The sequence below is a fragment of the Flavobacterium sp. genome (assembly GCF_044360715.1).
Classification (GTDB): domain Bacteria; phylum Bacteroidota; class Bacteroidia; order Flavobacteriales; family Flavobacteriaceae; genus Flavobacterium.
Window position 1 is genome coordinate 1 of the sequence record NZ_JBIKJY010000002.1, and the last position, 57,671, is coordinate 57,671.

Annotated in this window: 51 protein-coding genes, 1 pseudogene and 1 riboswitch (1 of these 53 running past the window's edge); of the genes and pseudogenes, 25 read left to right on the top strand and 27 right to left on the bottom strand. The window is 31.5% G+C overall.

Features of this window, described 5'->3' with window-relative positions; translation table 11 throughout:
• The 14 genes from gcvP to ACIQ16_RS00820 form a co-directional block, all read left to right on the top strand.
• A partial coding sequence (gene gcvP, locus ACIQ16_RS00755; protein WP_396148103.1) for an aminomethyl-transferring glycine dehydrogenase occupies positions 1-1,893 on the top strand: 1,893 nt, incomplete at its 5' end.
• 276 nt (positions 1,894-2,169) lie between these two features.
• Positions 2,170-3,228, top strand: a complete 1,059-nt coding sequence (locus ACIQ16_RS00760; RefSeq protein ID WP_396148104.1) for a 3-oxoacyl-ACP synthase III family protein — start codon at positions 2,170-2,172, stop codon at positions 3,226-3,228.
• 107 nt (positions 3,229-3,335) lie between these two features.
• Positions 3,336-3,866 (top strand): methyltransferase, encoded by a 531-nt coding sequence (locus tag ACIQ16_RS00765; protein ID WP_396148105.1) that lies wholly within the window; start codon positions 3,336-3,338, stop codon positions 3,864-3,866.
• 70 nt (positions 3,867-3,936) lie between these two features.
• Positions 3,937-4,785, top strand: coding sequence for a glycosyltransferase (locus ACIQ16_RS00770; protein ID WP_396148106.1), 849 nt, complete (start codon positions 3,937-3,939; stop codon positions 4,783-4,785).
• Positions 4,786-5,252: 467 nt separating this feature from the next.
• Positions 5,253-5,930, top strand: coding sequence for a hypothetical protein (locus ACIQ16_RS00775; RefSeq protein WP_396148107.1), 678 nt, complete (start codon positions 5,253-5,255; stop codon positions 5,928-5,930).
• A 164-nt stretch (positions 5,931-6,094) separates the two neighbouring features.
• Positions 6,095-6,328, top strand: coding sequence for a hypothetical protein (locus tag ACIQ16_RS00780; protein ID WP_396148108.1), 234 nt, complete (start codon positions 6,095-6,097; stop codon positions 6,326-6,328).
• Between the two features lie 58 nt (positions 6,329-6,386).
• Entirely contained in the window at positions 6,387-7,547 is a 1,161-nt protein-coding gene (locus tag ACIQ16_RS00785; RefSeq protein ID WP_396148109.1) for a PDZ domain-containing protein, read from the top strand.
• 4 nt (positions 7,548-7,551) lie between these two features.
• The gene (locus tag ACIQ16_RS00790) at positions 7,552-8,673 is read left to right on the top strand and encodes a hypothetical protein (RefSeq protein ID WP_396148110.1); all 1,122 of its coding nucleotides are present in this window, start codon (positions 7,552-7,554) and stop codon (positions 8,671-8,673) included.
• A gap of 104 nt (positions 8,674-8,777) precedes the next feature.
• Positions 8,778-9,977 (top strand): amidohydrolase family protein, encoded by a 1,200-nt coding sequence (locus ACIQ16_RS00795; RefSeq protein WP_396148111.1) that lies wholly within the window; start codon positions 8,778-8,780, stop codon positions 9,975-9,977.
• A 1-nt stretch (position 9,978) separates the two neighbouring features.
• Positions 9,979-12,171, top strand: coding sequence for a peptidase domain-containing ABC transporter (locus ACIQ16_RS00800; RefSeq protein WP_396148112.1), 2,193 nt, complete (start codon positions 9,979-9,981; stop codon positions 12,169-12,171).
• A gap of 1 nt (position 12,172) precedes the next feature.
• Positions 12,173-13,459: an HlyD family secretion protein gene (locus tag ACIQ16_RS00805; RefSeq protein ID WP_396148113.1), complete on the top strand. Its 1,287-nt coding sequence runs from the start codon at positions 12,173-12,175 to the stop codon at positions 13,457-13,459.
• A gap of 237 nt (positions 13,460-13,696) precedes the next feature.
• Positions 13,697-14,740, top strand: coding sequence for a hypothetical protein (locus ACIQ16_RS00810; RefSeq protein WP_396148114.1), 1,044 nt, complete (start codon positions 13,697-13,699; stop codon positions 14,738-14,740).
• Between the two features lie 366 nt (positions 14,741-15,106).
• Complete coding sequence (locus ACIQ16_RS00815; protein ID WP_396148115.1) at positions 15,107-15,853, top strand: MlaE family ABC transporter permease; 747 nt, start codon at positions 15,107-15,109, stop codon at positions 15,851-15,853.
• Positions 15,853-16,620, top strand: a complete 768-nt coding sequence (locus ACIQ16_RS00820) for an ABC transporter ATP-binding protein (protein WP_396148116.1) — start codon at positions 15,853-15,855, stop codon at positions 16,618-16,620. The genes ACIQ16_RS00815 and ACIQ16_RS00820 overlap by 1 nt, the downstream gene beginning before the upstream one ends.
• Here ACIQ16_RS00820 and aroA read toward each other — a convergent pair.
• From aroA to ACIQ16_RS00870, 10 genes are all read right to left on the bottom strand, one after another.
• Entirely contained in the window at positions 16,617-17,873 is a 1,257-nt protein-coding gene (aroA, locus tag ACIQ16_RS00825; protein ID WP_396148117.1) for a 3-phosphoshikimate 1-carboxyvinyltransferase, read from the bottom strand. The two genes, ACIQ16_RS00820 and aroA, sit on opposite strands and share 4 nt — an antisense overlap.
• Positions 17,870-18,232, bottom strand: a complete 363-nt coding sequence (locus ACIQ16_RS00830; RefSeq protein ID WP_396148118.1) for a four helix bundle protein — start codon at positions 18,230-18,232, stop codon at positions 17,870-17,872. Before ACIQ16_RS00830 ends, aroA begins: the two co-directional genes overlap by 4 nt.
• A 54-nt stretch (positions 18,233-18,286) precedes the next feature.
• Positions 18,287-18,613, bottom strand: coding sequence for a nucleotide pyrophosphohydrolase (locus ACIQ16_RS00835; protein ID WP_396148119.1), 327 nt, complete (start codon positions 18,611-18,613; stop codon positions 18,287-18,289).
• A 1-nt stretch (position 18,614) separates the two neighbouring features.
• Positions 18,615-18,791 carry a hypothetical protein gene (locus tag ACIQ16_RS00840; protein WP_396148120.1) on the bottom strand — a complete coding sequence of 59 codons (177 nt, stop codon included), beginning with the start codon at positions 18,789-18,791 and terminating at the stop codon, positions 18,615-18,617.
• A gap of 1 nt (position 18,792) precedes the next feature.
• Positions 18,793-19,245: a D-aminoacyl-tRNA deacylase gene (gene dtd, locus ACIQ16_RS00845; RefSeq protein ID WP_396148121.1), complete on the bottom strand. Its 453-nt coding sequence runs from the start codon at positions 19,243-19,245 to the stop codon at positions 18,793-18,795.
• Between the two features lie 19 nt (positions 19,246-19,264).
• The gene (gene rsgA, locus ACIQ16_RS00850; protein WP_291240949.1) at positions 19,265-20,242 is read right to left on the bottom strand and encodes a ribosome small subunit-dependent GTPase A; all 978 of its coding nucleotides are present in this window, start codon (positions 20,240-20,242) and stop codon (positions 19,265-19,267) included.
• Between the two features lie 67 nt (positions 20,243-20,309).
• Positions 20,310-21,395 (bottom strand): chorismate mutase, encoded by a 1,086-nt coding sequence (locus ACIQ16_RS00855; protein WP_396148122.1) that lies wholly within the window; start codon positions 21,393-21,395, stop codon positions 20,310-20,312.
• 121 nt (positions 21,396-21,516) lie between these two features.
• Positions 21,517-22,200 carry an SDR family NAD(P)-dependent oxidoreductase gene (locus ACIQ16_RS00860; RefSeq protein WP_396148123.1) on the bottom strand — a complete coding sequence of 228 codons (684 nt, stop codon included), beginning with the start codon at positions 22,198-22,200 and terminating at the stop codon, positions 21,517-21,519.
• A 5-nt stretch (positions 22,201-22,205) separates the two neighbouring features.
• Positions 22,206-23,516 (bottom strand): ABC1 kinase family protein, encoded by a 1,311-nt coding sequence (locus ACIQ16_RS00865; RefSeq protein ID WP_396148124.1) that lies wholly within the window; start codon positions 23,514-23,516, stop codon positions 22,206-22,208.
• Between the two features lie 15 nt (positions 23,517-23,531).
• Positions 23,532-24,209, bottom strand: a complete 678-nt coding sequence (locus ACIQ16_RS00870; RefSeq protein WP_396148125.1) for a TetR family transcriptional regulator C-terminal domain-containing protein — start codon at positions 24,207-24,209, stop codon at positions 23,532-23,534.
• A 117-nt stretch (positions 24,210-24,326) separates the two neighbouring features.
• Here ACIQ16_RS00870 and ACIQ16_RS00875 point away from each other — a divergent pair.
• Positions 24,327-24,980: pseudogene (locus ACIQ16_RS00875) on the top strand (ATP-binding cassette domain-containing protein); the annotation flags it as partial.
• Between the two features lie 32 nt (positions 24,981-25,012).
• On the opposite strand, the gene ACIQ16_RS00880 reads toward ACIQ16_RS00875, so the two are convergent.
• From ACIQ16_RS00880 to ACIQ16_RS00900, 5 genes are all read right to left on the bottom strand, one after another.
• Positions 25,013-25,747: a head GIN domain-containing protein gene (locus ACIQ16_RS00880; RefSeq protein WP_396148126.1), complete on the bottom strand. Its 735-nt coding sequence runs from the start codon at positions 25,745-25,747 to the stop codon at positions 25,013-25,015.
• Positions 25,744-26,832, bottom strand: coding sequence for an acyloxyacyl hydrolase (locus ACIQ16_RS00885; protein WP_396148127.1), 1,089 nt, complete (start codon positions 26,830-26,832; stop codon positions 25,744-25,746). Before ACIQ16_RS00885 ends, ACIQ16_RS00880 begins: the two co-directional genes overlap by 4 nt.
• Before the next feature lie 55 nt (positions 26,833-26,887).
• The gene (gene metF / locus ACIQ16_RS00890; protein WP_396148128.1) at positions 26,888-27,844 is read right to left on the bottom strand and encodes a methylenetetrahydrofolate reductase [NAD(P)H]; all 957 of its coding nucleotides are present in this window, start codon (positions 27,842-27,844) and stop codon (positions 26,888-26,890) included.
• Positions 27,845-27,922: 78 nt separating this feature from the next.
• Entirely contained in the window at positions 27,923-30,613 is a 2,691-nt protein-coding gene (gene metH, locus ACIQ16_RS00895) for a methionine synthase (RefSeq protein WP_396148129.1), read from the bottom strand.
• 179 nt (positions 30,614-30,792) lie between these two features.
• Complete coding sequence (locus ACIQ16_RS00900; RefSeq protein ID WP_396148130.1) at positions 30,793-31,803, bottom strand: homocysteine S-methyltransferase family protein; 1,011 nt, start codon at positions 31,801-31,803, stop codon at positions 30,793-30,795.
• 105 nt (positions 31,804-31,908) lie between these two features.
• Positions 31,909-32,016: riboswitch (SAM riboswitch) on the bottom strand.
• Between the two features lie 336 nt (positions 32,017-32,352).
• Between ACIQ16_RS00900 and metK the strand changes: the two genes are divergently transcribed.
• Positions 32,353-33,624, top strand: a complete 1,272-nt coding sequence (metK, locus tag ACIQ16_RS00905) for a methionine adenosyltransferase (RefSeq protein WP_396148131.1) — start codon at positions 32,353-32,355, stop codon at positions 33,622-33,624.
• 103 nt (positions 33,625-33,727) lie between these two features.
• On the opposite strand, the gene accD is transcribed toward metK, so the two are convergent.
• From accD to ACIQ16_RS00920, 3 genes are all read right to left on the bottom strand, one after another.
• Positions 33,728-34,582, bottom strand: coding sequence for an acetyl-CoA carboxylase, carboxyltransferase subunit beta (gene accD, locus ACIQ16_RS00910; RefSeq protein ID WP_396148132.1), 855 nt, complete (start codon positions 34,580-34,582; stop codon positions 33,728-33,730).
• Between the two features lie 86 nt (positions 34,583-34,668).
• Entirely contained in the window at positions 34,669-35,736 is a 1,068-nt protein-coding gene (fbaA, locus tag ACIQ16_RS00915) for a class II fructose-bisphosphate aldolase (RefSeq protein ID WP_291240936.1), read from the bottom strand.
• 70 nt (positions 35,737-35,806) lie between these two features.
• A complete protein-coding gene (locus ACIQ16_RS00920; protein ID WP_396148133.1) occupies positions 35,807-38,290 on the bottom strand; it encodes a BamA/TamA family outer membrane protein in 2,484 nt (827 codons plus the stop codon).
• Positions 38,291-38,391: 101 nt separating this feature from the next.
• Here ACIQ16_RS00920 and ACIQ16_RS00925 point away from each other — a divergent pair, with 101 nt between their 5' ends.
• Positions 38,392-39,117, top strand: coding sequence for an RNA methyltransferase (locus ACIQ16_RS00925; RefSeq protein ID WP_396148134.1), 726 nt, complete (start codon positions 38,392-38,394; stop codon positions 39,115-39,117).
• Positions 39,118-39,163: 46 nt separating this feature from the next.
• On the opposite strand, the gene ACIQ16_RS00930 is transcribed toward ACIQ16_RS00925, so the two are convergent.
• The 9 genes from ACIQ16_RS00930 to ACIQ16_RS00970 all read right to left on the bottom strand — a co-directional run bounded on the left by ACIQ16_RS00930 (position 39,164) and on the right by ACIQ16_RS00970 (position 46,800).
• Positions 39,164-39,862: a porin family protein gene (locus ACIQ16_RS00930; protein WP_396148135.1), complete on the bottom strand. Its 699-nt coding sequence runs from the start codon at positions 39,860-39,862 to the stop codon at positions 39,164-39,166.
• 3 nt (positions 39,863-39,865) lie between these two features.
• Positions 39,866-40,597, bottom strand: coding sequence for a bifunctional demethylmenaquinone methyltransferase/2-methoxy-6-polyprenyl-1,4-benzoquinol methylase UbiE (gene ubiE / locus ACIQ16_RS00935; protein ID WP_396148136.1), 732 nt, complete (start codon positions 40,595-40,597; stop codon positions 39,866-39,868).
• Between the two features lie 150 nt (positions 40,598-40,747).
• Positions 40,748-41,233, bottom strand: a complete 486-nt coding sequence (locus ACIQ16_RS00940; protein WP_396148137.1) for a dihydrofolate reductase — start codon at positions 41,231-41,233, stop codon at positions 40,748-40,750.
• A gap of 230 nt (positions 41,234-41,463) precedes the next feature.
• Positions 41,464-41,919, bottom strand: coding sequence for a carboxypeptidase-like regulatory domain-containing protein (locus tag ACIQ16_RS00945; RefSeq protein ID WP_396148138.1), 456 nt, complete (start codon positions 41,917-41,919; stop codon positions 41,464-41,466).
• Between the two features lie 126 nt (positions 41,920-42,045).
• Positions 42,046-42,870 (bottom strand): thymidylate synthase, encoded by an 825-nt coding sequence (locus tag ACIQ16_RS00950; RefSeq protein WP_396148139.1) that lies wholly within the window; start codon positions 42,868-42,870, stop codon positions 42,046-42,048.
• A gap of 53 nt (positions 42,871-42,923) precedes the next feature.
• Positions 42,924-44,240: a nucleoside permease gene (locus tag ACIQ16_RS00955; RefSeq protein WP_396148140.1), complete on the bottom strand. Its 1,317-nt coding sequence runs from the start codon at positions 44,238-44,240 to the stop codon at positions 42,924-42,926.
• A gap of 22 nt (positions 44,241-44,262) precedes the next feature.
• Positions 44,263-44,877 carry a bifunctional nuclease domain-containing protein gene (locus ACIQ16_RS00960; RefSeq protein WP_396148141.1) on the bottom strand — a complete coding sequence of 205 codons (615 nt, stop codon included), beginning with the start codon at positions 44,875-44,877 and terminating at the stop codon, positions 44,263-44,265.
• 122 nt (positions 44,878-44,999) lie between these two features.
• Entirely contained in the window at positions 45,000-45,968 is a 969-nt protein-coding gene (locus ACIQ16_RS00965) for an electron transfer flavoprotein subunit alpha/FixB family protein (protein ID WP_396148142.1), read from the bottom strand.
• 85 nt (positions 45,969-46,053) lie between these two features.
• Positions 46,054-46,800 carry an electron transfer flavoprotein subunit beta/FixA family protein gene (locus tag ACIQ16_RS00970; protein WP_396148143.1) on the bottom strand — a complete coding sequence of 249 codons (747 nt, stop codon included), beginning with the start codon at positions 46,798-46,800 and terminating at the stop codon, positions 46,054-46,056.
• A gap of 253 nt (positions 46,801-47,053) precedes the next feature.
• On the opposite strand from ACIQ16_RS00970, the gene ACIQ16_RS00975 reads away from it, so the two are divergent.
• The 8 genes from ACIQ16_RS00975 to ACIQ16_RS01010 form a co-directional block, all read left to right on the top strand.
• Entirely contained in the window at positions 47,054-48,031 is a 978-nt protein-coding gene (locus ACIQ16_RS00975) for a pyruvate dehydrogenase complex E1 component subunit beta (protein WP_396148144.1), read from the top strand.
• A 121-nt stretch (positions 48,032-48,152) separates the two neighbouring features.
• Positions 48,153-50,633 (top strand): DUF5686 family protein, encoded by a 2,481-nt coding sequence (locus tag ACIQ16_RS00980; protein WP_396148145.1) that lies wholly within the window; start codon positions 48,153-48,155, stop codon positions 50,631-50,633.
• Between the two features lie 174 nt (positions 50,634-50,807).
• Positions 50,808-51,338, top strand: coding sequence for an inorganic diphosphatase (locus tag ACIQ16_RS00985; protein WP_353077663.1), 531 nt, complete (start codon positions 50,808-50,810; stop codon positions 51,336-51,338).
• Between the two features lie 106 nt (positions 51,339-51,444).
• Positions 51,445-54,006: a sodium-translocating pyrophosphatase gene (locus ACIQ16_RS00990; RefSeq protein WP_396148146.1), complete on the top strand. Its 2,562-nt coding sequence runs from the start codon at positions 51,445-51,447 to the stop codon at positions 54,004-54,006.
• Positions 54,007-54,099: 93 nt separating this feature from the next.
• A complete protein-coding gene (locus ACIQ16_RS00995) occupies positions 54,100-55,680 on the top strand; it encodes a beta-N-acetylhexosaminidase (protein ID WP_396148147.1) in 1,581 nt (526 codons plus the stop codon).
• 5 nt (positions 55,681-55,685) lie between these two features.
• The gene (locus ACIQ16_RS01000; protein WP_396148148.1) at positions 55,686-56,684 is read left to right on the top strand and encodes an isoaspartyl peptidase/L-asparaginase family protein; all 999 of its coding nucleotides are present in this window, start codon (positions 55,686-55,688) and stop codon (positions 56,682-56,684) included.
• An 81-nt stretch (positions 56,685-56,765) separates the two neighbouring features.
• Positions 56,766-57,446 (top strand): copper homeostasis protein CutC, encoded by a 681-nt coding sequence (locus tag ACIQ16_RS01005; protein WP_396148149.1) that lies wholly within the window; start codon positions 56,766-56,768, stop codon positions 57,444-57,446.
• A 149-nt stretch (positions 57,447-57,595) separates the two neighbouring features.
• Positions 57,596-57,671, top strand: the beginning of a protein-coding gene (locus ACIQ16_RS01010; RefSeq protein ID WP_396148150.1) for a glycosyl hydrolase 2 galactose-binding domain-containing protein. It continues 2,396 nt past the right edge of the window; 76 of the gene's 2,472 nt are visible here — the first part of the coding sequence; the start codon lies at positions 57,596-57,598; its stop codon lies off the right edge, out of view.

Below are 57,671 nucleotides of genomic sequence, written 5' to 3' on the forward strand. Positions count from 1 at the left end.
GAACAACATATTAAACGAGAAAAAGCAACTTCAAATATCTGTACCGCTCAAGTTTTATTGGCAGTTATGGCTGGAATGTATGCGGTCTATCACGGACCAAAAGGTTTAAAATATATTGCAAACAAAGTGCATAATTCAGCTAATACAACTGTTGAAGCTTTAAACAAAATTGGCGTGTATCAAACGAATACTTCTTATTTTGATACTATAAATGTAAAAGCAGATGCTGCAAAAGTGAAAGCTATTGCTGAAAAAAATGAAGTGAATTTCTTCTACATTGATGCCGATACCATTTCTATTTCATTTAATGAAACTACTTCTATTTCTGATATTAATCAGATTGTTGCTATTTTCGCTGAAGCAAAAGAAAAAACATTTGAACCAATTACTGAATTAGCAGAAACTACTGTAATATCAGAAAATTTAATTAGAAAATCAACTTACTTACAACACGATGTTTTTAATAACAATCATTCGGAAAGTCAGTTGATGCGTTATATTAAAAAATTAGAACGTAAAGATTTATCATTAAATCACTCGATGATTTCACTTGGTTCTTGTACCATGAAATTAAATGCGGCTGCCGAAATGCTTCCATTATCAATGGGAAATTGGAATAATATTCACCCATTCGCACCGCTAAATCAGGTTGAAGGTTATTTAACCATGCTAAACAAACTGGAACAACAATTAAACGAAGTTACTGGCTTTACAGGGACAACATTACAGCCTAATTCTGGTGCACAAGGCGAATATGCAGGTTTAATGACTATTCGTGCCTACCATTTATCTCGCGGCGATAAACACAGAACGGTTTGTTTAATTCCATCATCAGCACACGGTACAAATCCTGCTTCAGCAGCAATGGCCGGAATGGATATTATTGTAACAAAAACTACTCCAGAAGGAAATATTGACGTTGAAGATTTAAGAGAAAAAGCTATTTTACATGCGGCAAATTTAGCAGCATTAATGGTAACGTATCCTTCTACTCATGGTGTTTTTGAAAGTTCAATTATAGAAATTACAAATATTATTCATGAAAATGGCGGATTGGTTTATATGGATGGTGCGAATATGAATGCACAAGTTGGCTTAACTAATCCAGCTACTATTGGCGCAGATGTTTGTCACTTAAACCTTCACAAAACGTTTGCAATTCCTCATGGTGGTGGCGGACCAGGTGTTGGACCTATTTGTGTAAACGATAAATTAGTGCCTTTTTTACCATCTAATCCAATTGTTAAAGTGGGTGGTGACCAAGCTATTACAGCAATTTCAGCCGCGCCGTATGGGTCTGCTTTGGTTTGCTTAATTTCTTATGGGTACATTTGTATGTTAGGTGCAGAAGGACTAACAAATGCAACAAAACACGCTATATTGAATGCCAATTACATGAAAGCACGTTTAGAAGCACATTATCCAATTTTATACTCTGGAGAAATGGGAAGAGCGGCTCATGAAATGATTTTAGATTGTCGTGCGTTTGAAGATAATGGTATAAAAGTTACTGATATTGCAAAACGTTTAATGGATTATGGCTTCCACGCCCCAACGGTTTCTTTCCCAGTTGCAGGAACATTAATGATTGAACCAACAGAATCTGAAGATTTAGCAGAATTAGATCGTTTCTGTGATGCCATGATTGCTATTCGTAAAGAAATTAATGCATCTTCAAAAGATGACACTCAAAATATTTTAAAAAATGCACCTCATACGTTAGCCATGGTTACTTCAGACGAATGGGTGTTTCCTTATACAAGAGAAGTTGCAGCATTCCCATTAGAATATATTGCTGAAAATAAATTTTGGCCTAGTGTTCGAAGAGTAGACGAAGCGTATGGAGACAGAAACTTAGTTTGTTCCTGTGCGCCAATTGAAGCGTATATGTAAAAAACAAATCACAATAGTTTAAATCCCAAATTCCAATTAGGAGTTTGGGATTTTTTAATTACTTATTTAAACTGAAAATAAAATTTCAATAATTTCTGAAATTAACAAAAAAAAGTAAATTTTTTAACAAATTCGTAATAATTACTTAATTTACAAATTGTTATCGCTTTTTTGAATTTCAATTTAGTATTTTAGTATAAAATTAGTTTCAAATTGTAATTAGAAATAAATAAAATACAGATTTATGTATTTTGAAACTATAATAAATTTTAAACAATGACAATAAAAATAACAGGTTCTGGAAGTTATATTCCAACAGAAACAGTAACAAATAACGATTTTTCTTCTCATGTTTTTTTAAATGAAGACGGTACTTCGTTTCCATTATCAAATGACGTAATTACTGAAAAATTTTATGGTATTACAGGAATTGAAGAACGTAAATATGCGCACACAGGTTTTCAAACTTCCGATATGGCAACAATAGCCGCAAAAAGAGCTATAGAAAACGCAAATATCGATCCTGAAACTTTAGACTATATTATATTTGCTCATAATTTTGGAGATGTAAAAAAAGGCGCCATTCAAGGAGATATGTTGCCAAGTTTGGCTTCAAAAACAAAACATAATTTAGGCATAAAAAACCCTAAATGCGTGGCATACGATGTGCTTTTTGGATGTCCTGGCTGGGTTGAAGGCATGATTCAAGCAACAGCATTTATTAAAGCTGGTATGGCAAAAAAATGTCTAATCATTGGTGCTGAAACACTATCTCGAGTAGTTGATCCGCACGATAGAGATTCCATGATTTATTCTGACGGTGCTGGTGCTACAGTCTTAGAAGCAAGTGATGAAAATGGAGGTATTTTAGCCCATGAATCGGCATCTTTTACATATGAAGAAGCAAATTATTTGTTTTTTGGAAGTTCCTTTAATAAAGCACACGACCCAAATGTGAGATACATAAAAATGCATGGTCGTAAAATATATGAATTTGCTTTGAGCAATGTTCCAAAAGCTATGGCTGCCTGTTTGGATGCGAGTGGTATTAAAATTGATCAAATTAAAAAAATACTAATTCATCAAGCCAATGAAAAAATGGATGAAGCCATCATTCAAAGGTTTTACAAACTTTACAATCAAACTCCACCTGAAGGCATTATGCCAATGACCATTCACAAACTTGGAAACTCAAGTGTAGCAACGGTTCCTACATTATACGATGCTTTACTAAAAGGAGAAATTGAAAATCAAGAAATTCACAAAGGCGATATCATTTTATTTGCATCGGTTGGCGCAGGAATGAACATTAATGCCATCGTATATCAATTATAATTATTTTTGTTTCAAGTTTCAAGTTTCAGATTCAAAGTTTCAGGTTTATTTACTATTTTTACACTTTTGTTTTAAACTTGAAACATTAAACTTGAAACAATATTAAAATGTACGAAAAAACTTATCCAAGCAAACGATTCAATATTACGTTAGAATTTCTAAAAAAACATATTTCAACGAATGAAACTATTTTTGATTTAGGTGTTCCCAATCCGTTTTCGAAAATAATGGTAGAAAATAAGTATACGGTTATTAATACAAAAGGTGAAGATTTAGATACCAATCAAACTGCTTTACGCGAAGAAAATTACGACGTATTTACAGGATTTGAAATTTTCGAACATTTATTAAATCCGTACACCATTTTAGAAAATGTAAAATGTGATAAAATTCTTATTTCTATTCCCTTACGTTTATGGTTTTCATCGGCATACCGAAGTAAAACAGACAAATGGGACAGACATTATCACGAATTTGAAGATTGGCAATTGGACTGGTTATTAGAAAAAACAGGGTTCAAAATTATAGATAGCATCAAATTTACACATCCTGTTAAAAAAATTGGTTTTCGTCCGTTATTGAGATGGTTTACTCCGAGATATTATTTGGTTTACGCGAAGAGAAATCCCAAAATATAAATCCTAAATCCCAAATTACTCTACAATTTAAGTTGGAATTTGGAATTTTTAAAAATTGGAATTTTTCAATATGAAATACTACATTATCATTCCTGCATATAACGAAGAAGCTTTTATGGCTTTAACCTTACAATCTTTGGTAGCGCAAACCGTTTTGCCATCGAAAATTATTGTAGTAAATGATAATTCATCAGATAAAACTGCAGAAATTGTAACTTCATTTTCCGAAAGATTTTCGTTTATTACTTTAGTAAATAAAAAATCAGAGGCGATTCATCTTCCTGGAAGCAAAGTAATTCAGGCTTTTCATGAAGGCGAAAAACATATTGATGAAGAATACGATATTATTGTAAAAGTGGATGCTGATTTGATTTTTCCAAATAACTATTTCGAATCAATAATAAAACATTTTCAATCTGATGCAACAATTGGAATGGTTGGTGGTTTCTGCTATATTGAAAAAAATGGGGATTGGGTTTTAGAAAACTTAACCGACAAAGACCATATTAGAGGGGCTTTAAAAGCATATAGAAAAGAAACATATAAGCAAATTGGCGGTTTAAAACCTGCGATGGGTTGGGATACGGTGGACGAATTACAATGTAAATTTTACAATTGGAAAGTCGTTACTGATGAAAGTTTACACGTAAAGCACCTAAAACCAACCGGAGCCAGTTATACTAAAGCCGCAAGATATAAACAAGGTGAAGCCTTTTACAGTTTGGGTTATGGATTTATTATAACCGCAGTTGCCTCTTTAAAATTAGCTTCAAGAAAAGGAAAACCTTTTTTATTTATCGATTATATTTTAGGATTTTGGAAAGCAAAATCATCAAGAAAACCTTTATTTGTTACTCCAGAACAAACCAAATGGATAAGAAAATACAGATGGAAAAAAATGAAAGAAAAGTTGTTTTAAGCAAAATTTCTATATAATTATCTATAATCACGTCAATTGGTCCTTTTTTTTCTAAAAAAAATATTATATTGATAATTTTTTGCCACGGATAATAACGATTAAAGGGATTTTTTTTGAATTTTACCAAATTACAGATTAAGCATTTTATAGTTGTAAAAGCTTAAACGTAAATTGAAGTTTTGTCATTCCGAATTTATTTCGGAATCTAAAAAATACTAAAAAAAATCATATAGTACTTATACATCTTCTAATGGAAAGCACTTAATAAACGAATTTAATATGTATTAATTCTAAAAATCCACAGCTAATTTTTTTATTATATGTAAATTTATATTTGAATCAAAACATATTTTTTTATAACTAATTAATTTTTAATACATTAAAATTAATTGCTGTTTTTATAAGGCTATCTTGTAAAATAATATAAATATTTATCTATTTTTGTTTTACCCCAAATTAAAATAAAAATGTTAAATACTAATACAATCTTAGTAATTGACCACCATCCGCTTACTTTAGATGGCTATATTGCGTCAATTTTAAAAATTACAAATAACGTTTATAATTTTAGCTTTTTAAAAGCTATCAATTGCCTACAAGGCTATAAAATTATTTCAGAAAGTTACATAGAAAATAAGCCAATTGATGCTTTACTTTTAGACATTGACTTACTACCCTATCTTGAAAAAAACATATTTTGTGGTGGTGATTTAGCTTTATTTTTTAAAGAAAAGTTTCCAAATTCAAAAGTAATTTTCATTACATCTGTAAAAGAAGGAATAAAACTCGACAAAATTATTGAAACAGTAAAGCCGGCAGGACTTTTACACAAATTGGATTTAGATGCCCTTATTTTAAAAAGTTTATTTAAAAAAATAGTTAGAAATAATACATGTTATTTAACATCTTCAATAGTACAGGCAATTGAAGATTATAACAAGCACCAATTTTCGTTTGACATTAAAGATATTGAAATTATCGACTTGATAGAAAAAGGAATTAAAACAAAGAACTTACCAAATTATTTGGGCATTAAACTTAGTGCAATTGAAAAAAGAAAAGCAAAAATTAAGTTACAAGTAATTGGAAAAAAATGTAATGATAAAGAATTGATAGCACAACTAAAAAAATTAAAATTTATATAAAAACCGTAAAAACTTTAACAAAAAACCGTAACACGGTTAGAATAAAGTGATTTAAGTTTGTGATATTCTTGAATGTTAATATGTAATCTAAGTGCACGTAGATTTTAAAAAAAAAACACGAAAGAATATTTTAAAACCAAATGTTAATTTAAAAATTTAAAATTATGAAATTAAGTTTAGAGGCTCTTAAAGAAAGAGCAGAAGCAACAGCTTCAAATGAATTATTAGCAACTATTACTGGTGGTAATGAGAATGCTTGCCATGATGGTGCAACAACAGCTACTGTTACCCCACCTCCTCCACCTCCTCCATCAGTTCAATGGCAGATAAATTGGGGGGTAAGTGTTCCAGTGGGAGGACAACCTACATTTAACCTAGGCGGAACTATTAAATTTTAAATTAAAATTTTAAAAAAAATTAACAAGCGGAATTTATTTTCGCTTGTTTTACATTAATATGAAAAAAAAACTAACCTTTTTCTTAATACTTTTACTTTCATTCTTTTCTTGTTCGAAGAAAATTATTTCTGAAAATAAAATTCCTTTTAAATATAATGATTATATATACCTTAATGTTTCTGTAAATAAGATTAATAATAATTGTTTTATTTTTGATACCGGATGGCTTGGGATAGGATTAGATTCAGTGTTTTGTGAAGAAGTTGGTATTGAATTCTCGAAAAATACAATAGAAATTAACGGAATTGGAAACTTATCAAGAAGAACACGAATAATCACTGATACAATTTTTTTTTCATTGAATAATAATTACACTGGTTTTTCAAACTTCTCAATAGGACTTGATTTAAAAAGAATTACTGGGAAAAAAGTAGATGGAATTGCTGGCATAACGATTTTTTCACAAAAGCCATATATGATTGATTATGTTTCTCAAAATATTAAATTCACAAATTCTGTTGAAGGATATGAAGAGTTAAATGCATTATTTGAAGATAATAAAATATATATACCATTAACAATTACATTAAAAAATAAAATACAAATAAAAGGTAAATTTATGCTTGATACAGGCTCTAATCGAACTATATTAAACAACCACAATTTTATAGGAGATAGTATCTTTAATTCACCAATCAAAAAAAAATACTATTCAAAAGGTGGCGTTGGAGGTGATTCTAATGGTTTTCTTTTACAGTTAGAAGAAGTTAATGTGGGAAAATTTAATTTAAAGAACATTATAGTATCTTTATCCTCTGATACCTTAGGTGCATTAGCAAATCCTAATTACATGGGAATTATAGGTAACGACATATTAGATGATTTTCATATTATTTTAGACCACCAAAAAGAAAAAATATGGGTAAAACCAAACAAAAATTTTAATAAAAATAAAAGAAAATTGTTTCGAGGTATTTCTTTTCAAGACAATGGAAAAAATTGGGTTGTAGTAGGCATAGTTGAAGAAACTGAGGCCTTTCGACAAGGAATTAGAATGAATGACCAAATCATTCAAGTGAACAATGTTCCCGTAGAACAAATAGACCTCGACAAGTTTGTGGACAAGCTAAAAGCAAATGATATTTTAAAATTAAAAATAAAACGAGATGGTGAAGCGAAAGAAATAAAATTTAAACTTAATGTGTTTTTAAAATCCTGAAGTTATGGAGAATAATAAAACCAAACTAATAGAAACCATCCAACTCCTTATCTACAAAGAAAACCCCTCTTTGCTAGAAAAAATAGATTTTGAAGACGACAACATTTTTTTAGAACCGTTACTTTTTACCTATTTTAACAGCAAAAAAGACAATTTGTTTTCTAATGATATGTTAACTGAAATTATACAAGGTTATTTTATAGAAAAAGAACCGTTGCTATTAAATGAATCGTTCAATAATGATAAAATTGCCTATATTCCTAATTTAGGATATTTTGATAAACAAGGTAATAAAAAAGATGAAATTCTAAAAATAGATGCATTTGAAATAGTAAAAACCAATCATCCGCTTTTAGAAAAGTATTTTTATGAGTTTTACAAAGGGCATATTGTTAATGCAAATCCAATTCACAATAGCGTTTGGAAAGAAAATCATAATGAAGTAGAACAAGCAATTTTAATCATAAAAGAACATTTACCGGAATTCTACAAAGAACTGGTTTTTGCCAATAAAAGAATTTATTTGCATGATAATCCTAAAATTTTAAACTTTACTTCTATAGAAACCATAGGAATGCTATATTTTTATGTCCTAAGTGAAAATAATCTCATCTACTTTATTGAAGAAATCATACATCAAGCATCGCACAATTATTTGTATTATGTTATGTTCAATAAAGAGGATTTTTTTAAAATAGATTCTTTAACTACAGTTATGCGTGATTTAACCAAACAAGACTGGGATTATCGCAATTTATATGGTGCCTTTCATGGTTTATATACAGTAACAAAAAGGGTTGAATGCTTTGATGTTTTACTTTCAAAAAATGTGTTTTCAGGCAACCAAAAACACGAACTTTTAGGCAGAATGGCTGATATGTTTCCTCGTTTTCAAACAGGTTTAGAATTACTTAATTTAGATGAAGTTTTTAACGAGAAAGGGAAAAAATTGTATTTAGAATTGACTCAAAAATGCCAAACTATTCTTAAAAAATATGAAAAATTACTAAAAGAATTCGACCTTACCCATCGCGATTTAGATTTTCGATATAACGAATTTTGTTTAACCAATTCCTTTGAAAGCTTTTTAGAAAAAGACAAACAAGAATATTTTAACTTCAACTAATTACCATGCAAAAAATTATTTTATTTTTCGTTTTTGCTATTACGCAAACATTATTTAGCCAAACAACCTATGATCTCGTTTTCAAAAACGTAAACATCGTTTCTATGGAAAGCGATAAGGTGTTATTTAACCAAAATATAGTTATTTTAAACGGTAAAATTATGGTAATAGAAAACGCCAAAAAATCAAAACTAAAAGCAGAAAAAACCATCGATTTAAAAGGTAAATACATTATGCCTTCATTAGCGGATGCGCATGTACATTTACCAGAAACTGAAGAAGAACTGCTACAAATGTTCGACTTAAATTTGATAAATGGTGTAACCAAATTGCGTTCTATGCGTGGCGATTGGAAACACAAAGAATGGCAAAACAAATACAATATTATAAACTCTATTTATCCAAAAATATACCTTTCTGCTCCACCCATTAGTAGAAGTCTAGAAGCTTCATCAGCACAATTAGAAGAATTTGTAAAAGCCGTAAAAGATAGCAACTATGGTTTTATAAAAATTTTGAGTATCAAAAGTCAAGAAATATTTACACAATTAGACAGTTTATGCAAAAAATATGACGTGCCATTAGGCGGACATTTTCCAAGACTAGCTATGGGAAACAGTTTAAACGAAGATGTTTTTTTTAATTCAAATTACAAATCTATTGAGCATTTAGGCGGTTTAGTTGGCGAACCAAACTTTTTTGAATCAAGAATACAAGCAATTAAGAAAAATAATATTTTTATTTGTCCAACACTCTTATGGTATAGTATTGGTTCTGGGCAATATTCTTATGAAGAATTTCAAAAATTGAACGGTATGGAATATGTTTCAAACAAAACCATGCAAGAATGGATTGAAAAAACTAGAACATATCGAGATAAAATAGGTGAACAAGCATATAAAGATGAAGTAACCAAAGAATTAAAAGATTTACAAGAAAAATACCAAGTAATTGCACGCTTACAAAAAGAAGGAATCAAAATGCTGTTAAGCCCAGATGCTTCATCAAAATATATGATGACAGGTTGCAACATGATAAATGAAATGGAATTATTAAAGAATGCAAATCTTTCAAATTTTGAAATATTACAAATGGCAACTGTTAATTTCGCACTATTTCACAAAGAATACAACGGAACCATAAAAGTAAATAAACCTGCGGATTTTATTATTTTAGATGAAAATCCATTAGAAGATTTACAAACTTTAAAAAATGTAAAAGGAGTGTATTTTAACTATAATTATTTAGATGCCAAAGCATTAGAAGAAATGAAGAAAAAGTGGCTAGAAGCTGCTTCAAAATAAAATGAGTAAAACCAAATTTCTTTTTTACCGTCAATTAGATTACCGTGATTGTGGCCCTACGTGCTTGCGTATGGTGGCAAAGCATTATGGCAAAACTTTTTCTAGAGAATTTTTGCGAGATAAGGCAGGTATTACACGCGTTGGCGTTACTATGGCAGGTATTGCAGATGCTGCCGAAGCGATAGAAATGCGTACTTTAGGTATTCGTATAGCTCTGGAAAGTTTAGTAAACGAAGTGCCAACACCCTGTATTGTACCATGGAGACAAAAACATTTTGTGGTAGTATTTAAAACAACCAAAGATAAAATTTTTATTGCCGATCCAGCGCAAGGTTTACTAACTTACACACATCAAGAATTTTTAGAAGCATGGACAAACACTGCTGATAAAACAGGTTTTGCTTTGGTGTTAGAACCCAACGCTAATTTTTATAAGCAAAAAGAAGATACTGCAAAAAATAAAGGATTTGGTTTTTTATTTCCATATTTACGCCCTTATAAAAAACTAGTAAATCAATTATTAATTGGTTTGCTTGTGGGTACAACCATTCAGTTTTCTATGCCGTTTTTAATGCAATCGGTAGTAGATGTTGGGGTTAGCACTCAAAACATTCCTTTTATCTATTTAATACTAATTTCTCAATTGGTGTTGTTTGCCTCGCAAACCGCAGTATCTATTTTTAGAGAATGGTTGTTGTTGCACATTACAGGCAGATTCAACATAAAAATGGTGTCTGATTTTTTACATAAAATGTTAAAATTACCAGTTAATTTTTTTGACACTAGAAATACAGGCGAACATTTACAACGCATACAAGACCATACAAGAGTTCAAAATTTTGTTTCTTCGTCATCCTTTAATATGTTGTATTCCATTGTTTTATTTGTGGTTTTCAACTTTGTTTTAGCGTATTATAATTTCAAAATATTTGTAGTTTTTTTAATTGGTTCTATCATATATGTAAGTTGGACACTCTTTTTTTTAAAAAAACGTGCCGAGTTAGATTTTAAAAGGTTTGATGAGCAATCCCAAAGTCAAACGTCATTAATTCAAATAATTAATGGGGTAAGAGAAATTAAAGTAAACAATTCGCAACGTAAAAATCGTTGGAAATGGGAACAAGTGCAAATTAGTCTTTTTAAAACTTCCATGAGTAGTTTAAAACTGGCTCAATATCAAAGTATTGGTTCTACTTTTATTAACGAATTAAAAAATATCATAATTACATTTTTGTCAGCAACAGCAGTTGTAAATGGAGAAATTACTTTAGGTATGATGCTTTCCGTGCAATATATTGTAGGACAGTTGAATGCACCATTGGGCAATTTTATCAATTTTATTCAATTATGGCAAGATGCAAAAATAAGTTTAGAACGTTTATGGCAAGTGCATTCTAAAGAAGATGAGGACGATGCTAAATTGCAAAAAGTTAAAGAGTTACCTACAAAAAAAGATATTGTGATAAAAGACTTGAGTTTTAGGTATGGAAGTAAATCTTCTGCATTGGTATTGAAAAACTTAAATTTCATAATTCCAGAAGGTAAAACTACGGCTATTGTTGGTGCAAGTGGAAGTGGAAAAACAACTTTAATAAAACTTTTATTAAAATTTTATGAACCAACAAGTGGAGCTATACAAATAGATTCGGTTGACTTGCAAAATATTAATAACGATTTTTGGCGAATGAATTGTGGTGCGGTATTGCAAGAAACTTTTATTTTTAATGATACTATTGCAGGAAACATATCAGAATCGGAACAAAACGAAATTATTGATAGAGAGAAACTAAAAACAGCTGTTTATATTTCTAACATTGAAGATTTTATAGAAAAATTACCCAATAAACTAAATACCGAATTAGGAACATCAGGAATTCGTTTAAGCGGTGGTCAAGAACAACGTTTAATGATTGCAAGAGCAGTTTATAAAAATCCTGAATATGTTTTTTTCGATGAAGCAACTAGTTCATTAGATGCCAATAACGAAAAAATAATTATGGAAAAACTTAACACTTTTTTAAACGGCAGAACTTCCGTTGTAGTTGCACACAGGTTAAGTACTGTTCGTAATGCAGATACAATTATTGTTTTGGAAAATGGTGAAGTAGTAGAACAAGGTAATCATAACGATTTAACCGCACTACAAGGAAAATATTATGAACTGGTTAAAAACCAATTGGAATTAGGAAATTAATATGGAAGAATTTCAAGACGAATTAAAAATTTACAGTGAAGAAGTTAGAGATTTATTATCTGACCCACCAAAAGCTATTTTTAAATGGGGAAACACCATTTTATTGTTTTTTATTATTCAGCTTGGTTTACTATCTTGGTTTATAAAATATCCCGATGTAATTACTTCGCCAATTATTATAACAACCAATATTCCGCCAGAAAAATTGATAGCTAAAATTTCGGGTAAAATAGAGACTATTTTAATTCAAGATAAGCAGTATGTAAAGCAAAATTCACCACTCGCTGTTATTGAAAATGCAGCTAATTATAAAGACGTCTTTTTATTGCAACGCATTGTAGATACAATAAATATAGAAAAGCAGCTTTTTCCTTTTGAGATGTTTAATAATGTAAGATTTGGTGAAATAGAACAGAGTTTTGCTATTTTTCAAAAGGAATATATTGCCAATAGTTTAAATGAAAAATTGCAACCTTATAAAGTAGAAACTACAGCACAATCTTTTGAACAAAAACAATTACAAGAAAGATTACAATTGTTACTTTCTCAAAAATCTATAAATGAAAGTGAATTACAAATTCAAAAAAGTGATTTAAACAGATATGAAGGATTGTACAAAAAAGGAGTAATTGCCACACAAGAAATGGAGAAACAACGATTAATTTATTTACAATCGCAAAAAAATTATCAAAATTTGTTAAGTTCCATTTCTCAATTGAAATCTTCAATAAATGAATTAAACAGAAGTTCTAAAACTACAAAAATAAATGAGAGTAAAGAATTTGTTGTTTTAGAAAGAAATGTAATTCAATCATTTTATCAATTGAAAAAAGCCATTAAAGATTGGGATTTACAATATGTTTTTCGTTCTTCTATCAATGGAAAAGTGTCGTTTATGCAAATTTGGTCGGTAAACCAAGTTATTAATTCGGGTGATAACATGTTTGCTATTATACCAAGTAACGAAAACGGATACATAGGTAAAGTAAAAGCCGTGGCTCAAAATTCGGGTAAAATTAAAATAGGGCAAGAGGTTAATATTCGTTTAGCCAATTATCCTGACCGACAATTTGGAGTAATAAAAGGAAAAGTAAAATCTATCTCGTTAACGCCTGATAAGGAAGGAAATTTATTAATAGATATTTATTTATCAAAAGGCTTAACCACATCCTATAAAAAAGAAATTCGATTTCAACAAGAAATGTCAGGAAATGCAGATATAATTACCGAAGATTTACGTTTAATTGAAAGATTGTTGTATCAATTTAGAAATATTATAAAACCATAATTTCTAATGAAAACCGGGTTTGCGTTAGTGGTTGTAGCGGCATCCTTTTTGTTTTGTTGCCTTCGAGTGCCTCAGGCAACAAAACAAAAAGATATAGCGGAAGACACGACCTGAAGGGGAACGCCAAAATTATTCTTAACTTATCATTTAGAATTGACAACTTCTTACTATTTTAGAAGATAGATTTAAACTATGATGCTAATTAATTAATTATTTAAGTATATATAAATGCAAAAGATGTTGAAAAATCTTGTTAATTTTAATAGGTTGAGAAATCTCAACCTATTATTCTTGTTTTTTATTTTGATATTAACCAATAAAACTTTTGGACAAGTAAATGATAGTGTCAAGAAATATTATAATTTTAGAAATCAGGCAGAGTTATTTATCGTAAATAAAAAATATAATCTTGCAGAAAAATCATATTTACAAGCCTTTAAATATATTAAAAATCCTTTTTTAAGAGACAAATATAACCTTGCTTTATGTTGTGCTTACCAAAAGAAAAAAAAGAAATGTTATAACTACTTACAAGAACTTATTGAGTATGGTTTTCCAATTGATAGTTTGCAAAAAATTAAAGTTTTTGGTAAAGTTAACTTTATGAAATTAAGTGAAATTAAAAACTTTAAATTTAATACCGAGTACAGAAGAAAACTAGACTCATTATATAAAAGAGAACAGCAGTATAGGGGCGATCAAAAAGAAAATAAAGATTCTATTATAAAAATAGACGCTTCAAATGTTCGCTATTTAAATCAACTAATTGAAAAATTTGGCTTCCCTTCCGAAAAAAATGTAGGAACTTATCCAAATTTTAATTATAAATCATTTAATATTATTGTTGTACATAATTTTACCGGAGTAAAATACCATCAAAACTTCGATTATTCAAGTTTATTAACTAAAGCTGTTGAAAGGGGCGAAATTGATAATTTGGTTGCGGTATATTTAATTTTGGGTTCCAAAGGGATAGATGATATTAATGATACTTATACTGGGTTAATAGCTTTTGCAATTTACGACGCAAATGAACCAACCAAAATTAAAAAAAACAGCATGAGTCCCTTTGGTTTTATAAAATTAACAAATTTAGATGAAATTAATTATAAACGACAGCAAATGTGCTTAGACAGTTTAAGCGACCTAAAAAAAAAGATTTTATTTCAAATAGATAATAATAATTTTAAATTAACTGCATCAGGAACATATAAAAAGGTTTTTGTTGTTTCAGCTGAAGATTACGAAAAAAGAGTATCAAGTTTAAATTTTGAAGAATGATTTTGTTGTTTTCCTTAAATTCAGACTTTACAACACAAAATGTTTGTAAATGGTTAAGGTTTTATAAGAAAAAATTTACTTTAATTACAGAAACAAATAAAGTAAAAGAAGTGAAAATTGGATTTCCTCCTTTGAAATAAAGTATTAATCTATAAATAATATTATAAAAACATAATTTCTGATGAAAACGGGTTTGCGTTAGTGGTTGTAGCGGCATCCTTTTTGTTTTGTTACCTGAGGCACTCGAAGGCAACAAAACAAAAAGATATAGCGGAAGACACGACCTGAAAGGGAACGCCAAAATTATTCTTAACTTATCATTTAAAATTGACAACTTCTTACTAATTTAGCAGATATTTTTAAACTATGATGCTCATCAGATATTTATCGCAAATTGGTCGTTATTTCATAATGCTGAAAGAGGTGTTCAATCGTCCAGTAAAATGGTCTGTGATGAAACAACTTATCCTAAAAGAAATAGACGATTTGATTATTGATTCTTTGGGAATTGTATGTTTTATTTCGTTTTTCGTGGGCGGCGTTGTGGCCATTCAAACGGCATTGAACTTAACCAATCCACTGATACCAAAATATTTAATTGGTTTTGCTACACGTCAATCAATTGTATTAGAATTTGCTCCTACTTTTATTTCTATAATTATGGCGGGTAAAATGGGTTCGTTTATTACCTCAAGTATTGGTTCTATGCGTGTTACGGAGCAAATAGAAGCTTTAGAAGTGATGGGTGTAAACGCGCTAAATTATTTAGTTTTTCCAAAAATGATAGCCGCATTATTGTATCCTTTCGTAATTGGAATTGCTATGTTTTTAGGTATTTTTGGGGGTTATTTAGCAGGTGTTTATGGCGATTTTACCTCAAGTACCGATTTTATAATAGGGCTTCAAAAAGAATTTATTCCTTTTCATATTGCATATGCGTTTATTAAAACTTTAATGTTTGCCTTTTTATTAGCTACAATACCCTCTTTTCACGGCTTTTATATGAAAGGTGGCGCATTAGAAGTGGGTAAAGCCAGCACCGTTTCATTTGTTTGGACCTCGGTAGTAATTATTTTAATGAACTATATTTTAACTCAATTACTTTTAAGCTAATGATTGAAGTACATAACATTCAAAAAAGTTTTGGTGATCAAATGATTCTGAAAGGAATTAGCACAAGTTTTGAAGCTGGTAAAACTAGTTTAGTCATTGGTCAAAGTGGTTCTGGGAAAACAGTTTTTATAAAATCATTATTAGGCGTTCACGAAATTGATAGCGGTTATATTTCGTTCGATAATCGTATTTATAAAGAGTTAAATAAAGATGAAAAACGAGATATTCGAACCGAAATTGGAATGGTTTTTCAAGGAAGCGCTTTATTTGATAGCATGACAGTGGAAGAAAATATTGGTTTCCCATTAAAAATGTTTACTAATAAATCGCCCTCTGAAATTAAAGAACGAGTAAATTTTGTTATTGATAGAGTAAATTTGGTCAATGCCAATCATAAAAAACCATCTGAAATTTCTGGCGGAATGCAAAAACGTGTGGCGATTGCAAGAGCGATTGTAAACAATCCAAAATATTTATTTTGTGATGAACCAAATTCTGGTTTAGACCCAAAAACGGCAATTGTAATTGATAATTTAATTCAAGAAATTACTAAAGAATATAACATTACTACTGTGATAAACACGCACGATATGAATTCTGTAATGGAAATTGGAGAAAAAATTGTGTTTCTAAAAAACGGTTTATTAGAATGGGAAGGTTCTAACAAAGAAATTTTTAAAACCGATAATGCCGCCGTTACCGACTTTGTATATTCAAGTGAATTATTTAAACGCGTTAGAAAAATGTACTTGGATGACGATGTTTAATTAGTTGTGTTTTCTTCTATTGAAAAACCGAATTGCTTAAAATCTTCCCAAAAAGTAGGATACGATTTTGAAACTACCTCAGCATTTTCAATAATAATTGGCACTTTTAAAGCTAAAGGAGCAAAAGCCATAGCCATTCTGTGATCTTGATAGGTAGAAATTCTTATGTTAGGTTTTATATTTTCTGATTGTTCCAGAATTAATGAATCATTGGTAATTGAAATTGCAGCGCCCAATTTGGTTAATTCTATTTTTAAAGCCTCAAGTCGGTCGGTTTCTTTAATTTTCAGCGTGTGTAAACCCGTTAAATGACAACTTACTCCTAATCCAAAACAAGTTACTGCAATAGTTTGTGCAATGTCTGGACTATTGTTAAGTTTAAGGTTTAAGGTTTCAGGTTTCAAGTTCTCAACTTTACGTAAAAGCATAAGATTAGTATTAAAAACTGTTTCTACGCCAAAATTCCTATAAATTTCAGCTAAAACGGCGTCACCTTGTAAACTATTTTCTTTAAAACTTGATAAGGTAATTTGCGTACCAATTTCCGAAAGCGCACTAATTGAAAACCAATAAGACGCTGATGACCAATCGGATTCAATTATGAATTGTGAATTGTGAATTGCGGATTTTGGCTTTACAATAATTTTATTTTCAATAAATGATGTTTCTACACCAATTTTATTTAATAACGCTAATGTCATTTTTATATAAGAAACCGATGTTATTTCTCCTTCCAAAGTTAGTTCCAAGCCATTTTCAAGTTTTGGTGCGATTAACAACAAAGCAGAAATATATTGGCTACTCACGTTTGCTGGAAGTGAAACTTTGCTTTTTGTAAGCTTTTTTCCTTTGATTTTTAATGGTGGAAAGCCTTCTTTTTCTAGGTACGAAATTTCAGCTCCAAGCTCATTTAGTGCCTCAACTAAAATTTTTATTGGACGCTCTTTCATTCTTGAAGAACCTGTAAGATGAACATCAAAACCTTCTTGAATAGCAAAATAAGCGGTTAAAAACCGCATGGCCGTTCCGGCGTGATGAACGTCTATTTTCAGGTATTGGGTTTTGGGTTTTAGGTGTTGAGCATTTAAAGCTTTTATCATTACTACCGAATCATCGGAATTAGATGTGTTTTCTAAAAGTAAATTTGGGTATAAAGCTTGTAACAATAACAAACGATTGGTTTCCGACTTGGAACCCGTCAACTTTAATTGTGAATTGTGAATTGTGAATTGTGAATGTAACAATAGGTTCATTTTTTTCCTATTTTTCGTTTAGTTGTAATAATAATTGAAGCTAAAATTTTATTAATTTCAATTATATCTGATTTCAAAGATTGAAATTGAGTTACATTTAAATAATCCGATTGATATAATAATTCTAACCAATAATCAGATTCATTAGCTTCTTTTTGAGCAATTGCTAATTTATGTATAAAATCTAGTCTACTTTCTGCTTGTTCAGATTCTCGAACCATAGCGCCAATTGAGGTGCCGCATCTTAAAAGTTGTTTACTCAATACATATTCTTTTTTTTCTTGATTCAAAAATTGGTATAATTTAACAACTCGTAATGCAAAACTAAATGATTTAGACTTAATTATATTTTCACTCATTCTTCTCTTTTGAATTATTTATAGCATTCACAATTTACAATTTACCATTCACAATTATTTAAGTTTCTCATTATTTTGATGGCGGTCGTGGTCTCTATTGGTTTTTAAGTCGAGTTTTTTATCAAAAGCGTCTTGCAAATTAATTCCTGTTTGATTGGCTAAACATAAAACCACAAATACTACATCTGCCAATTCTTCACCTAAATCTTTATTTTTATCGGATTCTTTTTCGGATTGTTCGCCATATCTTCTTGCTATAATTCGGGCTACTTCTCCTACTTCTTCTGTAAGCTGAGCCATATTCGTTAATTCGTTAAAATAGCGAACCCCGTGGTTTTTTATCCAATTGTCTACTTCTAGTTGTGCATTTTGTATGTTCATCTTATTTCTTTTTTTTGTGATTTTGATACATATTAAACAAAGCCAACATTAGTCCGAAACTACCTGCTGTTAGTAAGGTTTTTTCTATAGTTAAATCGTTTAGAAAATACAATAATATGCCAAAAATTGTACTATGAAGTATAAATTTAGCAAAAAAATCAATTAAAATGTTTTTCATACTATTCTTTGTTTTTTGAATCAATAATAATAGTTACGGGACCGTCATTAACTAATGCGACTTTCATATCGGCTCCAAATTGTCCTGTTTGTATTTTTTTTCCTAATTCCAGTTCTAAAAGTTGTACGAATTTTTCATACATCGGAATTGCAATTTCTGGTTTTGCTGCTTTAATATAACTTGGTCTGTTTCCTTTTTTAGTTAACGCGTGAAGCGTGAATTGACTTACAACAATAATTTCGCCCTTACTATCTTTAACGGAAAGGTTCATTACATTATTTGCATCTCCGAAAATACGAAGATATACAATTTTAGAAACCAACCAATTAATGTCTTCCAAATTGTCTGCTGATTCAATTCCAACTAAAATTAAAAGGCCTTTATTTATCTGAGCTACAATATTCTGATCAATTGTAACCGAAGCTTCTGAAACACGTTGAATTATTACTTTCAAAATAATGGTAAATTATAAATTATTTTCTCGTTTCATCGCTGGCAATTCGGTCTTCGCCGTAAATGTCATTTCGGTATTGCTCTTCGTCGCCTTCTAATATTTTTAAATAACTTTGATACCTACTCCAAGTAATTTTATCTTCATCAAGTGCTTTTTTTACCGCACAATGCGGCTCTTCTTTATGCAAACAATTGTTGAATTTACACGCTTCTTTTAAAGCAAAAAGTTCTGGAAAGTAATCCGAAACTTCTTGTTTTTCCATATCTACCATTCCAAAACCTCTTATTCCAGGCGTATCAATGATTCGTATATTGTCTGACAAATCAAACATCTCAGCAAAAGTGGTGGTATGTTGCCCCTGAGCGTGAGAATTAGATATTTCTTTAGTTTTCAATTTTAATGTAGGTTCAATTGCGTTCACTAAAGTTGATTTTCCCACACCAGAATGACCTGAAAACATTGAGACTTTTCCTTTCATAATATCCATTAATTCTGCAACGCCTTTATTATCAGTTGCCGAAACACGCAAACATCTATACCCAATTTCTGTGTAAATATGTTGCAAATACAATTGTTCGTTTAAAGTAGCTTCGTCAAATGTATCTATTTTATTGAAAATTATTATCGCTTCAATACCATAGGCTTTTGCAGTAACTAAAAATCTATCAATAAAACTTGTAGTGGTTGTAGGATTATTGATGGTTACTATTAAGAAGCCAATATCAATATTAGATGCAATAATATGTGTTTGCTTAGATAAATTTACCGATTTACGTACGATATAATTTTTTCTATCATGAATATTGGTTATAATTCCGTTTACTTCATCTACGGTTTCGTCTAAATCAAAGTCTACCACATCGCCTACCGCAATAGGATTGGTACTTTTAATACCTTTCATACGGAATTTACCTTTGATACGACAATTATAAAATTGGTTCTCTTCAGATTTTACGTAATACCAACTTCCTGTAGATTTATAAACGGTTCCTGTCATATTTAATTGTAAACGATGAATTACAAATTTACTCTTTATTATTCAAAATGTAAAATTGATAATTTATTTAAATTTTATTCATTATTTTTTCCTGATGCGCAATACTTTCTTGATGTATCGCTTTGTAAATTTTCAAAACAAATTCTTCGTTTAGTCCTTTATTTTCTCCATCTACAATCATTCTTCCTAAAATTTCATTCCAGCGTTTGTTTTGCAAAATCGCTACGTTTTTCTCTTTTTTAAGTTGTCCGATTTTCTCTGCTAACTTCATACGTTTTCCTAAAATCTCAATTAGTTTCGTGTCTAATTCGTCAATGTAAGCACGTTGTAAAGCCATTTCTTTGTTCCATTCTGCATTTTCATCAGTTTCTTTTCTCATTTTCAAATCGACAAAAATTTGTTTTAATGCTGCTGGTGTAACTTGCTGTGCAGCATCGCTCCATGCATTATCTGGGTCAAAATGGGTTTCAATAATTAAGCCATCGTAATTTAAATCTAAAGCTTGTTGTGCAACTTCCTGAATCATATCTCGTTTACCCGTGATGTGTGATGGATCACAAATTAATGGCAAATTCGGGAATCTATTTTGCATATCAATCGCTATTTGCCATTCTGGATTGTTTCTATATTTTGTTTTTTCATAGGTTGAAAATCCTCTATGAATCACTCCTAAATTTTTAATCCCAGCTTGATATAAACGTTCCAATCCGCCAATCCATAAAGACAAATCAGGATTCACTGGGTTTTTTATCAATACAATTTTATCTGTGTTTTTTAATGCATCTGCAATTTCTTGCACCGCAAACGGATTCACGGTAGTTCGTGCACCAATCCAAAGTACATCAATATCATATTGCAAAGCTAATTTTACGTGATTGGCATTGGCAACTTCTATTGCCATCAACAATCCTGTTTCTGCTTTGGCTTTCTGCAGCCATTTTAGACCAATTTCACCCACGCCTTCAAATCCTCCAGGTCGTGTTCGTGGTTTCCAAATTCCAGCACGAAAAATAGAAACATCTGAATTTTTTAATTCGTGTGCAATTTTTAATACTTGCTCTTCGGTTTCAGCACTACACGGCCCAGCTATAACTAAAGGATGATTTAATTTTAAATCTACCAACCATTGTTTGTGTTCTTTTGTGATTTCCATTTTTTTTGAATAAAAAATCCCGAAAAAAAATCGGGATTTATTAATTTATATACTTTTATATAACTGATTGGTTACATAATTTATTGGCGATTTTTTATACTATTACAAATATATAAAATATTTAATAACTTAAACTTACCAAACCGTTATCTTGAACGATAATTTGACCCGTAATCCCATTCGAACTATCAGTTAAAAGAAAACAAGCGGTTTTAGAAACGTCAATTGGATTTAAAATTCGTTTTAAAGGATGTTTTGCAATCATATTTTCTCTAATTTGATCTGAACGTAAAATTCCAGCGGCTAAAGGAGTATCGATAAGCGATGGTGCAATAGCATTAACTCTTATTTTTGGTGCAAATTCGGCAGCCAAACTTTTTACTAAACCTTCAACAGCACCTTTTGCAGCGGCGATACTTGCGTGATATGGCATCCCTGATTGAACGGCAACCGTGCTAAAGAAAACTACACTGGCTTGTTCTGATTTTTTTAACGCAAGTAAATAGTGTTGAAACGCTTTTAAAGCACCAAAAAAATTCACATTTAAATCTGAATTAAAATCTTCTAAACTCAAACGATTAAAAGGTTTCAAATTGATACTTCCTAAGCAATAGACCAAACCATCAACAGTATCGATAGTGGGTAAAGTGTCTGCTAAAGCGTCTAATTGATGCCAATTTCCATTAAATTCATAAGTAGGCTCAGAACGAGAAATAACGTGACAAAAATTACCTTTTTCAGATAATTCTTTTACAATTTGTTCGCCAACACCTTTACTTCCTCCAATTATAATGTAGTTTTTCATTAGTTTTAATTATTTAAATATTTTTCGAAATCATTAATTTTTACTTTTGCTTTGATGTCAAACATCAAACTGTATAAACCAAAAAAGGTTCTGTTTACATAAATAAAATGCTTTGAACCTCGGTTTCCATTCATTTTACGTAGTGTTTTATCACTTGCGAATTTTTCACTTAAAGCAGCAATTTGAGCTTGAAACTCAGGTTGTGCGAAATCAAATATTTCAGCTTGAATTGGTTGTGTAAACACACTTAATAATTCGTGAAACATATCTGTAAAAAAGGCTAACTCTTTCGGAGAATCCGTTGTTTTTAATATTTCTAATTCGAATAATTTTTTTGTAAAATAGTCCATATCTTTTAAAGAATTTGGTGTAGACACTTCAAAATACGGTACATAAAAATCATTTGGGATTTCCTTCATACAACCAAAGTCAATCGCAATTAAGTTGTCGTTTTTATCTACTAAAAAATTACCTGGATGCGGATCAGCGTGAAATTTTTTCAACTGATGAATTTGATACATATAGAAATTCCATAACGTTTGCCCTACTTTATCACGTTGTTCTTGAGAGGCATTACTCGAACAAAATTCAGATAAATGAATCCCATTCATCCAATCCATTGTGATAATTTTGTCAGAAGAATATTCTGGGTAATAGTTGGGAAATAATAAATTATCAATTTTCTCACAATCAATAATTACTGCCATCGATTGCGATATTTCCAATTTATAATCCGTTTCTTCGGTAAGTTTGTCTTCAACTTCTTGAAAATATTCATCGGAAGTTCCTTGCAAATTGAACATTCTTATCGCAATTGGTTTCACTAAAGCAATATCGGATCCAATACTTTCACGTATTCCAGGATACTGAATTTTTACAGCTAATTCTTTTCCGTTTTTAGTTGCTTTGTGAACTTGTCCTATACTTGCCGCATTAATAGAATCTGGTGAAAAAGTATCAAATAATTCTTCAGGGTATTGTTTGAAATACGTTTTAAATGTTTTGCGAACCAAAGGCGCTGATAATGGTGGCACAGAAAATTGCGACAACGAAAACTTATCTACATAAGATTGTGGTAACAAGTTTTTTTCCATACTTAACATTTGTGCTACTTTTAAGGCACTTCCCTTCAATTCTTTTAATCCATCATAAATATCAGATGCATTACTTTCGTGTAATTTATCTTTAGTTAACGATGGATTCACGACTTTTTCGCCGTAATATTTTAAGTAATTTCCTCCAACTTTCACTCCAGTGGTAACTAATTTTGTTACGCGCTCCATCTTCCCGGTTGGAATACTATCTATTTTTTTCATTATTTTTTGTTGTGTTTATGATTTTGAAAACATCCCGTTCATTTGTTCTTTCCACAAAAATTTTCCGAAATCAATAATGCTTTGTGTTGGAATATTATATGCCAAATCGAAACTCGCTTTTACTGATTTTTCAATAAAAACATCTGTTTTTTCAAAATTGGAAGATTCGTCGTTCATCCAAAAATTGAAGATAGATAAAAATTGCAACCAAGATGCTTCTTGCAATACTTTATCTTGAATTTTAACTACTGTTTCTTGATCAATATTAATTGGTTTTTCCAAAATAGTTAAGGCATAATCCAAATACACTTCACGAAGTTTAGTCAACTTTCCTAAGTTTTTCATTGGATTTTTATCTTCTTTCAATAAATGAATGATAAAACTTCTATTTGCCGTTGTCATTTCGAAAAAAGTAAAATAAAAAGCGGATAATTTATCAGCACTTTCATAAGATTGATATGCTTCATTTTTTTCTAACAATTCTAACGTGTAAGCAAACATGGTTACAAAATATTGCCTTTCTAAAACCTCAAATGAAGTAAAATAGTGATAAAAATCCGTTTCATCCATATTGTTTAGCTTTGCAAATTCATAAACCGAATTTGGTTTTTTTGCATTTGTTAAACAAAAATCTGTGTATGCAGAAACAATTACATCCTCAGTAATTACTTTCTTTTTTTTAGGTGCTGCCATAGTATAAATATTTTGTTGAACAAATTTACAAAAAAATTAAACAATAAAAACCATATTAACTTAAATTTATCTATTAAAGTATTGCTTTTATTTATTATTTTTGTTGAAAACAAGAATATGTCAATAGAAGTAAAAAACATAACCAAAACGTACGGAACACAAAAAGCGTTAGATAACGTTAGTTTTTCTGTAAAAAAAGGAGAAATTGTAGGTTTTTTAGGTCCAAATGGTGCTGGAAAATCAACATTAATGAAAATATTGACCACATATTTAACAGCAGATGAAGGCGAAGCCAACGTAAATGGATTTGATGTGAATTCAGCTCAAAAAAACGTGCAACAATCGGTTGGTTATTTACCAGAACACAATCCGTTATATTTAGATTTATATGTTCGTGAATATTTAGAATTTAGTGCTGATGTGCATAAAACAGACAAATCTCGTATTCAAGAAGTGATTGAATTGACAGGTTTAACTCCAGAATGTCATAAAAAAATTGGCGAACTTTCTAAAGGATTTCGTCAGCGTGTAGGATTGGCTACAGCTTTACTTCATAATCCAGATGTGTTGATTTTAGATGAACCAACAACAGGATTAGATCCGAATCAATTGGTTGAAATTAGAGAATTAATTAAAAATATTGGAAAAGATAAAACCGTGTTTTTATCTACGCATATTATGCAAGAAGTAGAAGCTATCTGCGATAGAATTATCATTATCCATAAAGGAAAAATTGTAGAAGATGCGCAACTTGCTGATTTAGGTAAGAATTTAGAGAAAGTGTTTAGAGAAAAAACAAAATCTTAATTCATTATCAAATGTCCAGAAAACAATTGATCTACATTAATTATTGGTGGATTATTTTTCAGAATCACATTCCCAGTATTTAAAATTTTTCCTGAAATGGATTGAATGGGTTTTAGAATCATATCGTTAGAACCGCGTTGAAAGATTTTTATGTTTTGGCAAATGAAATTTTCTCCATAAAATTTACCCGTACCAAAATAGAAATTACATAATAATTCCGAAGTATTTCCTGAAATTGTAAAATTAGACACGTGATTCGATTCAATTACGGTTTGTCCGTTATTGACATCGAAATAGAAATCGCCAGTACCGGCTTCTTCTTCATTTAAAGCAAATAATCTCAGAATTGGAAAAGTCAACGTCCCATCTGAAAAAATATCTTGTTCGGTTTTGCTATGAATTTCGGAAATATTTGGTGCCGTTACATAAACAGTTGCAGCTTTAAAATCACGCGTCCAGTTACAGGTTGAATTGTCTTTTACTAATAAAAAATCGCCTTGTTTAGTTACTTCAATATTACCGATTATATTTGTGCCTGATTGAATGATGACTTTAAAATCTGGTCCTTCTTTTACAACCAAAGAAATTCCTGAATGCACACGAATTTTATCGAAATCAGAAATAGCATATTCTTTAGTTACTGGATTTCCTGCATTTTTTATACAATCTTCTGAAATACCACAACTGGAAAGAATGAGAACAAAAACAACTAGTATATATTTTTTTATCATAATCTAATTCCTAAAGTTAATTCTGCCGCTTCCGCTTTTGCTTTATGAGTTTTTAAACCAATTCCTGTAAATATATTTTTATTGATATAATATTTTAGGGTCAATCGTTGATAGATATCAATATCATATTTAAAAGGTTTGTAGATATAATATCCAAATTGCGTTTCAATGGATAGTTTATTAATAAATAATTCGTGACCCACAAAAACACCAATTCTTTTATAATCCGTAGTAGGATCAACGGGTTCTTTATTTGGAAAGGCGACAGAAGAAAACTGAATATAATCTTTTAAATATCTTGAAAAAAACACATCTGTTCCAAATTGAATGGCACTTTTTCTGTTAAAACGTTTGTCCGCATATAAACCAATGTGATAAAACTGACGCTGACCAATTCCAACTACAGGTGCTTCTGAAATTCCTGTACGGAAGGCCAAATTGTATTTAATTTTTTCTGCATACGATTTTGTGTTTGGCAAGCTGTCTTTTATAATCGTTTTGTCTTTATCAAAATTATAATTCAATCCAAAATTAAATGAATAACTGTTTATACCGCTATTTGGCGCTTTAAATCGTGCATTCGAAAAATGGGTAAGCATAAATCCTGTTTGGAAACCAATTGGTCCAATAAGGTTTTGCTTTTGATATTGTAATAAAATGTAATTATTGTCTAAAAACTTTGAACCAAAAGCGTTGTTTTTATTATTGGTTTCTTTATCGTACGGATTTGTTGTAAATCCAATTCCTTGTGAAACTCTAAAAAGTAAATGTCTTTTTAAAAAGTAAAAATTATAATGTAACCCTATCGCATAATTTTTACCTAAATCGTTATTTTTAAAGTCGATAGCTTGGAAAGAAATTCCATAATCTGGATAACCATAAACTTGCTGCCATTCTTTTTTACCTGATGATTTTTTATTTATACTCACCAAAAACCCTTCTGGATGTCCGGTTGCCAAATGACTAACCTCTGGTGTATGTTTGAAAACATTTCCACGAAATCCTTGAACATCTACATAATAGGCGTCCGATTGATTTTGTGAAAACGAAATTCCAAAAATGAATAAAAGTAAAAAATGCTTCATAAAAATAATTCAGACAAATATAGTTTATGAAGTTTAATTACAAAGAAAATTGAAATTAAAATATTTGACTGGCAATGGCTTTGATGTTTTCCGCTTTACCCATAGAGTAATAATGAAGCACTGGTATTCCTGCCGCCACAAGTTCTTTACTTTGTTGTGTACACCATTCAATACCAATTTGTTTTACCGCGTCATTATCTTTAGCTTTCACAACAGACATAATTAAATCATCTGGTAATTCGATGCTAAATCTATGTGGTATTAAATTTAATTGTTTTTTGGTAGAAATTGGCTTCAAACCTGGTATGATTGGAACAGTAATTCCAGCCGCTCTGCACTTCGCAACAAATTCGAAAAATTTCTGGTTATCAAAAAACATCTGAGTGATGATGTATTCGGCGCCGTTTTTAATCTTTTGTTTTAAGAAATGAATATCGCTATCCAAACTTGGTGCTTCCATATGTTTTTCAGGATACCCTGCAACACCAATACAAAAATCTGTTTTAGATGAATTTTGCAAATCGGCATCTAAATAAATTCCATTATTCAAATCATTAATTTGCGAAACCAATTCAGAAGCAAAAACGTGACCATCTTTTTCTGGCTTAAAATAAATTTCACTTTTAACCGCATCACCACGAAGCGCTACCACGTTATCAATTCCTAAGAAATCTAAATCAATTAATAAATTTTCGGTATCTTCTTTAGTAAATCCACCACATAAAATATGCGGAATGGCATCCACATTGTATTTGTTCTGAATTCCTGCGCAAATTCCTACCGTTCCAGGACGTTTTTTTACAATTTTCTTTTGTAATAAACCGTTTTCTAATTCCTTGAATTCATATTCCTCTCGATGATACGTAACATCAATGAATGGCGGATTAAATTCCATTAACGGATCAATACTATCAAAAATAGATTGAATATTTTGACCTTTTAAAGGCGGTAAAATTTCAAAAGAAAACAAAGGTTTTCCGTTGGCGTTTTGGATATGTTCAGTTACTTTCATTTTTTTTTGGGTTTTGGGTTTTGGGTTTTGGGTATTTGGTAGCCTATTTACCTTATACCTTTTGCCAGATGCCTTAAATTAATCTGCAATATTAGGCGCTAACCATTTAGTTGCTGTTTCTATTGATATATTTCTTCTTTTTGCGTAATCAGCTACTTGGTCTGATTTTATTTTTCCTAACCCAAAATACTTGCTTTCTGGATGAGCAAAATAATATCCTGAAACTGAAGAAGCCGGCCACATTGCCATACTTTCAGTTAATTTCACACCAATATTTCCCTCCACTTTTAAAATATCCCAAATAGTTGGCTTTTCTAAATGGTCTGGACAAGCAGGATAACCTGGCGCTGGACGAATTCCTTTGTAATTTTCTTTAATTAATTCTTGATTGGAAAGTTGTTCCTCAGAAGCGTATCCCCAAATTTCTTTTCGAACTTTTAAATGTAAATATTCTGCGAAAGCTTCTGCTAATCTATCGCCTAAAGCTTTGGTTAAAATGGCATTATAATCATCTAATTGGCTTTCAAATTCGGCTGCTTTCTCATCTACGCCAAAACCAGTTGTAACACAAAAACAACCCATATAATCCTGAACGCCACTTTCTTTTGGTGCAATAAAATCGGCTAAAGCTATATTTGGCGCTCCAACTGTTTTTTGCGATTGTTGTCTTAATGATAAAAAGGTTTTGGGTTTTGGGTTAAAGGTTAAAGGTTCTGAATATATTTCAATATCATCATCATTTATGGTGTTGGCAGGAAAAATTCCTAAAATTCCTTTAGCTGTAAACCATTTTTCAGAGACAATTTTTGACAACATATTTTGTGCATCTTTAAACAAATCTGATGCTTGTTCACCCACTACCTCATCAGTTAATATTGCAGGATATTTTCCATATAATTCCCAAGATTGAAAAAACGGTGTCCAATCGATAAAATCGACTAAATCTGATAATGCTACCTCAACTATTTTTGTTCCAATAAAATTAGGTTTTATAGCTTCGTAATTGTTCCAATCTATCTTTAATTTATTTTTACGAGCTTCTTCAATCGTTAAGAAATTTTTCTCTCTTGCTCTGTTTAAGTAGCCTTCGCGTAATACATCGTACTCCTCGCGTAACGCAACTGAATACGACATTTTTGTTTCTGTATTTAATAAATTCGAAGCAACAGTTACAGCTCTTGATGCATCATTAACGTGTACTACAGTTGCAGCATATTCTGGAGCAATTTTAACAGCTGTATGCGCGCGTGAAGTGGTTGCACCACCAATCATTATTGGGATTTTGATGTTCAACTTATCCATTTCTTTGGCCAAATACACCATTTCGTCTAATGAAGGTGTAATTAATCCGCTTAAACCGATAATATCTACATTTTCTTTAATGGCGGCAGCAATAATTTTTTCTGGCGGAACCATAACGCCTAAATCGATAATTTCAAAATTGTTACACGCCAAAACTACGGATACAATATTTTTTCCAATGTCGTGAACATCACCTTTAACAGTTGCCATCAATACTTTTCCAGCAGAAGACGAAGCGGTTGAATCTTTTTCTTCTTCAATAAATGGTAATAAATACGCCACAGCTTTTTTCATTACTCGCGCTGATTTCACCACTTGAGGTAAAAACATTTTTCCGCTTCCGAATAAATCGCCAACCACGTTCATACCATTCATTAAGCTAATTTCTATGACTTCAATGGCTTTATTGGCGGTTAATCGGGCTTCTTCAACATCAAATTCTATAAATTCGTCTATTCCTTTTACTAAAGAATGGGTTAATCGTTCCTGAATAGAACCATTTCGCCATTCAGCTATAGTTTTTTCATTTATCTTAAAATCGCCTTTAAAACTTTCGGCTAAATCTAATAAACGTTCTGTAGCATCTTCTCTTCTATTTAACAAAACATCTTCTACGTGTTCTAATAAAACCTTATCAATCTCATCGTAAATTTCTAACATTTCTGGATTGACAATTCCCATAGTCATCCCATTCTGAATGGCGTGATATAAAAATGCAGAGTGCATCGCTTCACGTACCTTATCATTTCCACGAAAGGAGAATGAAACATTACTAACACCACCAGAAATATTTGCAAAAGGTAAATTTTCACGAATCCACTTTGTAGCTTGGAAAAAATCTAAAGCGTTTAATTTATGCTCGTCCATTCCAGTTGCTACTGGAAAAATATTGGGATCGAAAATGATATCTTCGGCAGGAAAACCAACTTGTTTGACTAATATATCATAACTTCTTTTACAAATTTCAATTCTTCTTTGGTAATTATCTGCTTGTCCAACTTCATCAAAAGCCATTACAATTACAGCCGCGCCATATCGCTTAATTAACTTGGCGTGATGTATAAAAACCGCTTCGCCTTCTTTTAGAGAAATTGAATTTACGACCGCTTTTCCTTGTAAGACTTTTAAACCTGCTTCGATAATTTCCCATTTCGAACTATCTATCATTACAGGAACACGAGCAATATCAGGTTCGGCAGCAATTAAATTTAGGAATTTTGTCATAGCATAAACGCCATCTAACATTCCTTCATCCATATTAACATCAATAATTTGAGCGCCACCTTCCACTTGTTCTCGTGCAATCGAAAGTGCTTCATCATACTTTTCTTCTTTAATTAATCGAAGAAATTTACGAGAACCTGTTACATTGGTTCGTTCTCCAACATTCACAAAAACAGAATCTTCGTTAATAAAGAGTGGTTCTAAACCTGAAAGTTGTAAATTTATTTTATTTTTTTTTGACATTTTATTTTATAATCTGGCAGGCTAATCTTAAAGAATACTGCTTATTTTTTTATAATTTTCTTTTACTTCTTTCCAAAAGATTTTACTTTTAGAAACGTATTTTTTTATTTTGATTATGCTGTTTTTCATTTTTGCTTTTTTAAAATTCATTTAGAATAGTAAAATGCTAAATGACTGTTTTATTCTGATTTTCTTGGCTTAAATTCTGCGGCAACTTCTGCAATTAATTTAATGTGTTCTGGAGTTGTACCGCAGCAACCTCCTATTATATTTATTAAATTGTCTTGTAAATATTCCCGAATTAAAGCCTGCATTTCCATTGGTGTTTGGTCGTATTCTCCAAAGGCATTTGGCAAACCAGCATTTGGATGTGCTGAAATATTTATTTGTGTGTTCTGTGCTAATCGTTTTAAATAAGGCTTTAACTGATCGGCTCCCAAAGCACAATTAAATCCTACACTTAACAAAGGAATATGCTGAATAGAAATTAAAAAAGCTTCGACGGTTTGTCCAGATAAAGTTCTTCCAGAAGCATCTGTAATCGTTCCTGAAACCATAATTGGAATATCAATATTTCGTTCTTCTTTAACTTCTTCAATAGCGAAAAGTGCGGCTTTTGCGTTTAATGTATCGAAAATCGTTTCTACTAAAAGCACATCCGAACCACCATCAATTAAAGCTTCAACTTGTTGTTTGTAGGCGATGCGTAAATCGTCAAAAGTTACAGCGCGATAGCCGGGATCATTTACATCTGGAGACATAGAAGCGGTTCTGTTAGTTGGCCCTATAGAACCTGCAACAAAACGAGGCTTATCCGTAAATTCATCAGCCACTTCTCTTGCAATTTTAGCGGATTGGTAATTTAATTCGTATACCAAATCTTCCATATGATAATCGGCCATACCAATTGTAGTACCAGAAAACGTGTTGGTTTCTACAATATCAGCACCTGCCTCAAAATACAAACGATGTACCGCTTTTACCGCTTCTGGTTGTGTAATAGAAAGTAAATCGTTATTTCCTTTTAATGGATGTGGAAAATCTTTAAATCGTTCCCCTCGAAAATCTTCTTCTTCAAATTTATTGCGTTGCAACATAGTACCCATAGCGCCGTCAAGAACTAAAATTCTTTCGGTTATAGCTTGCTTTATGTTACTTTTAATTTGTTGTGTTTCTTGTGAATTTGACATTTTCAACGATATTATTTACTTTAAAAAACCTTGACAATTTCAAAAAAATGAAAGGGCAAGAATCTAAACTTAAAAATTGATATCAGCGAAAAATGTAAAATTTTCTAGTTATCTGTTTCCGACAAAAATTCGGAATAGAATGTAGCACCTTCTACAAGAGTAGGGTTGCTAAGGTTTCAATGGGTCTAATCCCTCCACCTTTCGTGATAACAATCAGTATGTTTATGAACGGGGCAAAGGTACTAAAAAAAATGAAAAAAGAAATATTTTCTAAAATTTAATTTTTATAGATATAAATTCAGGTAATTTTTCATTTAAAATTAATATTCATAGATTATTTTTCATTTAATAAATGATTTTGTTGAAAATTTAATTTAAATCACCTTTTATGATTTGTATTTCAAATTGATTTTATAACTTTGCAGCAGAATTAAAGAGGAAAAATTTGAACTGATTGCAACCTCGTTAAAAAATGCTAAAGCAGAAACTTCCCTACTTTAGTATTTCCTTGCAATTTTTTCGTTAATTATTATATATTATTTTATAATTATGGCTTATTTATTTACGTCGGAATCTGTGAGCGAAGGACATCCAGATAAAATTGCAGATCAAATTAGTGATGCATTAATTGACAACTTTTTAGCATTTGACCCATCGTCAAAAGTAGCTTGTGAAACTTTAGTAACAACTGGACAAGTTATTTTGGCTGGTGAAGTAAAATCTAATACCTATTTAGATGTACAAACTATTGCACGTGATGTAATCAAAAAAATTGGTTACACAAAAAGCGAATATATGTTTGAAGCAAACTCTTGTGGGGTTTTATCAGCAATTCACGATCAATCTGATGATATTAACAGAGGAGTTGATAGAGCTGCAGCTACAGATTTTGAATCGAAAGCCAACGCACAAGGTGCGGGTGACCAAGGAATTATGTTTGGTTATGCTACAAACGAAACCATTGATTTAATGCCATTAGCATTGGATTTAGCACACAAATTATTACAAGAATTAGCAGAATTAAGAAGAGAAAATTCAGCCATTACTTATTTACGTCCAGATGCAAAATCTCAAGTTACTTTAGAATATAATGATGACAATGTACCGGTTAGAATTGATTCTATTGTAGTTTCTACACAACACGATGATTTTGATGAAGAAACTTCTATGCTTGCAAAAATTAAGAAAGATATTATTGACATCTTAATTCCAAGAATTTTAACTAAATACCCTCAATATGCTCATTTATTTAATGATAAAATTGAATACCACATTAACCCAACTGGAAAATTCGTAATCGGAGGACCACACGGAGATACTGGATTAACAGGTAGAAAAATTATCGTGGATACTTATGGCGGAAAAGGTGCTCACGGTGGTGGTGCTTTCTCAGGTAAAGACCCAAGTAAAGTAGACAGAAGTGCTGCTTATGCTGCGCGTCATATTGCTAAAAACTTGGTTGCTGCTGGTGTGGCAAGCGAGGTTTTAGTTCAAGTTTCTTATGCTATTGGTGTTGCAAAACCTTGTAATATATATGTAAATACATACGGAACAGCTAAAAACGGTTTATTAGATTCTCAAATTTCAGATAAAGTAGCACAATTGTTTGATTTAAGACCTTATGCTATTGAGCAAAATTTAAAATTAAGAACACCAATTTATAGTGAAACTGCTGCTTACGGACATATGGGACGTAAAAATGAAGTAGTAACAAAAACGTTTAAATCACCAGATGGTGTAGTAAAAACAGTTGAAGTTGAATTATTTACTTGGGAAAAATTAGACCGTGTAGCAGATATTAAAACTGCTTTTGGAATATAGTTAAGTCGAATGTCAAATGTCGAAAGTTTGAATGCCGAAAGACTTACTGACTTTTAAAATAATAAAAAAACCCGATTTTCAAATGAAAATCGGGTTTTTATTTTTATCTAATATCTTGGTTTAAGATTAAATCGATATATAAATTAATTTTATCTTTTAATTCTTTTCTATGTGAAATAAAATCTAAGAAACCGTGTTCTAATAAAAATTCTGAGGTTTGAAAACCTTCTGGCAAATCTTTACCGGTTGTATCTCTTACCACACGTGGTCCCGCAAAGGCAATTAAAGCGCCTGGCTCTGCAATATTGATATCTCCAAGCATAGCGTATGAAGCAGTTGTTCCTCCCGTTGTAGGATCAGTACATAAAGAAATATAAGGTAATTGAGCTTCTGCAAGTTGAGCTAATTTAGAAGACGTTTTTGCTAATTGCATTAAAGATTGTGCTGCTTCCATCATACGAGCACCACCTGATTTTGAAATCATCACAAATGGCAATTTATTTTTGATTGCATAATTCACACCTCTTGAGATTTTTTCACCAACTACAGCGCCCATCGAACCACCAATAAAAGCAAAATCCATACAACAAATAACAATGTCATTTCCTTTAGATTTTCCTACTCCAGTTCTTACCGCGTCTTTCAATTTGGTTTTTTCGGTAACTTCTTTTAAACGGTCGCTATACTTTTTAGTATCCACAAATTTTAATGAATCTACAGAAGTTAAATTAGCATCTAATTCTTTGAATTCATTATCATCAAATAAAATTCTAAAATATTCAGCACTACCAATTCGTACGTGATAATCGTCTTCTGGGCTTACCCATAAGTTTCTTTCTAATTCTTTTGAATCTACAATTTTTCCTGTTGGCGATTTGTACCACAATCCTTTCGGTACATCTTTTTTATCCTCAGTTGCGGTTGTAATTCCTTTTTCTTTTCTTTTAAACCAAGCCATAATTTTTCAAGTCAAAAGTTAAAAGTCAAAAGTCAAAAGCCAAACAAATCTGAAAACATTCAGACATTCGACTTTTGACTTGATGACTATAATGTATTTACGTTATTTAAATCGGCGAAAGCCTGTTCTAATCTTGTATTGAAAGTAACTTCTCCTTCACGAATCCATTTTCTTGGGTCGTAATGTTTTTTATTTGGACTGTCGCTTCCTTCAGGGCTACCAATTTGTGTTTTTAAATAATCGATTTTAGAGGTCATATAATCTCTAATTCCTTCTGTAAAAGCAAATTGTAAATCGGTATCGATATTCATTTTGATTACACCATACGAAATGGCTTCTCTTATTTCTTCAATCGTAGAACCTGAACCTCCGTGGAAAACAAAATCCACTGGATTAGCGCCTGTGTTGAATTTATTTTGAACGTATTCTTGTGAATTTTTTAAAATTTTAGGTGTTAACTTTACATTTCCTGGTTTGTACACGCCGTGAACATTTCCGAAAGAAGCAGCAATTGTAAAACGTGGACTAATTTTCATTAACTCTTCATACGCATAAGAAACTTCTTCTGGTTGTGTGTACAATTTAGAACTATCCACATCTGAATTATCTACACCGTCTTCTTCTCCGCCAGTAATTCCCAATTCAATTTCTAATGTCATATCCATTTTACTCATTCTTGCTAAATATTGCTTGCAAAGTTCAATGTTTTCTTCAATTGGTTCCTCAGATAAGTCAATCATATGAGAAGAATATAATGGTTTTCCTGTTTCTGCAAAATGTTTTTCAGAAGCATCTAATAAACCATCAATCCAAGGCAATAATTTTTTTGCACAATGATCTGTATGTAAAATTACGGTTGCGCCATAAGCTTCAGCTAAAGTATGTACGTGTTTTGCACCAGCAATAGATCCTAAAATAGCTGCTTTTTCACCAACATTTGACATTCCTTTTCCAGCGTTAAACTGACCACCTCCGTTTGAAAACTGAATAATTACAGGTGCATTTAATTTTGCTGCTGTTTCTAAAACTCCATTTATTGTACTACTTCCTGTAACGTTTACAGCTGGCAAAGCAAATCCTTTTTCTTTCGCGTAATTAAAAATTTCTTGAACTTGATTTCCAGTGGCCACTCCAGGTTTGATATTATGACTCATACGTTTTTATTTATTGATAATTTATTTATGTTGTTTTTTTGAATTTACAAAAGTAAGAATTTTATTAATTTTAAAAAGGATAATTGATACCTATATTAAAAACAGTTTTAGAAAAGTTCATATCTTTCAACCATCTTTGCGAATATTCTTTTGCAGGATTGTAAGCTTTGAAACCTAAATCGCCACGAATTACAAAGAAACCAAAATCATATCTAAGTCCAAAACCAGTACCTAAAGCAACCTCTTGAAAAGATTTTGTTCCTTTAAATTTTAATTTTTCATCTTCTACGTTATCTGAAACATTCCAAATATTTCCTGCATCGGTAAATAAAGCTCCATTTAAACTATTAAAAATATTAAATCGGTATTCTAAATTTAAAGAAAGTTTTAAATTGGCTTCATTAAAATCGTTTACACTTAAACTTGATCCAGGGCCTAATGAATAGGCTTGCCATCCTCTATTATCATTACTTCCACCTGCAAAATAACTTCTTGAAAAAGGCACCGAATTTGAATTTCCATATGGAACAGCCACTCCTCCAAAAAATCTAAATGCTAAGGAACTTTTCTTATATAACTGTAAGTGTTTGATGTATTCAAATTCCGTTTTAAGATATTGCGCATATTCTACACCAAAAACAGTTTGATTGTCGTTACTATTTAAGGCTTCTTTTTTTTGCTTTGCAATTACATTTAAAATATTTCCTGAACTTTCAATTTTAGCTTTAATATTATAAAACTGAACATCATTAACACTTCTTTTGGTACTTAAATTATAAGAAAAACTTGATGATAAAATTAAATTGTTTTCAATCAATCTTTTTCTTCTTTCTCCAATGGAGTTGATGGTTTTAAAATCCGTTTCATCAGCTACGTTAATGCCACCACTTTTTACTTCATTAATAAAATCTACCGCTCCAGAAAAAGTCAAATTTCCAGCGTCATCTTCAAAAGTAGCATTAGTATTATACGTTTGTGCTAAATTATTTAACGTATTGTATGAATAATTATACACGTTAAAATAATTATCAATATTTAAATTTTTAACAAATTGTAAGTTAAATAAATCCAATTTAAACTTTTTAGTTTCATCTTTATTTAATCCCCAATCGTAATAAAAACTTCCGTAATAATTTTCTTTATCCAAACCAATATTTGTTTGTTTTGATAAACCTAAGGTAATAGAAGTACTTGGTAACGATTCTTTACTAATAATTTTATTCGTATTTATAGGGAAGAAAATTCTTGGAAAACTTAATTTTACATCAGCACCATATTCAAGTATGTTAAAAAAAGCATCCGTACTATTTTTTATGCTGGCATCTCTAGAGGAACCCAAATTGCCTCGCAACGAAAAATCTAAAATTTCGGCGCCTTTAAATAAATTTCTAAACGTAATTCCTGTAAATCCAGAAATACCAAACAACTGAATGTTAGATTGCGTAAAATCGCCTTTAATATTGAAATTATATTTTTTTAATGGTGTTAATATAATATTTGCAATTAATCCGTTTCCTGTAGCGTCTTCTACATATTGAATTCGAGGATACGCAAAAACTCTTAAATTAGATAATGCTCTTGTAGTTAGCGTTTTATCTTGTTCGCTAAATAGTTTTCCTTCTTCAATAAAAATAGCATTTACTAATGCTTTAGGTTTATATTTTAGTTTCCCAGAACTGTAAAAATTAAATTTTTTGTACGAAATACTATCAATTCCGATGGCTTTCTCTTTTACTTGTTTATCCGTAAAAACATTGACTTTACTAATTTTATATAACTTAAATGGTTCGGTAAAAGTGGAATCGCCTCTTTTTACTACCCTATTTCCAATATTAAACGTAATGTTCAATTTATTAGCTTTACCGATTGTATCTACATCTGGTCTTTTAATGTAATTTTCTTGAAAATGATATAAACCTCTATTTCGAAATTCCGTTGCAATTCGTTTTTTCTCGTTGCTGATATTTTCTGCGGTATACGTTTCGCCTGTTTTTATTAACGAATTTCCAGAAATATTTTGATATAATGAATCGACAATAGGTGTTTCAATATTTCTAAAAATACTATCAATTACATAGGGTTTACCTGTATTTATTTGATACGTAACTTTTACTTTTTTATTTTTTAACGAATCGATTTTAGATGCTACTTTCACTTCAAAAAATCCTCTGTTAAATTGGTACGATTGTAATCTAATTTCCGATTTTCTAACTCTTGCTGTATCCAAAATAGAAGGTGCTTCCCCTACTTCCTTAAAAAAATCACTATATCCAGAAACCAAAAACGATTTTCCCAAACGATTTACTTGCTTTTTAGAATACAATTTAGTCATTCTTTCTAATCGGTTTGGTTTTTTTAGCAACCAAGCTTGATAAGACGAATCGGCATTTTTTTTACTCAAATTGTACAATTGTAAACGGGGTTTAAAACCTAATAATTTACTGTTGGGTTTTTGGTACAATTGATTGTGCAAATCTTCTGAATTAGTAGATTTGTTATTTACTATAATATCGTTATCTTCAATAAGCAATTGTTTCTTTTGGAGCTTTCTCACTTCAGAACAAGAGTAAAAAAGTAGTCCAAAAAGAAAAAATAGTGCTATTTTTGGAGTGAGATTCTTCAAACGCTTAATTTTTATCAAAAATACAATTTTTTATGGTTAGCAAAAACCAAATTAAACTAATTAATAGTTTACAGCAAAAAAAGTACCGTAAGTTACACAATCTTTTCATAGCGGAAGGTAAAAAAGTAATTCAAGAACTTTTGGATGCGCAATTTAGCTTGGCGTATTTGTTTGTAACCAAAGCCGATTTGTTTGACACCAACCCTGCTGCAACACTCATTTCAGATAATGAACTTAAAAAAATAACCGCTTTAACTACCGCAAATGATTGTTTGGCTGTTTTTGAAATAAAAGAAACAAACTTCAAACAAACTTCTGGATTAGAATTGGCTTTAGACAACATAAAAGACCCTGGAAATATGGGTACGATTATTAGATTGTGTGATTGGTTTGGAATTTCAAAAATTATTTGTTCTGAAGAAACCGTTGATATGTATAATCCAAAAGTGGTACAAGCTACTATGGGAAGTTTGGCCAGAGTACAAGTTGAATACACCAATTTAGTCGATTATTTAAAAGCAACTGATTTGGAAATTTTTGGAACATTTATGGATGGCGAAAACATTTATAAAAAAGAATTACCTTCTAATGGCATCCTTGTAATGGGAAATGAAGCCAATGGTATTTCTTCGGAAATAGAACAATTAGTTACTCAAAAAATTTCTATACCAAGATTTGGAAATTTACAGCAAACCGAAAGTTTAAACGTAGCAACAGCCACCGCCATATTTTTATCAGAATTTAAAAGAAGTAACTAAAATTCAGTCTTTTGACTTTAGGACTTTTGACTTTCGACTTTACGACTTAATGGAACGTGAAGTTTACAAATACCGCTCTGGTTTGCATCGATTTAATATTTCCTGTCCAAGGAGAATTTGGATCCACATCGCGAATTAATTCATCGCCCGTTCCAAAAACACCACGAATGGATGGAGAAAATTTAAAGTATTCCAAATATAAATCCAATCCAAAACCTACTTCGTAATTTTGCGTCCAAGTTTTTACTCGAAATCTATTTGCTGAATTATCATCTGTAGCTTTTTCGTTACTTCCTAAATTTAAAGTAGAAGATACACCTCCTACTAAATATGGACGTACATTTCCAGTTCGTAATGCGGAATATTTTAACAGTAATGGAAAATGTAAATTGGCTGCTTTTACTTCTCTTAATTTATCAACACGGTCTTCAATATTTGGGTAAATTAAATTACGTTGTGTAGCATAAAAACCAGGTTCAAATCGTAAATCGAAAAATTCTCTTAATCTTAAATTAACTACCAAACCAACATTAAAACCAGTGGCGGGTTTCAACTCAATATCTTTTCCAACCGTTTTATAATTAAATTGATAAGTATAACTGCTAAATCCTAAATAATATCCAAAATGAATTTTTTTCTTCTCAAAATTTTCATCATTTATAATTGGATTTTTACCAAAGGTGCCGCCCTGAGCAAATGATTTCAGTGCAAATAATAAAATAAAAATAAGATATCTAACTTGCATTTTTTACTTTTTTGATGCTTTATAAATTGTAGCCACACCCATAGTTTGAGGTTCGTGCTTTACCTCTATAAACCCAATTTTTCGTAAAATATTGTTTAACGCCTCGCCAAAAGGGAAATTTTGTGCAGAATTGGACAAATAGGTATAAGCGGCTTTATCTTTAGAAAACAGTTTTCCAATGGTTGGCATAATAAAATTGGTATACATATAATACCCTTGTTTAAAAGGAAATGTAGTAGGCACAGACGTTTCTAAAATAATAAAAGTGCCATTTGGTTTCAATACACGAAGTATTTCAGAAAGCCCTTTTTCAAGATTTTCGAAATTTCTTACGCCGTACGCCACGGTGATTACATCAAAATAATTATCTGTATAAGGAATTTTTTCTCCATCACCTAAAACCATTTGAATTTTTGAATCTAAGTTTTTATCTGAAATTTTTTTCTTACCCATATCAAGCATACCCTGTGAAATATCTAAACCGATAATTTCTGTAGCCGTAGTTTCTGCAAATAATATAGCTAAATCGCCTGTTCCGGTAGCAATATCTAAAATAGAAGTAGGATTTTGAAGTTGTACCATTTGTAAAATCTTCTTTTTCCAAGTAGCATCAGTTCCTAAAGAAATTATTTTATTTAATCCATCATAATTTTCGGAAATGGTATCAAACATTTGAGCCACTTGCTCTTTTTTGCCTTTTTCGGAATCTTGATACGGTTTTATGGTTTCAGACATTGTTTTGATTTTGAAGTGCAAAAGTACGATTAAAAAGTTCAAGTTCAAAAATCAAACTCAATTTCAAGAACAAGAACGTTTTCAATTTTTAGAAACACAGATTAAAGAAATTTTAAAAATTTGTAAAATCTGTGTTCCAAAAAAGTGTGTTTATTTTTTCAAATAAGTTTGAAACGTAAAATCAAATACGTGTTTTTCATCTTTTGAATGTAGTTCTTCAAAAACAAGTTCCCATTGTTCTGGATTTATTTCTGGGAAAAAAGTATCGGCTTCTACAGTAGTATGCACAAGAGTTAGTTCTACTTTATCTGCCATATCGATAGCTTGTTTGTAAATTTCGCCACCGCCAATAATAAAAATTTCTTCGTTTTTTGGACACGCTTCTATAGCTTCTTCTAAACTTGAAACCACTATACATCCTTCTGGTGCTATATAATCACTTTGACGAGTAATAATCACGTGCGTTCTATTCGGCAAAGGTTTTGGAAAACTTTCAAAGGTTTTTCTTCCCATAATGATATAATGCTCGGTAGTTAGCGCTTTAAAACGTTTAAAATCATCTGGTAAATGCCAAACCAATTGGTTGTCTTTACCCAAAGCATTGTTTGTAGATGTTGCGGCGATTAGTGTTAGCATAGCTGTAAATTTAAAGTGCTAAGGTAGTGATTTTGGGAGAAATTATTTCTTTAAACTTTAATAGCTATTAACGTCCCGGCGCTTGGCGAGGTTGCGAACTTCGGAACCGATTATTTTCTGTTAAAGATAAAATTTCTTGCGAGAAATAAACGTGTATTTACTACAAAATTCGCAATCTTGCCAAACGCCTGTTAGCCGTTGTTTTTATTATATAGTAACTTTTCGTTTTTCTATTTATTTTTCAAAGTAATAATTGGTTTAAACTCAATCTCTTCACAAGCATAACAATTATCTTTACGAAACTGTCGAAATTCGTCAAACTTTGTTTCGTAAGTTTCATAACCATCTTTTTCAATTTCAAAATTCCCAAAACACCAAGCTATAGGTAAACTTAAAGGATTATGTATCCATTCTGTTCTTGATTTTTCACTTAGTTGAAAATTTCCATTTTCGTCAGTTTCTGTAGTCTGTGATTCATATTTTGTATAATCAAAATATCCATATTTCTCATTTACAGAACTTAATTCTTCAATTCGAGAAACAACAGCATCTTTTATTGCATTTCCATTTTCGTCAATTACTTTTCCAGTTATTTTTGGAACATAAACTACTTTTTTAGGATGTATAAAAATTCCAATAATTAAAATCAGAAGAATTGTTAGAAATATTTTTGTTGATTTTTTCATTTTCGATGTTGTTCGGGCAAAATAACGGCTAACTTGTATATATACTCAGTTTTTTGTTATTTAGTTGTGCATATCCTACTATTTTCAAATAGCTTTGCTCAATTATTTTGTGTTTTATATTTTTTTCTAAACCGAAACCGCTCCTTTAATATGCTCGTGTGGGTCGTAGCCTTCCAACGTGAAATCGTCAAAAGTGAAATCGAAAATGTTGGTTACATTTGGGTTCAATTTCATAATTGGTAATTTTCTTGGTTCACGGCTCAATTGTAAATTCACTTGTTCTATATGATTGTTGTAAATATGAGCATCCCCAAAAGTGTGTATAAATTCGCCAGCTTGTAATCCACAAACTTGTGCTACCATCATCGTAAATAAGGCATACGAAGCAATGTTAAAAGGCACGCCCAAGAAAATATCGGCACTGCGTTGGTACAACTGACAAGATAATTTTCCATCAGAAACATAAAACTGAAAAAACGCGTGACAAGGCGGTAAAGCCGCTTTTCCGTTAGCCACATTTTCCGAAAAAGAAACGGTAGTATCCGGTAATACCGATGGATTCCAAGCCGAAATCAACATTCTACGGCTGTTTGGATTGGTTTTTAAGGTTTCAATTAATTCTGTAATTTGATCGATTTCTTCGCTATTCCAATTTCTCCATTGGTGCCCATAGACAGGTCCTAAATTTCCATTTTCATCTGCCCAAGCATCCCAAATTTTTACGCCATTTTCTTGTAAATAGGCAATATTGGTATCGCCTTTTAAAAACCAAAGTAATTCGTGAATAATCGATTTTAAATGTAACTTTTTAGTGGTTACCATTGGAAAACCTTCACTTAAATCAAATCGCATTTGGTAACCAAAAACACTAATGGTTCCTGTACCTGTTCGATCTCCTTTTTGAGTGCCGTTTGCTAAAACGTGTTTTACTAAATCGTGATATTGTTTCATATAAAGTTTGTTTTAAACCTGACAGGTTTTAGAAACCTGTCAGGTTATTTTATTTAATGACTAAATGATTCTACGTCTTTTGGATTGTGTTCGTGCTTAAATAATACCGCAAATGCAACAGTAATTATTAATGCATAAACTGCAAATGTTAGCCAAATGTTGTGCCAGTCTTTTCCTGTCGCAGTTGTAAAATAAGTGTCTATTAAAAATCCACTTCCTAAACTTCCCAAGATCGCTCCGAAACCGTTGGTCATCATCATAAATAATCCTTGTGCAGAGGAACGAATTTTAGAATCGGTTGTGGTTTCCACGAAAAGTGAACCTGAAATATTGAAGAAATCGAACGCCAATCCGTACACGATATTCGACATTATTATCATCCATAAACTTCCAATTGGATCGCCATAAGCGAAAAAACCAAAACGCAAAACCCAAGCTATTAAACTGAAAAGCATTACTTTTTTGATTCCAAATCGGCGTAAGAAAAACGGGATGGCTAAAATAAATATGGTTTCAGAAATTTGAGAAATAGACAACACAATATTTGCCGATTTTACCACAAAAGTTTCTGCATATTTGGGTACGTTTTCAAAATCTTTAATATAGGTTTCACCATACATATTGGTTAATTGTAAAGCGGCACCTAAAAACATACTAAAGATAAAAAACATAGCCATTTTAGATTCTTTAAACAATTTAAAAGCATCTAAACCAAAAATTTGAGAGACTGTTTTGTTTTTACTTTCGTCTTTTATTGGTTCAATTTTTGGCAAAGTGAAAGAAAAAATTCCTAATACAATTGCGAAAAAAGACGCCATATAAAACTGATTACATTCTACAGGCATATTGGTTATAGAAGCAATCGCTTTTCCTACTCCAATCCCGAAAGAAAATGGCGGATTTACATTACTAAAAAGATTAGTACACCACATAGCTGCAATAAAACCTATAGTTCCCCAAACTCGAATAGGCGGATAATCTTTAATAACATTAAAATTAAATTTTTTAAGAACCGCGTAAGAAAGTGAGTTAGACAACGACAACGTTGGCATATAAAACAACATTCCTATTAGTAATACCCAAAAGAAAGTAGATGGGCTATCAATGGCAGGTAAAAAAAGTAAAATGATACCATATAAAATATGATGAATTCCGTATAATTTTTCTAAATTTAAATATTTATCTGCGATAATTCCAGATATAGGTGGCATAATAATAGAGCCGATTCCTAATGTTGAAAATACAATACCAAACTCGGCACCAGACCATTGTTTAAAGCCAAATCCATAACTTGCCAAAGTAGTTAACCAGGCACCCCATACAAATAATTGTAAAAAACTTACAATAGTTAATTTTAATTTTATGCTCATTTTGTAGTATTTTGGTTGGTGATTATTTTCTATCGATTTCTGCTTTTATTAGGGCTGCTTTTTCGTAATCTTCATTTTGAATAGCTTCTTCTAATAAATTATGTAATTCTTGAATGGAAAATTTTGAATATATGTTTTGCGGTTCTTCTTCGCCATATACTTCAGGTTCAGAAAGTATATCGTCGTCATCTATTTCTTCGTCTGAATGTAAATCTTGTTTGTTTTTATTTAAGAAAATTCCAGCTTTATCTAATATGTTTTTGTAGGTGAATATAGGTGCGTTAAATCGTAAAGCTAATGCAATTGCATCAGAAGTTCTCGCATCGATTACTTCTTCTTTTGCCTCTTTTTCACAAACAATACTGGAATAAAAAACACCGTCTACCAATTTATGAATAATCACTTGAGTAATTACGATTTCATATTTATCTGCAATGGTTTTAAACAAATCGTGCGTTAAAGGACGCGGTGGCGTAATTTCTTTTTCTAAAGCAATAGCAATAGATTGTGCCTCAAAAGCGCCAATAACTATAGGTAATTGTCTGTCGCCATCTACTTCATTCAAAATTAAAGCATAGGCTCCATTTTGTGTTTGACTATACGATATTCCTTTAATGGTTAATTTAACTAAACTCATTTTGTACTTAAACTTTATTCAAATGTACTATAAAAATATTTTCTATAAAAAAAAGGCTATCTAAATTGGATATTTCTATCGTATTTAGATAGCCTTTTTAGGAGGCACAATATATAAAAAATTTATGCGTTTGCCGCTTTAAAAGCTTTTAATTTTTCAATCAATTTAGGAACAACATCAAAAGCATCGCCTACAATACCATAATCAGCTACTTTAAAGAAAGGCGCTTCTGCATCGGTATTAATTACCACTTTAACTTTAGAAGAGTTGATTCCTGCAATATGCTGAATGGCACCTGAAATTCCGATAGCAATGTATAAATTAGCTGCAACTGGTTTTCCTGTTTGCCCTACGTGTTCTCCGTGTGGACGCCATCCAATATCTGAAACGGGTTTCGAACAAGCTGTTGCTGCACCAAGTACAGTGGCTAATTCTTCAATCATTCCCCAATTTTCTGGTCCTTTTAATCCACGTCCTGCAGACACCACAACTTCAGCATCAGCAATGGTTACTTTACCTGTTGTTTTTTCTGAATTGGTTACTTTTACACCAAAATCTGCATCAGATAAAGCTGATGAAAAATCTTCTTCAGTTAATGAAGTTTCATTTTCAATCAACCCAAATGAGTTTTTAGAAATTCCTAAAACTTTTACGTCTGTAGTAATTTCTGTTAAATTAAATGCTTTGTTAGAAAACGCACTTCTTTTAACTTGAAATGGAGCCACACTAATTGGCGCTTCAATTACATTTGAAGCAAATCCTGCATTTAAATGTACAGCTACCAATGGAGCTATGTGTAAACTATCTGTAGTTGAAGCTAAAATTACCACTTTAGCTCCTTCTTTTTCTGCAGCTTGTTTAATTACATCTGCATACGCTTTAGCGCTGAAAGAAGTTAATTTATCATTTGTTACTTTTAACACTTTACTCACTCCGTAAGCAGATAAAGCATTATTTTCTGTAGCATTAATTGAAACGGCAGTAACTGTTGTTCCAAGCATATCGGCTACTTTTTTTGCATATGAAGCAATTTCAAAAGCTACTTTTTTGAATTTACCTTCGTTTGATTCTGTATATATTAAAACTGACATTTTTTTAGTTTAAAAGTTTAAAAATAGTTTAAAAGTTTATTCGTTTGGTTTGAAAACGGAACACTAAAAACTGATTACTGATCACTTATATTACTTTAGCTTCGTTGTGTAATAAATTAATTAATTCATCTATATTATCTGCGCTGATTAATTTTACTGCTGATTTTGCTGCTGGTTTTTCAAATTTTATTGAAGACGTGGCAGTTGCATCTGCAGTTGGCTCTATAACATTCAACGCTTTTGTTCTCGCTGTCATAATACCACGCATATTTGGAATTCTTAAATCTTTTTCTTCAACCAAACCTTTTTTACCTGCAATAATTAAAGGTAAACTTGATGTAGCTGTTTCTTTACCGCCATCAATTTCTCTAATCGTTGTAGCCTCAGTGCCAGAAATTTCAATTCCAATACAAGCATTTACAAAATTAAAACCTAATAATCCAGCTAACATTCCAGGTACCATTCCTCCATTATAATCAATAGATTCTGTACCTGCAATAATTAAATCGTAGCCACCTTGCTTCACCAGATTAGCCAATTGTTTTGCAACAAATAAACCGTCTGTTGGTTGAGTGTTAACTCGAATGGCTTCATCTGCACCAATAGCTAAAGCTTTTCTTAAAGTAGCTTCGGCATCTGCACCACCTACATTAACAACAGTTACGTGGGCACCATTTTGCTCTTTTAACACAATTGCTTTGGTTAAACCGAACTCGTCATTTGGATTAATAACATATTGAACCCCATTTGTATCAAACTCGGTATCGTTATTAACAAAATTAATTTTTGAAGTAGTATCAGGAACGTGACTGATGCAAACTAATATTTTCATTTTTATACTGATTTTATATTGATGCCACGAAATTACAAAAAATGTTTTAAAAAAATATTATGCACGCATATAAAATATTGTTTTTTCACAAAAATTAAATAAATTTTATGAATTGTTGAATTTAAGTAAGTAAAAATAAGAATTTGATAAGATATTATTAAAGAAATCGATTGAGTAAAAATATTAAATAATAATGATAGTAGTCATTAAATTTTATTATTTTTGCACTTCACTAAGTTTTAGAATTAATTTTATGAGAACAATACAGTTTAGAGAAGCTATTTGTGAAGCAATGAGCGAAGAAATGCGTCGTGATGAAACGGTGTACTTAATGGGAGAAGAAGTTGCAGAATATAATGGAGCCTATAAAGCTTCAAAAGGTATGCTTGATGAATTTGGACCAAAACGTGTTATCGATACACCAATTGCAGAATTAGGTTTTGCAGGTATCGCAGTAGGTTCCGCAATGAATGGATGCCGACCAATCGTTGAATATATGACGTTTAATTTCTCTTTAGTAGGAATTGACCAAATAATAAATAATGCAGCTAAAATGCGTCAAATGTCGGCTGGACAATTTCCAATGCCAATGGTTTTTCGTGGACCAACAGCATCTGCAGGACAATTAGGAGCCACACACTCACAAGCTTTTGAAAACTGGTTTGCCAATACTCCAGGATTAAAAGTGGTTGTTCCAAGTACCGTTTATGACGCAAAAGGTTTGTTAAAAGCTGCCATTCGTGATAACGACCCTGTAATTTTTATGGAATCTGAACAAATGTATGGTGATAAAGGTGAAGTTCCAGAAGGAGACTACATTATCCCACTTGGTGTAGCAGATATCAAACGTGAAGGAACTGATGTGACTATCGTTTCATTTGGTAAAATCATCAAAGAAGCATTTATAGCAGCTGAAGAATTAGCAAAAGAAGGCATCTCTTGTGAAATTATCGATTTAAGAACCGTTCGTCCAATGGATTACGACTGTATTATTAATTCGGTTAAAAAAACAAATAGATTAGTCGTTTTAGAAGAAGCTTGGCCGTTTGCCTCTGTTGCTTCAGAAATTACATATATGGTGCAAGAACGTGCTTTTGATTATTTAGATGCACCTATCCAACGTATTACAACTGCTGATACACCAGCGCCATATGCACCAACTTTATTAAAAGAATGGTTGCCAAATAGTAACGATGTAGTAAAAGCTGTTAAAAAAGTAATGTATAAATAAATATAATTAGATAATTAGATAATAATTATTTTAGCAATAAAATTTTCAATTTGTCTACTACTCTAAAATAAAGTATATTTGAATCCCGATTTTTTCGGGATTTTTTATATTAAATACCCAAATGAAAAACCTACTAACGCTTATTATTCTAATTTCATCACTTGCTTTTTCCCAAACAAAAGTAAGTGGAATTATATTAGATGACGCCAAACAACCTGTTTCTTATGCAACGGTAGCTTTTAAAAATTCCGCAGAAGGTGTAATTGCCGACGAAAACGGAAAATTTTACTTAGAATCAAAAAAAACATATCCTACATTAGTGATTTCCTTTGTTGGGTATAAAGACAAAGAAATATCGCTTTCTGGCGAACATAATTACGATTTAAAAATTGTTTTAGAAAACGCAAACGAAATTGCAGAAGTAAAAGTGTATGGCGGAAAAACTTCAAAGAAAAACAATCCTGCTATAGATATTCTAAGAAAAATTTGGGAAAGAAAAAAGAAAAATGGATTGAGACAATTTAATCAATACGAATACGATAAGTATGAGAAAATTGAATTTGACATTAATTCAATAGATAGTACATTTATGAAAAATAAAATCTTCAAAAATGTAGAATTTATTTTTCAACACGTAGACACTTCTGCGATTACAGGTAAAAATTTCTTGCCAATTTTCATTAATGAAACCAAAAGTAAAGTATATGGTGACAATCTAAAAAATAAAACAAAAGACGTTTTAGAAGCCAATAAATATTCTGGATTTGGAAACGCAAATAACGATGGTGTAAATGCCTTTTTAAAAGATTTATATGCCGATTACGATATTTACAACAACTACCTAAAATTTTTCGATAAAGATTTTGTAAGTCCGCTATCCCGAACTGGAATTCAAGTGTACAACTATGTGTTAGCCGACAGTACATTTATAGATAAAAAATGGTGTTATAATATTGTATATTATCCGAGAAGAAAAAACGAATTGACTTTTAAAGGTGATTTTTGGGTAAACGATTCTACTTATGCCATTAAGAGTATCAATATGGAAGCCAGTAAAAGCGCCAATATCAATTGGGTACGAGACATTTATATTGAACAAGAATTTGACGTGCTTAACGATTCGGTTTTTTTATTGAAACGAGATCATATGATGACGGATTTTGCGCTAACCAAAAAAGAAGGTTCAAATGGTATGTACGGAAAACGAACAACTATGTTCAAAAATCATCAATTCAATAAAGTAAAAGACGATAAATTTTACCGGGAAGAAGTCAATACTTTTAACAAAGAAGCGTTTACAAAAACTGAAGAGTATTGGGAAGAAAATCGATTTGAAAGTCTAAATTCTAACGAAAAAGGAATTTATGAAATGCTCGACACCTTAAAAACAGTTCCAAAAATTAAACGATTTTACAATTTAGTATCTATTTTAGGAAGTGGCTACATTCAAGTTGGAAAATTTGATATTGGACCTATTTTTTCAACTTTTGGATACAATGACGTTGAAGGACAACGTATTAGATTAGGAGGAAGAACGTACTTTGGCCCTAACGACCCGTGGCGCATTCAAGGATATACTGCTTATGGTTTTAAAGACCAAAAAATAAAATACGGAATTAATGCCCGAGTAATGTTGGATAAGAAAAATCGCTTTATTGCCTCTTTTGGAAACCGTAGAGATGTTGAACAAATTGGCGTAAGCTTAACCACTTCTAATGATGTATTGGGTAGAAGTTTTGCGTCTTCTTCTTTTTTCTCAAGTGGTATAAACAATAAATTAACCAATGTAAATTTAACCAATTTAGGTTTCGAAATAGAACCCGTTAAAAATCTGGTTTTCGAAAGTAGTTTTTCATACAGAACCTTATCATCTGCCTCTCCAGAATTTAAGTTGGACTATTTTATAGATGACACTTTTAGTAAAACAGCTAACAAAATAACTCAATCTGAAGTCAATTTCTTAATCAACTATACGCCAAATAGAAAAATGATTGGCTATGGGGTGGATCGAATGGAAGTAGATTTAAATTATCCAAGAATTTTTGTGAGCTATTCTCAAGGATTAAAAGGAGTTTTAAATAGCGATTTTAATTATTCTAAATTACAGCTTTTTTATCGTCAACCATTATTAATTGGTGGATTTGGACGATTATTCACTACTTTAGAAGTAGGGAAAACTTTCGGAACAGTTCCTTTATCTTTAATGGGAATTATTCCTGGTAATCAGTCGTTTTTTATTATTGATAATACCTATAACTTATTAAACTATTACGATTTTGTAGCCGACCAATATACCTCGCTTCATTTGGAACATAATTTTAATGGAAAATTATTTTCAAGAGTGCCTTTACTTAGAAAACTAAATTGGCGAGAAATCATTGGCGTAAAAGCCGTTTACGGTTCAGTTTCAAACGAAAACAAAGCGCTTAATGCCTCTGGGCAAATTTATCAAGCACCAGTAGATGGGTATTACGAATATTCTGCAGGAATAGGTAATATTTTTAAAGTTATGCGAGTGGATGCCTCTTGGCGTGGAAGTTATTTTGATATTCCTGAAGCTCGAAAATTCACAATCCGAGTAGGTTTTGGATTTTATTTTTAAGAGATTATCATTCTTGTTATTTTAAAAAAATTAATTTTTCATAATTTTTTTAATGTTTTTTTATGGTAAATGTATTTTTACTATTATAAAATCTATAATTTAAGAAATCGAATACGTGCTAAACCCTAAGCTATAACTTTTTTCTACCTTTGCAGTCGATAAATAAATACAAAAATGACAGCAGATAAAGTAACAACATTTGATGTTTTGGTAGAAATCCCAAGAGGAAGTCGAAACAAATATGAATATGATTTTGATTTAAAAAGAATGCGTTTTGACAGAATGCTATTTTCTTCAATGATGTATCCAGCAGATTACGGATTTATCCCTGAAACGTTAGCATTAGACGGTGATCCTCTGGATGTATTAGTTTTAGTAACCAAGCCAACATTTCCAGGATGTGTTATCGAAGTAAAACCTATTGGAGTGTTTCATATGGCAGATGACAAAGGTCCAGATGAAAAAGTAATTTGTGTGCCGGTTTCAGACCCAATTTGGAATTCATTAAACGACTTAAGTGACGTAAATCCACACTTAGTAAAAGAAATTGAACACTTTTTTCAAGTATATAAAGATTTAGAAAATAAAAATGTAGATGTAGAAGGTTGGGGAGATGTAAATGAAGCCCGTGCCATCATTAAAGAATGCACCGAACGATTTGAAGCAATTGAAAACAAACCAGAAGGTTTATTCAGCATAAAATAAAAAAATTTAAACAATTTTTATTAAAAAAGGCAATTATCATTAGAATAATTGCCTTTTTTGTGTATTTTTGCTCGATTAAATTAAAATTAACTATTTACAAAAAACTATGAATAATTTTATGATTTATTTGCCAATTGTAATGGCAATTGTTGGATTGCTTTTTATGGCAATGAAACGTGCTTGGGTATTAAAACAAGATGCCGGAGACGGTAAAATGAAAGAAATTTCAGATTACATTTATGAAGGAGCATTGGCTTTCCTAAAAGCTGAATACAGATTATTAACTGTATTTGTAATTCTTGCAAGTATTGTTTTGGCTGGAATCACTTTCATTCCTGGAGTTAAAACACATATATTTATTGTTGTAGCGTTTATTTTTGGTGCCTTTTTCTCAGCATTAGCAGGAAATATGGGTATGAAAATTGCTACAAAAACAAATGTAAGAACAACACAAGCGGCTCGTACAAGTTTACCACAAGCTTTAAAAGTTTCATTTAGTGGAGGAACGGTAATGGGATTAGGTGTAGCTGGATTAGCTGTATTAGGTTTAACAGGTTTTTTTATATTATTATTTAGATATTTTATGCCAGGAGGTGTTTGGACAAACACGGAAGATATGACCGTAGTTTTAGAAACATTAGCAGGTTTCTCTTTAGGAGCTGAATCTATTGCATTATTTGCACGTGTGGGTGGTGGTATTTATACCAAAGCAGCTGACGTTGGTGCTGATTTAGTCGGAAAAGTAGAAGCAGGTATTCCTGAAGACGACCCAAGAAATCCAGCGACTATTGCTGATAACGTGGGTGATAACGTAGGAGACGTGGCTGGTATGGGAGCCGATTTATTCGGATCTTATGTTGCAACGGTTTTAGCGGCAATGGTATTAGGAAATTATGTAATTAAAGATATGGGTGGTAAAATCGAAGACGCTTTTGGCGGAATCGGACCAATTTTATTACCAATGGCAATTGCTGGTTTTGGAATTTTATTTTCTATTATCGGAACTATGTTAGTAAAAATTTCAAGCGATGACGCTAAAGAAGCACAAGTACAAAAAGCATTAAATATTGGAAACTGGGTTTCTATACTTTTAACTTTAGTAGCGTGTTACTTTTTAGTAGAATATATGTTACCAGCAACAATGAAAATGGAATTTTACGGAGAAGGATTGAAAGATATTTCTTCTATGCGTGTATTTTATGCTACAATTGTAGGATTAATAGTTGGTGGAGCTATTTCATCAGTAACCGAATATTATACAGGATTAGGTACTAAACCAGTTTTAGCAATTGTACAAAAATCATCAACAGGAGCAGGAACTAACGTAATTGCAGGTTTAGCAACAGGTATGATTTCAACTTTCCCAACCGTATTGTTATTTGCTGCGGCAATTTGGGCTTCTTATGCTTTTGCAGGATTCTATGGAGTAGCTTTAGCTGCTTCTGCAATGATGGCTACAACAGCTATGCAATTAGCAATTGATGCTTTCGGACCTATTTCTGATAATGCAGGTGGTATTGCTGAAATGAGCGAATTACCAAAAGAGGTTCGTACGCGTACAGATATTTTAGATTCAGTTGGTAACACAACAGCTGCAACAGGAAAAGGATTCGCAATCGCTTCTGCCGCGTTAACATCGTTAGCTTTATTTGCTGCTTATGTAACGTTTACAGGAATTGACGGTATTAATATTTTTAAAGCCCCTGTATTAGCGATGTTATTTATTGGAGGTATGATTCCAGTAGTATTCTCTGCATTAGCAATGAATTCTGTTGGAAAAGCTGCAATGGATATGGTATACGAAGTACGTCGTCAGTTCAAAGAAATTCCAGGAATTATGGAAGGAACTGGTAAACCAGAATATGGTAAATGTGTGGAAATTTCAACTAAAGCCGCTTTACGCGAAATGATGTTACCAGGAATTTTAACGATTGGTTTCCCAATTGCAATTGTACTTTTAGGAAAATTAGTATACCCAGATGATAATCAATTAATCGCTGAAATGTTAGGTGGTTATATGGCTGGAGTTACCGTTTCAGGTGTACTTTGGGCGGTATTCCAAAATAACGCAGGTGGTGCTTGGGATAATGCTAAAAAATCTTTTGAAGCTGGAGTTGAAATTAATGGTGAAATGACATACAAAGGTTCTGATGCTCACAAAGCAGCTGTAACTGGAGATACTGTAGGAGATCCATTTAAAGATACTTCTGGTCCTTCAATGAACATCTTAATTAAATTAACGTGTTTAATTGGATTGGTAATCGCACCTATTTTAGGTGGTCATTCTGAAGGAACAAAAAAAGAAATGAAATACACAATTATCAAAATGAATGGTGATAGTATTTCAGAAATGGGTAAATGCGATAAGACAAAATGCGCAACTATGACTAAAGATGAATGTGCAAAAATGTGTGATTCTTTAGGTTGTTCTGCAGAAGAGAAAGAAATGTGTATGTCTCATTACGATGCTAATGGTAAATTCATTGGAAAAGAAGGAGAAAAATCTTGCTGTTCTAAAGACGCTGATAAAAACGTTAAAGTAGAAATTACAAATAATAATGGAAAAGCAAAAGCAACAGTTACAACTTCTATTAACAAGAGTGTAAATGTTCAAACTTTTGAAGGATCGTTAGAAGATGTTAAGGCTAAAGTAGAAGCTTTGAAATAAAAGATTCATTATAAAATAGAAAACCGCACAGCAATGTGCGGTTTTTTTTATGCATTTATTTTGTATATTTATCCTGTACATAAATATTTACTTATGAAAACCACCTATATATTTCTATTATTTTTATTAATCTCGTTGAGTTTTTCTCAAAACAATATTGCAATTATACCAAAACCACAAAACACTTTAGCAGGAAAAGGTAGTTTTTACATTACTACAAAAACGTATATTCAAGCCGATGAAAATTCATTTGAAGCTAATTATTTAAAAGAAGCATTACAAATTCAAACAGGACTAAATTTAAAAATAACTTCAAAAAATAATTCTAAAAACATACATTTGGTTTTACTAGAACCTAAAATTGCAAATTTCAACAAAGAGCTATATGAAATAGTAGTGTCTGATTCAGAAATAGTTATTTCAGCCCTAACTAATCAAGGACTTTTTTATGGTATTCAAACGTTATTACAAATGGTTCCGTTTGAGAATAAAAACGAAATTGCGATCCCTTGGATAAAAATATCAGATGCCCCAAAATACGCTTGGCGTGGTATGCATCTTGATGTTTGCAGACACTACTTCCCTATTACCTTCATCAAAAAATACATTGATTATTTAGCGCATTATAAAATGAATACTTTTCATTGGCACTTAACCGAAGATCAAGGTTGGCGTATTGAAATCAAAAAATATCCAAAACTAACAGAGGTTGGAGCGTGGCGAAATGGTTCGATGATAGGGCGTTATGACGACCAAAAAATTGATGATATAAAATATGGTGGTTTTTACACCCAAGAAGAAATTAAAGAAGTAGTAGCTTACGCTTCAAAACGACACATTACAATTGTACCAGAAATCGAAATGCCCGGACATTCACTTGCTGCATTGGCTGCTTATCCAGAATTATCTTGTACGGGCGGTCCATTTGAAGTAGGCAAAAAATGGGGCGTTTTCGATGATGTATATTGCCCTAAAGAAGAAACTTTTACGTTTTTAGAAAATGTGCTGTCCGAAGTACTGGCTTTATTTCCTTCTGAATACATTCATATTGGTGGTGATGAATGTCCAAAAACACGATGGAAAAGTTGTGCACATTGCCAAAAAATTATAAAAGAAAAAGGATTAAAAGACGAACACGAATTACAAAGTTATTTTATCCAACGTATCGAAAAATTTGTAAATAATAAAGGTCGAAAAATTATTGGCTGGGATGAAATTCTGGAAGGCGGTTTAGCTCCAAACGCTGCCGTTATGAGTTGGCGCGGAACTGAAGGCGGAATTGCAGCAGCCAAGCAAAAACATTATGTAGTAATGACACCTGGTTCGCATTGTTATTTTGATCATTATCAAGGAAAACCAGAAAACGAACCGTTAGCCATTGGCGGATTTACTTCTTTAGAAAAAGTCTATAATTTTAATCCAATGCCGAAAGAACTTATTTTAGAAGAACAAAAATATATTTTAGGCGCGCAAGCCAATGTTTGGACGGAATATATTCTTACTCCAGAACAAGTTGAATATATGATTATGCCAAGAATGTCTGCGCTTGCCGAAGTTTTATGGGGAACCGCAAATCCGGAAAATTTTATTGATTTTAAAACCCGTTTGCAAGCACAAGAAATTTGGCTTAGAAACAACAATATCAATTATAGAAAAACCTCATTTACAGAATAAATAGGATGACAAATAGAAGAAATTTTTTAAAGAAAACCGCTCTAGCCACTGCAGGTTTGGCGCTTACAAGTTTCAAAAATACGACTGAAACTGTTGAAAATAAAGTGGCGTTAAATACGGTTCAAAAACCAATAGTGCTTTCCACTTGGCGATTCGGAATTGAAGCCAATGCCGCCGCTTGGGAAATTTTAAGCAAAAATGGCAGGGCTTTAGATGCCGTAGAAGCTGGCGTGAAAATTCCAGAAGGCGATCCAAATGAACGCAGCGTAGGCTATGGTGGCCGACCTGATAGAGACGGTAAAGTAACACTTGATGCTTGTATTATGGACGAATTTTCAAATATTGGTTCAGTAGCCTGTTTGGAACACATCAAACATCCTATTTCTGTCGCCAGAGCAGTGATGGAAAAAACACCACACGTGATGTTGGTCGGAAAAGGGGCGTTACAATTTGCACTTTCACAAGGATTTAAAAAAGAAAATTTATTAGTTGAAGACTCCGAAAAAGAATGGAAAGATTGGTTAAAAACCAGCCAATACAAACCCATTGCGAATATCGAAAACCACGACACCATCGGAATGATTGCTTTAGATGCAAATGGAAATTTATCAGGTGCGTGTACAACCAGCGGTATGGCGTTTAAAATGCACGGTCGTGTGGGTGATTCCCCAATTATTGGTGCGGGATTATATGTAGATAATGAAATAGGCGCTGCAACTGCAACAGGGCACGGCGAGGAAGTCATTCGGATTACAGGATGCCATTTGGTAGTTGAATTAATGCGACAAGGCTTGTCTCCTCAAAAAGCTTGTGAAGAAGCGGTAATGCGAATTGTAAAACTAACTAAAAATCGAGGTAAAGAATTAAAAGACATTCAAGTTGGATTTATTGCTTTGAATAAAAAAGGAGAATATGGTTCCTATTGTATACAAGGTGGTTTCAATTATGCCGTTTATGACGCAACTGGAAATAGATTAATAGATGCTAATTACTTTTTGAAATAATTTTTCGCCACAGATTAAAGGATTTTAAGGATTATTTAATCCGTGAGAATTTGTGTAATCCGTGGCAAATATTCATAATTTATGTTCCAAAATAAAAAAATAGAAATCGCTTGTTTTAATCTCGAATCTGCAATACTAGCTCAAAAAGCAGGTGCGGATAGAGTCGAATTATGTGCTAATGTTTCAGTTGGAGGAACTACGCCGTCAATCGAAATCATTCAACAAGGTCGAGAGCATTTGACAATCGATATCTATGTGATGATTCGTCCAAGAGGAGGAAATTTTGTTTACTCAGAAGCAGAATTTCAACAAATGAAATCGGACATCGAAAACATCAAACAACTTGGCGTTAACGGATTTGTTTTTGGAATTTTAAATGAAGATAAAACAATTAATATCGAACAAAATAAAGCTTTAGTTGAATTGGCAAAACCATTTCCTTGTTCTTATCATCGTGCCTTTGATGCTGTTTCTAATTATGAACAAGCTTTGGAAGATGTTATTGCTTGCAGATTTTCAACCTTACTAACTTCAGGAACTTTTTCTAATGTTATGGAAGGAAAAGAAGTCTTGAAAAAATTAGTTGAACAAGCGAAAAATCGCATCGAAATTATGCCAGGTGGTGGCTTGCGTTCAACCAATATTTCAGAATTGAATCAAATCGTCAATGCAAATTGGTATCATTCATCCGCTATAACCGATGGAACTGAAATTGCAAATTCAGAGGAAATTGTTCAGTTAAAAAACAAAGTAAAACCTTAAATGAACTTATATGCCTTATATGTTTAAAAAATTAAATTCAAAAATTGTTTATTAAAAGAGATTCCTTGCGGAATGACAAGTTTGGGGTAAAAAACTTTTATGAACTTCTTTAATTTGCCGCTTTTATTATCAAAACTTATATGACTCATATGTTTAAAAAAATATTCTTATTTTTGATTATAGTTTGCTGTTCGGTTTCAGCACAGACTTCTTATCGGAATTTGT

Excerpts from the sequence above, each read along its gene's own strand:
- ACIQ16_RS00760 (WP_396148104.1), top strand. The coding sequence starts at position 2,170 with ATGACAATAAAAATAACAGGTTCTGGAAGTTATATTCCAACAGAAACA.
- ACIQ16_RS00765 (WP_396148105.1), top strand. The coding sequence starts at position 3,336 with ATGTACGAAAAAACTTATCCAAGCAAACGATTCAATATTACGTTAGAA.
- ACIQ16_RS00770 (WP_396148106.1), top strand. The coding sequence starts at position 3,937 with ATGAAATACTACATTATCATTCCTGCATATAACGAAGAAGCTTTTATG.
- ACIQ16_RS00775 (WP_396148107.1), top strand. The coding sequence starts at position 5,253 with ATGTTAAATACTAATACAATCTTAGTAATTGACCACCATCCGCTTACT.
- ACIQ16_RS00780 (WP_396148108.1), top strand. The coding sequence starts at position 6,095 with ATGAAATTAAGTTTAGAGGCTCTTAAAGAAAGAGCAGAAGCAACAGCT.
- ACIQ16_RS00785 (WP_396148109.1), top strand. The coding sequence starts at position 6,387 with ATGAAAAAAAAACTAACCTTTTTCTTAATACTTTTACTTTCATTCTTT.
- ACIQ16_RS00790 (WP_396148110.1), top strand. The coding sequence starts at position 7,552 with ATGGAGAATAATAAAACCAAACTAATAGAAACCATCCAACTCCTTATC.
- ACIQ16_RS00795 (WP_396148111.1), top strand. The coding sequence starts at position 8,778 with ATGGAAAGCGATAAGGTGTTATTTAACCAAAATATAGTTATTTTAAAC.
- ACIQ16_RS00800 (WP_396148112.1), top strand. The coding sequence starts at position 9,979 with ATGAGTAAAACCAAATTTCTTTTTTACCGTCAATTAGATTACCGTGAT.
- ACIQ16_RS00805 (WP_396148113.1), top strand. The coding sequence starts at position 12,173 with ATGGAAGAATTTCAAGACGAATTAAAAATTTACAGTGAAGAAGTTAGA.
- ACIQ16_RS00810 (WP_396148114.1), top strand. The coding sequence starts at position 13,697 with ATGTTGAAAAATCTTGTTAATTTTAATAGGTTGAGAAATCTCAACCTA.
- ACIQ16_RS00815 (WP_396148115.1), top strand. The coding sequence starts at position 15,107 with ATGATGCTCATCAGATATTTATCGCAAATTGGTCGTTATTTCATAATG.
- ACIQ16_RS00820 (WP_396148116.1), top strand. The coding sequence starts at position 15,853 with ATGATTGAAGTACATAACATTCAAAAAAGTTTTGGTGATCAAATGATT.
- aroA (WP_396148117.1), bottom strand. The coding sequence starts at position 17,873 with ATGAACCTATTGTTACATTCACAATTCACAATTCACAATTCACAATTA.
- ACIQ16_RS00830 (WP_396148118.1), bottom strand. The coding sequence starts at position 18,232 with ATGAGTGAAAATATAATTAAGTCTAAATCATTTAGTTTTGCATTACGA.
- ACIQ16_RS00835 (WP_396148119.1), bottom strand. The coding sequence starts at position 18,613 with ATGAACATACAAAATGCACAACTAGAAGTAGACAATTGGATAAAAAAC.
- ACIQ16_RS00840 (WP_396148120.1), bottom strand. The coding sequence starts at position 18,791 with ATGAAAAACATTTTAATTGATTTTTTTGCTAAATTTATACTTCATAGT.
- rsgA (WP_291240949.1), bottom strand. The coding sequence starts at position 20,242 with ATGACAGGAACCGTTTATAAATCTACAGGAAGTTGGTATTACGTAAAA.
- ACIQ16_RS00855 (WP_396148122.1), bottom strand. The coding sequence starts at position 21,395 with ATGGAAATCACAAAAGAACACAAACAATGGTTGGTAGATTTAAAATTA.
- ACIQ16_RS00860 (WP_396148123.1), bottom strand. The coding sequence starts at position 22,200 with ATGAAAAACTACATTATAATTGGAGGAAGTAAAGGTGTTGGCGAACAA.
- ACIQ16_RS00865 (WP_396148124.1), bottom strand. The coding sequence starts at position 23,516 with ATGAAAAAAATAGATAGTATTCCAACCGGGAAGATGGAGCGCGTAACA.
- ACIQ16_RS00870 (WP_396148125.1), bottom strand. The coding sequence starts at position 24,209 with ATGGCAGCACCTAAAAAAAAGAAAGTAATTACTGAGGATGTAATTGTT.
- ACIQ16_RS00880 (WP_396148126.1), bottom strand. The coding sequence starts at position 25,747 with ATGATAAAAAAATATATACTAGTTGTTTTTGTTCTCATTCTTTCCAGT.
- ACIQ16_RS00885 (WP_396148127.1), bottom strand. The coding sequence starts at position 26,832 with ATGAAGCATTTTTTACTTTTATTCATTTTTGGAATTTCGTTTTCACAA.
- metF (WP_396148128.1), bottom strand. The coding sequence starts at position 27,844 with ATGAAAGTAACTGAACATATCCAAAACGCCAACGGAAAACCTTTGTTT.
- metH (WP_396148129.1), bottom strand. The coding sequence starts at position 30,613 with ATGTCAAAAAAAAATAAAATAAATTTACAACTTTCAGGTTTAGAACCA.
- ACIQ16_RS00900 (WP_396148130.1), bottom strand. The coding sequence starts at position 31,803 with ATGTCAAATTCACAAGAAACACAACAAATTAAAAGTAACATAAAGCAA.
- metK (WP_396148131.1), top strand. The coding sequence starts at position 32,353 with ATGGCTTATTTATTTACGTCGGAATCTGTGAGCGAAGGACATCCAGAT.
- accD (WP_396148132.1), bottom strand. The coding sequence starts at position 34,582 with ATGGCTTGGTTTAAAAGAAAAGAAAAAGGAATTACAACCGCAACTGAG.
- fbaA (WP_291240936.1), bottom strand. The coding sequence starts at position 35,736 with ATGAGTCATAATATCAAACCTGGAGTGGCCACTGGAAATCAAGTTCAA.
- ACIQ16_RS00925 (WP_396148134.1), top strand. The coding sequence starts at position 38,392 with ATGGTTAGCAAAAACCAAATTAAACTAATTAATAGTTTACAGCAAAAA.
- ACIQ16_RS00930 (WP_396148135.1), bottom strand. The coding sequence starts at position 39,862 with ATGCAAGTTAGATATCTTATTTTTATTTTATTATTTGCACTGAAATCA.
- ubiE (WP_396148136.1), bottom strand. The coding sequence starts at position 40,597 with ATGTCTGAAACCATAAAACCGTATCAAGATTCCGAAAAAGGCAAAAAA.
- ACIQ16_RS00940 (WP_396148137.1), bottom strand. The coding sequence starts at position 41,233 with ATGCTAACACTAATCGCCGCAACATCTACAAACAATGCTTTGGGTAAA.
- ACIQ16_RS00945 (WP_396148138.1), bottom strand. The coding sequence starts at position 41,919 with ATGAAAAAATCAACAAAAATATTTCTAACAATTCTTCTGATTTTAATT.
- ACIQ16_RS00950 (WP_396148139.1), bottom strand. The coding sequence starts at position 42,870 with ATGAAACAATATCACGATTTAGTAAAACACGTTTTAGCAAACGGCACT.
- ACIQ16_RS00955 (WP_396148140.1), bottom strand. The coding sequence starts at position 44,240 with ATGAGCATAAAATTAAAATTAACTATTGTAAGTTTTTTACAATTATTT.
- ACIQ16_RS00960 (WP_396148141.1), bottom strand. The coding sequence starts at position 44,877 with ATGAGTTTAGTTAAATTAACCATTAAAGGAATATCGTATAGTCAAACA.
- ACIQ16_RS00965 (WP_396148142.1), bottom strand. The coding sequence starts at position 45,968 with ATGTCAGTTTTAATATATACAGAATCAAACGAAGGTAAATTCAAAAAA.
- ACIQ16_RS00970 (WP_396148143.1), bottom strand. The coding sequence starts at position 46,800 with ATGAAAATATTAGTTTGCATCAGTCACGTTCCTGATACTACTTCAAAA.
- ACIQ16_RS00975 (WP_396148144.1), top strand. The coding sequence starts at position 47,054 with ATGAGAACAATACAGTTTAGAGAAGCTATTTGTGAAGCAATGAGCGAA.
- ACIQ16_RS00980 (WP_396148145.1), top strand. The coding sequence starts at position 48,153 with ATGAAAAACCTACTAACGCTTATTATTCTAATTTCATCACTTGCTTTT.
- ACIQ16_RS00985 (WP_353077663.1), top strand. The coding sequence starts at position 50,808 with ATGACAGCAGATAAAGTAACAACATTTGATGTTTTGGTAGAAATCCCA.
- ACIQ16_RS00990 (WP_396148146.1), top strand. The coding sequence starts at position 51,445 with ATGAATAATTTTATGATTTATTTGCCAATTGTAATGGCAATTGTTGGA.
- ACIQ16_RS00995 (WP_396148147.1), top strand. The coding sequence starts at position 54,100 with ATGAAAACCACCTATATATTTCTATTATTTTTATTAATCTCGTTGAGT.
- ACIQ16_RS01000 (WP_396148148.1), top strand. The coding sequence starts at position 55,686 with ATGACAAATAGAAGAAATTTTTTAAAGAAAACCGCTCTAGCCACTGCA.
- ACIQ16_RS01005 (WP_396148149.1), top strand. The coding sequence starts at position 56,766 with ATGTTCCAAAATAAAAAAATAGAAATCGCTTGTTTTAATCTCGAATCT.